This window comes from Bacteroides salyersiae, from assembly GCF_031172035.1.
GTDB lineage: Bacteria > Bacteroidota > Bacteroidia > Bacteroidales > Bacteroidaceae > Bacteroides > Bacteroides salyersiae.
This window is the reverse complement of sequence record NZ_CP133452.1, coordinates 4,094,672-4,152,342: the sequence shown is the minus strand read 5'-3', so window position 1 is coordinate 4,152,342 and position 57,671 is coordinate 4,094,672. Positions and strand designations below refer to the sequence as shown.

51 protein-coding genes and 4 tRNA genes (2 of these 55 running past the window's edge) are annotated in these 57,671 nt (G+C 36.9%); 21 read left to right on the top strand and 34 right to left on the bottom strand.

What is annotated here, in order from left to right:
* The 9 genes from RB604_RS15660 to RB604_RS15620 all read right to left on the bottom strand — a co-directional run.
* Positions 1 to 595 carry the beginning of a Cas10/Cmr2 second palm domain-containing protein gene (locus tag RB604_RS15660; RefSeq protein WP_055294434.1) on the bottom strand. Its footprint begins 845 nt before the window's first position, so the window shows 595 of its 1,440 coding nt (coding positions 1–595); it begins with the start codon at positions 593 to 595; its stop codon lies beyond the left edge, outside the window.
* Positions 596 to 597: 2 nt separating this feature from the next.
* The gene (locus tag RB604_RS15655) at positions 598 to 1,929 is read right to left on the bottom strand and encodes a hypothetical protein (RefSeq protein WP_055294436.1); all 1,332 of its coding nucleotides are present in this window, start codon (positions 1,927 to 1,929) and stop codon (positions 598 to 600) included.
* A gap of 14 nt (positions 1,930 to 1,943) precedes the next feature.
* A complete protein-coding gene (locus RB604_RS15650) occupies positions 1,944 to 2,414 on the bottom strand; it encodes a hypothetical protein (RefSeq protein ID WP_055294438.1) in 471 nt (156 codons plus the stop codon).
* A 3-nt stretch (positions 2,415 to 2,417) separates the two neighbouring features.
* Positions 2,418 to 3,941 (bottom strand): CorA family divalent cation transporter, encoded by a 1,524-nt coding sequence (locus RB604_RS15645; RefSeq protein ID WP_055294440.1) that lies wholly within the window; start codon positions 3,939 to 3,941, stop codon positions 2,418 to 2,420.
* The gene (locus tag RB604_RS15640) at positions 3,938 to 4,699 is read right to left on the bottom strand and encodes a hypothetical protein (protein ID WP_055294442.1); all 762 of its coding nucleotides are present in this window, start codon (positions 4,697 to 4,699) and stop codon (positions 3,938 to 3,940) included. The genes RB604_RS15645 and RB604_RS15640 overlap by 4 nt, the downstream gene beginning before the upstream one ends.
* Positions 4,700 to 4,703: 4 nt before the next feature.
* On the bottom strand, positions 4,704 to 5,321 hold the full coding sequence (locus tag RB604_RS15635; protein WP_055294444.1) for an NYN domain-containing protein: 618 nt from the start codon (positions 5,319 to 5,321) through the stop codon (positions 4,704 to 4,706).
* Between the two features lie 5 nt (positions 5,322 to 5,326).
* Positions 5,327 to 5,995 (bottom strand): CRISPR-associated endonuclease Cas6, encoded by a 669-nt coding sequence (locus RB604_RS15630; RefSeq protein WP_070102086.1) that lies wholly within the window; start codon positions 5,993 to 5,995, stop codon positions 5,327 to 5,329.
* A gap of 324 nt (positions 5,996 to 6,319) precedes the next feature.
* A complete protein-coding gene (locus RB604_RS15625) occupies positions 6,320 to 6,502 on the bottom strand; it encodes a hypothetical protein (protein WP_021935964.1) in 183 nt (60 codons plus the stop codon).
* A gap of 46 nt (positions 6,503 to 6,548) precedes the next feature.
* Entirely contained in the window at positions 6,549 to 6,905 is a 357-nt protein-coding gene (locus RB604_RS15620; RefSeq protein WP_007481051.1) for a DUF1622 domain-containing protein, read from the bottom strand.
* A 226-nt stretch (positions 6,906 to 7,131) separates the two neighbouring features.
* On the opposite strand from RB604_RS15620, the gene RB604_RS15615 reads away from it, so the two are divergent.
* Positions 7,132 to 7,206 (top strand) — tRNA-Pro (locus tag RB604_RS15615).
* 31 nt (positions 7,207 to 7,237) lie between these two features.
* A tRNA-Pro gene (locus RB604_RS15610) sits at positions 7,238 to 7,312 on the top strand.
* 49 nt (positions 7,313 to 7,361) lie between these two features.
* On the opposite strand, the gene RB604_RS15605 is transcribed toward RB604_RS15610, so the two are convergent.
* A complete protein-coding gene (locus RB604_RS15605; protein WP_055294516.1) occupies positions 7,362 to 8,066 on the bottom strand; it encodes a tRNA1(Val) (adenine(37)-N6)-methyltransferase in 705 nt (234 codons plus the stop codon).
* Between the two features lie 185 nt (positions 8,067 to 8,251).
* Between RB604_RS15605 and lon the strand changes: the two genes are divergently transcribed.
* From lon to RB604_RS15590, 3 genes are read left to right on the top strand one after another with little or no spacing between them, the layout of a single operon-like run.
* Entirely contained in the window at positions 8,252 to 10,717 is a 2,466-nt protein-coding gene (gene lon, locus RB604_RS15600) for an endopeptidase La (protein WP_044097555.1), read from the top strand.
* Positions 10,714 to 11,844, top strand: coding sequence for a tRNA guanosine(34) transglycosylase Tgt (gene tgt, locus RB604_RS15595; protein ID WP_005931782.1), 1,131 nt, complete (start codon positions 10,714 to 10,716; stop codon positions 11,842 to 11,844). Before lon ends, tgt begins: the two co-directional genes overlap by 4 nt.
* A gap of 5 nt (positions 11,845 to 11,849) precedes the next feature.
* Positions 11,850 to 12,947 carry an LptF/LptG family permease gene (locus tag RB604_RS15590; RefSeq protein WP_005931785.1) on the top strand — a complete coding sequence of 366 codons (1,098 nt, stop codon included), beginning with the start codon at positions 11,850 to 11,852 and terminating at the stop codon, positions 12,945 to 12,947.
* A 163-nt stretch (positions 12,948 to 13,110) separates the two neighbouring features.
* Here the strand turns inward: RB604_RS15590 and RB604_RS15585 are convergent, their stop codons facing one another.
* Entirely contained in the window at positions 13,111 to 13,617 is a 507-nt protein-coding gene (locus RB604_RS15585; RefSeq protein ID WP_055294448.1) for a TlpA family protein disulfide reductase, read from the bottom strand.
* Positions 13,618 to 13,883: 266 nt separating this feature from the next.
* Between RB604_RS15585 and serB the strand changes: the two genes are divergently transcribed.
* The 3 genes from serB (at position 13,884) to RB604_RS15570 (ending at position 17,912) form a co-directional block, all read left to right on the top strand.
* A complete protein-coding gene (gene serB / locus RB604_RS15580; protein WP_055294450.1) occupies positions 13,884 to 15,107 on the top strand; it encodes a phosphoserine phosphatase SerB in 1,224 nt (407 codons plus the stop codon).
* Positions 15,108 to 15,153: 46 nt separating this feature from the next.
* Positions 15,154 to 16,401 (top strand): DEAD/DEAH box helicase, encoded by a 1,248-nt coding sequence (locus RB604_RS15575; RefSeq protein WP_007481045.1) that lies wholly within the window; start codon positions 15,154 to 15,156, stop codon positions 16,399 to 16,401.
* Positions 16,402 to 16,553: 152 nt separating this feature from the next.
* Positions 16,554 to 17,912 (top strand): transposase, encoded by a 1,359-nt coding sequence (locus tag RB604_RS15570; RefSeq protein WP_055294452.1) that lies wholly within the window; start codon positions 16,554 to 16,556, stop codon positions 17,910 to 17,912.
* A 182-nt stretch (positions 17,913 to 18,094) separates the two neighbouring features.
* Here RB604_RS15570 and RB604_RS15565 read toward each other — a convergent pair whose 3' ends face one another.
* The 17 genes from RB604_RS15565 to RB604_RS15485 all read right to left on the bottom strand — a co-directional run bounded on the left by RB604_RS15565 (position 18,095) and on the right by RB604_RS15485 (position 38,494).
* Positions 18,095 to 18,892 (bottom strand): DUF4738 domain-containing protein, encoded by a 798-nt coding sequence (locus tag RB604_RS15565; RefSeq protein ID WP_005931798.1) that lies wholly within the window; start codon positions 18,890 to 18,892, stop codon positions 18,095 to 18,097.
* Positions 18,893 to 18,928: 36 nt separating this feature from the next.
* Complete coding sequence (locus RB604_RS15560; protein ID WP_005931801.1) at positions 18,929 to 20,242, bottom strand: UDP-glucose dehydrogenase family protein; 1,314 nt, start codon at positions 20,240 to 20,242, stop codon at positions 18,929 to 18,931.
* Positions 20,243 to 20,261: 19 nt separating this feature from the next.
* The gene (gene rfbC / locus RB604_RS15555) at positions 20,262 to 20,810 is read right to left on the bottom strand and encodes a dTDP-4-dehydrorhamnose 3,5-epimerase (RefSeq protein WP_055294454.1); all 549 of its coding nucleotides are present in this window, start codon (positions 20,808 to 20,810) and stop codon (positions 20,262 to 20,264) included.
* Positions 20,811 to 20,812: 2 nt separating this feature from the next.
* The gene (locus RB604_RS15550; RefSeq protein WP_021935971.1) at positions 20,813 to 22,237 is read right to left on the bottom strand and encodes a capsule assembly Wzi family protein; all 1,425 of its coding nucleotides are present in this window, start codon (positions 22,235 to 22,237) and stop codon (positions 20,813 to 20,815) included.
* Between the two features lie 3 nt (positions 22,238 to 22,240).
* Positions 22,241 to 22,876 carry a sugar transferase gene (locus tag RB604_RS15545; RefSeq protein ID WP_021935972.1) on the bottom strand — a complete coding sequence of 212 codons (636 nt, stop codon included), beginning with the start codon at positions 22,874 to 22,876 and terminating at the stop codon, positions 22,241 to 22,243.
* Positions 22,877 to 22,881: 5 nt separating this feature from the next.
* The gene (locus tag RB604_RS15540; RefSeq protein ID WP_021935973.1) at positions 22,882 to 23,985 is read right to left on the bottom strand and encodes a glycosyltransferase family 4 protein; all 1,104 of its coding nucleotides are present in this window, start codon (positions 23,983 to 23,985) and stop codon (positions 22,882 to 22,884) included.
* The gene (locus RB604_RS15535; RefSeq protein ID WP_021935974.1) at positions 23,982 to 25,007 is read right to left on the bottom strand and encodes a radical SAM protein; all 1,026 of its coding nucleotides are present in this window, start codon (positions 25,005 to 25,007) and stop codon (positions 23,982 to 23,984) included. The genes RB604_RS15540 and RB604_RS15535 overlap by 4 nt, the downstream gene beginning before the upstream one ends.
* 587 nt (positions 25,008 to 25,594) lie before the next feature.
* Positions 25,595 to 26,731, bottom strand: coding sequence for a glycosyltransferase family 4 protein (locus tag RB604_RS15530; protein WP_055294456.1), 1,137 nt, complete (start codon positions 26,729 to 26,731; stop codon positions 25,595 to 25,597).
* A gap of 15 nt (positions 26,732 to 26,746) precedes the next feature.
* Entirely contained in the window at positions 26,747 to 27,523 is a 777-nt protein-coding gene (locus RB604_RS15525; RefSeq protein ID WP_055294458.1) for a glycosyltransferase family 2 protein, read from the bottom strand.
* A 48-nt stretch (positions 27,524 to 27,571) separates the two neighbouring features.
* Positions 27,572 to 28,864 (bottom strand): hypothetical protein, encoded by a 1,293-nt coding sequence (locus RB604_RS15520; RefSeq protein ID WP_055294460.1) that lies wholly within the window; start codon positions 28,862 to 28,864, stop codon positions 27,572 to 27,574.
* 2 nt (positions 28,865 to 28,866) lie between these two features.
* Positions 28,867 to 30,375 carry an oligosaccharide flippase family protein gene (locus tag RB604_RS15515; RefSeq protein ID WP_055294462.1) on the bottom strand — a complete coding sequence of 503 codons (1,509 nt, stop codon included), beginning with the start codon at positions 30,373 to 30,375 and terminating at the stop codon, positions 28,867 to 28,869.
* On the bottom strand, positions 30,368 to 31,957 hold the full coding sequence (locus RB604_RS15510; RefSeq protein ID WP_055294464.1) for a GumC family protein: 1,590 nt from the start codon (positions 31,955 to 31,957) through the stop codon (positions 30,368 to 30,370). The genes RB604_RS15515 and RB604_RS15510 overlap by 8 nt, the downstream gene beginning before the upstream one ends.
* Before the next feature lie 11 nt (positions 31,958 to 31,968).
* Positions 31,969 to 32,772: a polysaccharide biosynthesis/export family protein gene (locus RB604_RS15505; protein ID WP_021936701.1), complete on the bottom strand. Its 804-nt coding sequence runs from the start codon at positions 32,770 to 32,772 to the stop codon at positions 31,969 to 31,971.
* 226 nt (positions 32,773 to 32,998) lie between these two features.
* On the bottom strand, positions 32,999 to 33,766 hold the full coding sequence (locus RB604_RS15500) for a glycosyltransferase (protein ID WP_165353979.1): 768 nt from the start codon (positions 33,764 to 33,766) through the stop codon (positions 32,999 to 33,001).
* A gap of 280 nt (positions 33,767 to 34,046) precedes the next feature.
* Positions 34,047 to 35,177: a glycosyltransferase family 4 protein gene (locus RB604_RS15495; RefSeq protein WP_055294468.1), complete on the bottom strand. Its 1,131-nt coding sequence runs from the start codon at positions 35,175 to 35,177 to the stop codon at positions 34,047 to 34,049.
* Between the two features lie 647 nt (positions 35,178 to 35,824).
* Positions 35,825 to 37,540, bottom strand: a complete 1,716-nt coding sequence (locus tag RB604_RS15490; protein ID WP_229104153.1) for an alpha-L-fucosidase — start codon at positions 37,538 to 37,540, stop codon at positions 35,825 to 35,827.
* A gap of 579 nt (positions 37,541 to 38,119) precedes the next feature.
* The gene (locus RB604_RS15485) at positions 38,120 to 38,494 is read right to left on the bottom strand and encodes a class I SAM-dependent methyltransferase (RefSeq protein ID WP_055294473.1); all 375 of its coding nucleotides are present in this window, start codon (positions 38,492 to 38,494) and stop codon (positions 38,120 to 38,122) included.
* 573 nt (positions 38,495 to 39,067) lie between these two features.
* On the opposite strand from RB604_RS15485, the gene RB604_RS15480 reads away from it, so the two are divergent.
* From RB604_RS15480 to RB604_RS15470, 3 genes are all read left to right on the top strand, one after another.
* Positions 39,068 to 40,111, top strand: a complete 1,044-nt coding sequence (locus tag RB604_RS15480; protein ID WP_055294518.1) for an HU domain-containing protein — start codon at positions 39,068 to 39,070, stop codon at positions 40,109 to 40,111.
* A gap of 31 nt (positions 40,112 to 40,142) precedes the next feature.
* The gene (locus tag RB604_RS15475) at positions 40,143 to 40,670 is read left to right on the top strand and encodes an FHA domain-containing protein (protein ID WP_007481012.1); all 528 of its coding nucleotides are present in this window, start codon (positions 40,143 to 40,145) and stop codon (positions 40,668 to 40,670) included.
* A 428-nt stretch (positions 40,671 to 41,098) separates the two neighbouring features.
* Complete coding sequence (locus RB604_RS15470) at positions 41,099 to 41,245, top strand: hypothetical protein (RefSeq protein WP_005931831.1); 147 nt, start codon at positions 41,099 to 41,101, stop codon at positions 41,243 to 41,245.
* 302 nt (positions 41,246 to 41,547) lie between these two features.
* Here RB604_RS15470 and RB604_RS15465 read toward each other — a convergent pair whose 3' ends face one another.
* Together RB604_RS15465 and RB604_RS15460 are read right to left on the bottom strand one after the other, a co-directional pair.
* Positions 41,548 to 42,987 carry a tagaturonate reductase gene (locus RB604_RS15465; RefSeq protein WP_005931835.1) on the bottom strand — a complete coding sequence of 480 codons (1,440 nt, stop codon included), beginning with the start codon at positions 42,985 to 42,987 and terminating at the stop codon, positions 41,548 to 41,550.
* Positions 42,988 to 43,019: 32 nt separating this feature from the next.
* Positions 43,020 to 44,081: a LacI family DNA-binding transcriptional regulator gene (locus RB604_RS15460; protein WP_005931837.1), complete on the bottom strand. Its 1,062-nt coding sequence runs from the start codon at positions 44,079 to 44,081 to the stop codon at positions 43,020 to 43,022.
* 197 nt (positions 44,082 to 44,278) lie between these two features.
* On the opposite strand from RB604_RS15460, the gene uxaC reads away from it, so the two are divergent.
* Complete coding sequence (gene uxaC / locus RB604_RS15455; RefSeq protein WP_055294475.1) at positions 44,279 to 45,685, top strand: glucuronate isomerase; 1,407 nt, start codon at positions 44,279 to 44,281, stop codon at positions 45,683 to 45,685.
* A gap of 92 nt (positions 45,686 to 45,777) precedes the next feature.
* Here uxaC and RB604_RS15450 read toward each other — a convergent pair whose 3' ends face one another.
* Positions 45,778 to 46,176, bottom strand: a complete 399-nt coding sequence (locus RB604_RS15450) for a BT0820 family HAD-type phosphatase (protein WP_021935930.1) — start codon at positions 46,174 to 46,176, stop codon at positions 45,778 to 45,780.
* 101 nt (positions 46,177 to 46,277) lie between these two features.
* Here RB604_RS15450 and RB604_RS15445 point away from each other — a divergent pair, with 101 nt between their 5' ends.
* The 3 genes from RB604_RS15445 (at position 46,278) to RB604_RS15435 (ending at position 48,713) form a co-directional block, all read left to right on the top strand.
* Positions 46,278 to 47,660, top strand: coding sequence for a peptide MFS transporter (locus tag RB604_RS15445; RefSeq protein WP_055294477.1), 1,383 nt, complete (start codon positions 46,278 to 46,280; stop codon positions 47,658 to 47,660).
* An 88-nt stretch (positions 47,661 to 47,748) separates the two neighbouring features.
* The gene (locus RB604_RS15440; protein WP_005931850.1) at positions 47,749 to 48,552 is read left to right on the top strand and encodes an MBL fold metallo-hydrolase; all 804 of its coding nucleotides are present in this window, start codon (positions 47,749 to 47,751) and stop codon (positions 48,550 to 48,552) included.
* Between the two features lie 88 nt (positions 48,553 to 48,640).
* Positions 48,641 to 48,713, top strand: a tRNA-Lys gene (locus RB604_RS15435).
* 186 nt (positions 48,714 to 48,899) lie between these two features.
* On the opposite strand, the gene RB604_RS15430 is transcribed toward RB604_RS15435, so the two are convergent.
* Positions 48,900 to 49,220, bottom strand: coding sequence for a DMT family transporter (locus RB604_RS15430; protein WP_007481005.1), 321 nt, complete (start codon positions 49,218 to 49,220; stop codon positions 48,900 to 48,902).
* 124 nt (positions 49,221 to 49,344) lie between these two features.
* Here RB604_RS15430 and RB604_RS15425 point away from each other — a divergent pair, with 124 nt between their 5' ends.
* Entirely contained in the window at positions 49,345 to 49,923 is a 579-nt protein-coding gene (locus RB604_RS15425) for a Crp/Fnr family transcriptional regulator (RefSeq protein WP_055294480.1), read from the top strand.
* 173 nt (positions 49,924 to 50,096) lie between these two features.
* Positions 50,097 to 51,590, top strand: a complete 1,494-nt coding sequence (locus RB604_RS15420) for a glycoside hydrolase family 88 protein (RefSeq protein ID WP_055294482.1) — start codon at positions 50,097 to 50,099, stop codon at positions 51,588 to 51,590.
* A 149-nt stretch (positions 51,591 to 51,739) separates the two neighbouring features.
* Here the strand turns inward: RB604_RS15420 and RB604_RS15415 are convergent, their stop codons facing one another.
* Positions 51,740 to 52,327: a lipocalin-like domain-containing protein gene (locus RB604_RS15415; protein ID WP_005931861.1), complete on the bottom strand. Its 588-nt coding sequence runs from the start codon at positions 52,325 to 52,327 to the stop codon at positions 51,740 to 51,742.
* A gap of 228 nt (positions 52,328 to 52,555) precedes the next feature.
* Positions 52,556 to 52,628 (bottom strand) — tRNA-Lys (locus RB604_RS15410).
* A gap of 488 nt (positions 52,629 to 53,116) precedes the next feature.
* Here RB604_RS15410 and RB604_RS15405 point away from each other — a divergent pair.
* From RB604_RS15405 to RB604_RS15390, 4 genes are all read left to right on the top strand, one after another.
* Entirely contained in the window at positions 53,117 to 54,514 is a 1,398-nt protein-coding gene (locus RB604_RS15405; protein WP_055294484.1) for an RtcB family protein, read from the top strand.
* Positions 54,515 to 54,584: 70 nt separating this feature from the next.
* Entirely contained in the window at positions 54,585 to 55,289 is a 705-nt protein-coding gene (locus RB604_RS15400) for an RNA ligase family protein (protein ID WP_005931870.1), read from the top strand.
* 5 nt (positions 55,290 to 55,294) lie between these two features.
* Positions 55,295 to 56,419, top strand: coding sequence for an AAA family ATPase (locus RB604_RS15395; protein WP_007480995.1), 1,125 nt, complete (start codon positions 55,295 to 55,297; stop codon positions 56,417 to 56,419).
* Positions 56,420 to 56,852: 433 nt separating this feature from the next.
* On the top strand, positions 56,853 to 57,671 hold the 5' portion of the coding sequence (locus tag RB604_RS15390) for an NAD(P)/FAD-dependent oxidoreductase (protein WP_055294486.1). The gene runs 486 nt beyond the window's last position; 819 of the gene's 1,305 nt are visible here — the first part of the coding sequence; its start codon is at positions 56,853 to 56,855; the stop codon falls past the right edge of the window.

Sequence of the window (57,671 nt, the reverse complement as noted above, 5' to 3'; positions counted from 1 at the left end):
AAATATAATCATGATATGATTTGCGGGAAACCTTCTTATTGAAGTTCAATTCGGTCGTTGCAATTTCTTCTAAAGAACCTATATTGAAAGTCTGGTTTCCAAATGCTATTTCAAATAATGGTGAATGATCTGTTTTTGTTATAAACGTTTGCATTCGTTCTGCTGTCTGTGAGCTATGTGCATGATTGGTTAATTCCAGATAATTGAGGTATTCATTAAGTTCTTTAATTGCCTTGTTGTCGGAATCAGTACTGATAGATACAGACATTACATTAAAATAATCCTGTACCGTTTCTACGGGTTGTTGGATATCTTTTGAAAACTGAAAGACTCCGCTTTTTATTAATGCATCGATATCAATATCATCTGTTGATTTAAAAAATGCTCTATCAGGAAACAATCCTACCCCTACTCTTCCTAATTCTTCATTGGGAACATAGGGCGACATTATTTCTACTTTTTCGGATATAGCATTAATTAAGCATTTCATAAAATGTGAAAACAAATAGCTGGCTAACCAAAATTCTCTGGGCTTTCTGGCCATTGAAAAAGTGTGTGAAATAGGACCGATGTTTATTGCTGTATATTGCTTCATGCTTAAATATTTTTTAGCTGTTTGTAGATATCTTCTAATATATCAAAATAAATATGAGTATGATATTGAGGTTCTACGTGATCGTTGATATTAAAATGAGAATTATCCAGAAAGTAGCTAAAGAAATCTTGTAGTTGGAATTCTTTAGGCAAATCGATGATAAGACTGCGGTGTTTTTCACGACTTGAAATGTGAACTTTTCGATATGAAAGGAATTCTTCCAATTTAACCTCTTTCTCTTTAAATATCAGATAAATATGATAAACATCTTCATCCTCATCGTATATCGGTTTGAATAATAATGGAGATTGTAGGCGCGTAGGTACAGTGGTGTTGGCGGCTGGTGCTTGTTGCCAATGTCCGTTAACTTGAATAGCTATGCTTTTTTTTATTGAATCTCTTTCACTTAGCCATTGTTCATCGGTCGAAAAGCCAAAAACATCTTTTATGTCACAACTTTCTTCAGGAGTGGTAGTTGAAATATTATAAAATGTTTCTTTGATTTTACGTTTATCCCACTTCTTTAATAAAATATTTGTGCAATATCCATAAGCTATTGATTTAAAGTAGAACATTGTATTTCCTTGTCTATCTATCTCATTTATTCCGCTTCGCAGGGATTTATAGAAAGTTTCTATAACTTTGAATAGGATTTCAAACTCATTTCCTCTACATATATCTTTATAGGGCATAGATTGAGCATTTACAGAAAAAGTATAGGTGGTCAACTGGGTAGGAGATACATATAAAGGATCTTCTTCAGCAATATAAAAAGAACCGAATCCTTTTGAATTTCGGGTACCAAAATTGGTTCTCAAAAAGAATTTTGGAAGTTGTGAGTTGTCGTTTATGAAATTACTCAATGCTACCATTGCATTTGTACTATTCTTAAAAATGAAAGTCATTTTTAAATAATCTGTCATAGAGAATTTTTTATACTCTACCGGATTTTTATAGTCTGCATCCATATTGGCAAAATAAGCAGGATAAGGATTTAGGCTGATAATCTCGTGATTATCATGACTTCTGCTTTTTTTCATTTTATATTTTCCATCTCTTTTTTGAGGAGAGTTAGTATCCATCATTTCAATATCATCCATGGGAGATATTTTCATCTGATAATTGAGTGCTGGATGGTTACCATCGCCAATAAGCCATTCTTTGATACGGGCACGTTCAATGCCTGTTTCGTAGTCTCCATCGCCCAATTGGGTGAGAAGAAAACGATCTAATTGCGGTTTTACTTCGGAGGCACGCAAAGTTGCATTATCTTGGTAATGCTGGAAGTGGATGAGAGGTGTGTGCTGCCGAAGGATTACTGTTAGTTTTCTCATAATATTATTTACTTTTAGTAAAACTTCTTTTTGATCACTTTATAAGTTTCTTCTATTTCTATCAGAGCTTCTTTAATTTTTTGTGAAGTTATCTTCTCTTTATCTAATGCAAGCTTGTGAAAAAGCATCACTGATTTTTCGATTTCAATTTCTGTATTCAGTTTTTTATGTAAACTACTTTTTTCTTCTTGTAATTTTTCAATTTTCATCTTAAGATTGATTATCTCTAAAGTCTCTTCTACCGGGGAGACTTCTGTTTTTAAGGTTGAAAGATACTGTTCCCATTCTTTTTTTCTCTTGAGTTCTTCATCATTTTTCCAATCAGTCCATAATATCTCGTTCTTTTTCGATTCTGTAGCTGATATACGTTTTTCAATCACATAAGTGATACATCCTTTTTTTATGATGTAAACAGGCCAAACTATGCAAGCGATAATACTGCCCCATTTGATAACCTCGTTTAAAATTATCATCCAATTTTCCATAACTTAGTTTCTCCTCTTTTTTATGATGTAATAAATAATAGCTGAAAATACTACAATAATAGAGAACTGTACCCAAAAATGCCACCAATTGGATGGGCATTCAAACATATTCATTCCGAACAATCCTGTTATAATACCAGCAGGCAAAAGCAGAGTTGCCAGTATATTAAGCCATTCACTATTTTCATTTCGCTTCTGATCAATAAGTAAACTTATATACTCGTGTAATTCTCCTATTTCTTCATCTAAATCTTTTATTTGCTCTTTAGTGTTAAGCTGTTTCATCAGTAAGTTGTACATTTCAATACCTTGATCTTGTGCCGTGACACTTCGGAAATAAATCTGATTGACAAAACGGATATATTCTTTATATATGGAACCAATTCTTTCGGCTATAATTTTATTACCTTTTTCTAATACGCTTACCCGAGTGACTTCACCGGAGAATCTTAACATTGAGGCCCGCTGAATTATTGCTAATTCAAACATACGGGAATAAATAGTGCGCATGTGCATGGAAAGGCAATTCTTTGCAAAATCTCCTTCATCGGTAAGCGCTACCATGGAATATCGTGTAATGCCATATAAAGTCCCAAACTTCTGCCAACGTTCATAAGTGCTTTCTTTTATAAGCTTTGTTCTTAGTTCTTTATTTTGGCATGTTACATCGTAATCGTTGTCTCCACTATCAACGAATACATATTTATACCAGAAATCACTATTGATAAATTCATTAGAATCTGATTTTACTTTCATTGCTAAATCATTGTTACTGTACCAACAATTAACAAGCATACGATCATCTATAATAGGGATAACTATTAATGATGGGGAAAGATCTTCTATCAGATTGCGGATAAATGTTGCCGGCTGCCAAGTATCGGATAAACCGAATTGAGATTTACCATCTATGCTATAATCGTATGAATCAGTATATCGTAGATTAACATCATTGTGAAGTCCTTTTAGAGAAATACATTCGGCTAACATGTTTCGATGGTTAGCTGTAAACTCTCCACAATGTGGTGGCATGATTCGACGTCCATATTGATTAATATCTCTGATTGCAGATTCCCCCTTTTGTTCTTCCAGTTCATTAGCTAAATAGAAAGAAAGAACCCCTACTCCGGTAGCATATAAATTTAAGTTTATTGCATCTATTCTTAAAATATATTCTTTGTTTTTATGTTTGATACAATATTCAACATTATTTTCTTGAGGTTCCCGACGTTCATAGTGTGAGATAATTGGGTTGGGTTCGTTCTTTATATCGTATAATACCGGATGGACGAAATCAAAATAATATTGCTGCTCGCCAAAAAGCTCTTGAGCGTCTTTTAAAGCTTTTTCATCAGTTAGTATCGTTTTATCGCGGCGGGTTATTTGTCTGCGTTCCCACATAGAATAGGTCTCTACAGGTATATGTTTTAAATCTACTTGTTCAGAAAGTAACTTTTTCTCTTCTTCAGGTAAATGCCATTTAAAAGGAAAATAAAAAATGTGATAGCTATAACAGTGTTTATTCATGACATGTATTGTTTTATTTGGTTAATAATCGTTTGTAATTCTATGAATGAATATCTTTTTTGCTTGGTACCTAAATATCCATTATCTCCTCCTCCACAAAACATTTTTCCAGCTAACAATTCTTCTTTGAATATCTTTTGTAATAGAGGAATTCCTTTTCCATAATATACCAATTCTTTATCTGTATAAATGAGGAGTTGCTTAAAAGGATATAATCGATCACATATTGGAGAAAAGCGATCAGAGTAAGCGCGGACAACTATCAAATTTTCAGTTTCTTCTTTGTTCTCTCTGATCGCTTTTTCTGCTAATAATTCATCATTAATGCTCACTCCTTGGGCTTTCCTGTCTTCAAAACGAATACGTAATATTTCTTCTTGGCTGGCACCAGCTTGTTGAAGACCGGGGATATAGGCTTTGTCATTGATGGCTATTAACTGTTGCCATCTGTTGAGAGGATGATGTAAGAGTTCGGCTATTTGTTCTAATGCACTTGGTAATTTAGTGTATTGGTTATGATGATCTATCCGCACATAATTGCTGGGAGGGACAATGTCTTCCTGTAATTCAATGCCGTATATCTTATATGAGGAATTATCTTTGAACAAAGAAAGGTCTTGTTCGTATTGACTTAAGTATGCATTATTCCATTGGAGAGAGCGGTCCTTATATATAAGGTGATGCTCTTCCAATAATTGGATGATGGCGTTCATCTCTAAATCATGTCCTCCAAGAAGAAATAGGCTTTGATATCTCATACCTTTACTTACTTTTACATATCTTCTTTAATAATTCTTTGTCCTCTTTCATGTATTCTCCCAATTCGAGATGCGTACATGCTTCCTCGCGTAATAATTTAGCTGTGGATGATTCTGAAGATAAATCCCATGTAAGTAATATCACATGTATTTTAAGTGCTTTCAATTTCTTTATCAGCATTTCATGATCGGCATCTCCAGTAATCAATACAACATAATCGAATTTACGGAAAAGAGAAAGTTCATAGGCTTCCAATGCAAACCACACATCGATACCTTTTTCTATGACAGTGAGACTCCCCTGTTTCTGTATTTCGCGTAAATGCTTATAATGAAAAATGACATCATTTTCTATTAGGCTGTCTTCGAATTTGCGTTCGGAGAAAAGAAGATGTTTGTTATTGGCATCGTTCACCCGGTAGCGACCACGGAAATAGTGGCTTTCGGTAAGATAACATGCATTTAGAGAGAGGTTATGCTCACGGGCTATTTCCTCACGAATAAACTTGAAAAAGGGACTGATCTCTATGTTGAGGGATAATTGTTCTTCTAATGATTCGTTTATTTTGGCGAAATATCCGCCATCGATAAAAAGACCGATTGATTTGTTTTCTGTATTCATATGAGTTATTTTATATGGTTGATAGTTCCATTGTTGATGCTGCTCGATTTGCCCAATCCTATAAAATCCGGGAGGATGATATTAGCTTGGAATTCCGCATTAAAACTTTTTAGTTCTACTCCTTTGTAAGAAACGGGAATGGAATCTTCAAGTTTGGTTAGTTTACATGTAAGTGGCGAATGAATATGTATGTTGATACCTTTGGTAAAGGAGAGAATGTTGCCGATCAATATTTTATTTAGCATTTCGATTCGTTCGGCCAATCCTTCCACTTTCAGGTATTTCTGATAGTTTTCGCTGTTTAGAGGAAGCCATTTCTGGATACAATAACGTTGTGGATTATCAGAGAGGGATATAAAGATCTGTTCTGATTTTACAGAATTAATTTCCATCTTTACTTTTCGACAGCCGAGCTGGCAGATAAAATTATTGCAAGCGGTAAGTTGCTCAAGGACATCGGCACCCTCGTCTATTCCTAAAATAGCTGCATTTCCATTGATACGTTTGTATTGTATCAATGGGTATGCATATCTTAACTTTTCATTTTGATGGTTATGAAATAACTCACTAATTCTATTACCAAAGTTGTTTATGATTGCTCCTCTGAATAAAGGAATTTCTTCATTGGATATTCTGTTTTTGAATGTGATGATAAGTAGTCGTATGGATTTCATGTTATTAAGATTCTTAGTTTTTATTGCAACAGAGTAATATTGCAATATTCGGAAATATTTTAATCCCAACCAAGAAATATATTTATTTTTTCTTGGTTGGGATTAAAATATTTTGTTTTGTCACCATAACCCGTTACAGCATTTTAGCTTATTCTCCGTCAGGATGATGTATATAAAGTATCTATTTTTTTATCATTGAGCCATTGAGTACTAATTTCTGTGATTGCTTATCCATTATATAAGTTATGAATTTGCACGGAGATATGATTTATGTCTGCTCGGAACAAGGGAAAGAGAGCTACTTTAAACTATCTCTCCCTGTAATTATCCTCTGCTTCCGAGGCTGTTTAGATCGGGATTTAGTTCCTTAACTACTTCCTGAACCTCTTTTTTGGTGACTTTACTGTATACTGCTATTTGTTGTCCGGGCAATACCTCTTGTTTCTTACTTTCAATCTTCAATTGCACTCTTCCTTTTTTAGAGGAAACTTTTTTCTTTGTATCCATATCTTTTGGGTTTAAGTTAATACTTCTGTAAACAGAACGAGTTCTTTTATGGTTCACCGGATCCTTCGTTTTCTGCTTCTAATTCTTTAATTTCTTTATTTAGGAATACAGATAATACTGTGCGTAGTACAACGATTCCTCCTAAAATGGCAAGTTCGTTGAGAGTCGGTTCCAATACGGTTTTCAAGATATCCGAAGCGATGAGAAATTCAAGACCTAAGAGTAGGTAAGTCCCGAAAGTAGCCCGTAGTCTCCGGATATTGATTGAGGTGTATTTTCCGGTGAATCTTTTCAATTCATTAATTGTAAATGCAATAAATGCGATTAAGGCTCCGTAGGTTACGATGAGCAGACTTATCACACTAATAATAGTAGCGAGAAGATTTAAAAATTGTATAAACATAGTCTTGTTTTATATTTATTATATTAATAATACATTCGGTAGAGTGTTTTGGTTCATTCTCATTGTTGATAATATTTTTTTCTTTAAATAAAAAATGATTAGATAAGTAGATGAAGGCCAATATGTTGAAAAATAAATGGTAAAAATATTAAGTTTGAGTATTGTTAATTTAAAAATACTCTCTATCTTTGCACCGCTTTTCGATAGAACACCACGTTATTTTATTCGGGGTGTAGCGCAGTCCGGTTAGCGCACCTGCTTTGGGAGCAGGGGGTCGTGGGTTCGAATCCCGCTACCCCGACAGTAAAAAGAAGTTCGATCTGAAAAGTTCTCGGGGTGTAGCGCAGTCCGGTTAGCGCACCTGCTTTGGGAGCAGGGGGTCGTGGGTTCGAATCCCGCTACCCCGACAATATAAAAAGAACAGTTACATGAATTTATGTAGCTGTTTTTTTGTTATTACATTTTCAGATAGTATTCTTTTGTCAGGTCAATATATTCCCGGCTATATTCGTGTCGGGCCAGTTCAATTATCATGTTTTCTATTTGACACTTTTGGTCTTGAAATTTAAAGGTTATCAGACTGCGTTTTGGGGAAAGTCCTGGTTTTGTTATTATATTCAGTTGTTTATAGGGATATAAAGAATAATTGAGGGCTATTTCTTTTACTTTATCTGAAACATCGGCAGGAACAATGACAGTGAATGCACCATCTGCTGAAAGAAGTCGCGATACTCCTTCTAATAATTCTTTGTAAGTAAGCTCATTGTCATGCCGTGCAGTATTTCGTTGTTGGTTAGGGCATTTTAGAGAGTCTGTAAAATAGGGAGGGTTGGAAACAATGACATCAAACTGTGCGGTAGAAGTATAATGTTTGAAATCGGCTTCTACTACTTCTATCCTATCCTGCCATGGAGAATGTGACACATTTTCTATGGCCTGTCTGACGGCGGAGCAATCTATTTCCAATGCAACGATAAAAGCTTTGCTGCGTTGGGCAAGCATTAAGGCAACTAAACCGGTTCCGGTTCCGATATCAAGTATTCTTTGTGCGCCATCAACATGAGGCCACGCTCCTAAAAGTACCCCATCTGTTCCTACTTTCATAGCACATTTGTCATGCCATATGGTAAATTGTTTGAATTGAAAATATGAATTTGTCATTTTAGTATGTATTGTGAGATTTGCCAAAAATAAATAATTTTTATGAGACAACGTTGGATAACTGTTATTATTTGGCATTGTTTTTGTGTTTTTATCGTACATGGGCTTTATTATTAATGAATAATCGCTTACCTTTGCAAACAATTTATGCCCATATAAATGACATAAACTAATTTAAAGAAATGATGAAAGAAAAATATTTTATGGAAGATTCAGATGATAATGCCTTTTCACTGATTGCCGATTTTGAAGGGAATGAAGAACAGATGTTCGATGTGAAAACTAAATCAGGCGATACTCTTCCGGTCCTTCCCCTTCGTAATATGGTGCTGTTCCCCGGAGTATTTATGCCTGTTTCTGTAGGTAGAAAATCTTCGTTGAGATTGATACGTGAGGCTGAAAAGAAAGGTATGAATATAGCAGTAATCTGTCAGAAAGCTGCCCAAATAGACGAACCGCAATTTGAAGATTTACATACCATTGGTACCATTGGTAAAATTGTACGTATTCTGGAAATGCCGGATCAGACTACCACTGTGATTTTGCAGGGACTGAAACGGTTGGAATTGAAGAATATTACAGAAGTTTATCCGTATTTGAAAGGGCAGGTCGAAATTAAAGACGAAGAAATCCCGGATAAAACAGATAAGGAATTTCAAGCTTTGGTAGAAACTTGCAAAGATCTGACTATAAGATATATAAAGTCTTCGGATTCCTTACATCAAGATTCTGCATTTGCTATTAAGAATATTAATAATCATATGTTCTTGGTAGATTTTATTTGTACGAACCTACCTTTGAAGAAGGATGAAAAAATAGAGTTGTTACGTTACGATTCTCTAAGAGAACGTACATACCGTTTGCTGGAAATATTGAATAGGGAGGTACAGTTGGCTGAAATTAAAGCATCTATTCAGATGCGTGCCCGTGAAGATATTGATCAACAGCAGCGTGAATATTTCTTGCAACAACAGATCAAGACCATTCAAGACGAATTGGGTGGCAGTGGTCAGGAACAGGAAATAGAAGAAATGCGAAATAAGTCGTATAGGATGAAATGGGGTGAGGAAATACAGGCGATTTTCTTGAAAGAACTGGCTAAACTGGAACGTTCTCATCCACAATCTCCTGATTATAGTGTGCAGTTGAATTATTTGCAGACAATGCTTAGTTTGCCTTGGGGGATTTATACGACAGATAATTTGAATCTGAAGAATGCCGAGAAGACCTTGAATAAAGATCATTATGGTTTGGAAAAAGTAAAAGAACGTATTCTTGAGCATTTGGCTGTCCTTAAGTTGAAGGGCGATATGAAGTCACCTATTATCTGTTTATATGGCCCTCCGGGAGTCGGCAAAACTTCTTTGGGAAAATCGATTGCTGCTGCTTTGAAGCGGAAATATATTCGTATGTCTTTGGGTGGAGTGCACGATGAAGCCGAAATTCGTGGACATCGTAAAACCTACATCGGTGCTATGCCGGGACGAATCATCAAAAGCCTGGTAAAAGCCGGTTCTTCGAATCCTGTGTTTATCTTGGATGAGATTGATAAAGTCAGTGCAGACCGCCAGGGGGATCCGTCATCTGCTTTATTGGAAGTGCTTGATCCGGAACAAAATACTGCATTCCATGATAATTTTCTGGATGTGGATTATGATTTGTCAAGAGTGATGTTTATTGCTACGGCTAATAATCTGAATACAATTCCCGGGCCGTTGTTGGATCGTATGGAGTTGATTGAAGTTAGCGGCTATATCACGGAGGAGAAAGTTGAGATTGCCCGTAAGCATTTGGTTCCAAAAGAATTGGAAGCAAATGGAATGAAGAAGACGGATATTAAGATTCCGAAGGATACTTTGGAAGCCATTATTGAATCATATACTCGCGAAAGCGGTGTGCGTGAGCTGGAGAAGAAGATAGGTAAGATCTTGCGTAAATCAGCACGCCAGTATGCTACTGATGGTTATTTTGCAAAAACGGAAATTAAACCGGCCGATTTATATGATTTTCTTGGAGCGCCTGAATATACACGTGATAAATACCAGGGAAATGATTATGCAGGTGTTGTGACAGGTTTGGCATGGACTGCTGTTGGGGGCGAAATTCTGTTTGTCGAGACCAGTTTAAGCCGTGGTAAAGGTGGTCGTTTGACGTTGACGGGTAATCTGGGTGATGTGATGAAAGAATCTGCAATGTTGGCACTGGAGTATATTAAAGCGCATGCTTCATTGTTGAACTTGGATGAAGAAATATTCGACAATTGGAACATACATATTCATGTTCCGGAAGGTGCTATTCCGAAAGATGGCCCTTCGGCGGGTATAACAATGGCTACCTCTTTGGCTTCGGCTTTGACGCAACGTAAGGTGAAGGCTAATCTGGCAATGACCGGAGAGATAACTCTTCGTGGTAAAGTGCTTCCTGTAGGTGGAATTAAAGAAAAAATCCTTGCTGCCAAGCGTGCAGGAATTAAGGAGATTATTATGAGTGCTGAAAATAAGAAAAACATAGATGAAATTCAGGATATTTATTTGAAAGGCTTGACTTTCCACTATGTTACTGATGTGAAAGAAGTATTTACTATCGCATTGACTGATGAGAAAGTAACTGATGCTATTGATTTATCTGTAAAGAAAGCCAGCCAGGAATGACATTTGAATTACAATATACAGACGCAAAAAGTAATGCCCGTGCAGGTTTGATCACAACGGACCACGGGCAGATACAAACTCCTATATTTATGCCTGTGGGTACTCTTGGTACAGTGAAAGGAGTACATTTGACGGAGTTGAAAGAGGATATTCAGGCACAGATCATATTAGGTAATACTTATCATCTCTATTTGCGCCCGGGATTGGATGTCATTGAAAGAGCCGGCGGATTGCATAAATTCAATGGGTTTGATCGTCCGATGCTGACCGATAGCGGTGGATTTCAGGTTTTCTCATTAGCCGGTATTCGCAAATTGCGTGAAGAAGGTGCCGAATTCCGTTCGCACATCGATGGTAGTAAACATATTTTCACTCCTGAAAAGGTGATGGATATTGAGCGTACGATTGGTGCGGATATTATGATGGCATTTGATGAATGTCCTCCGGGAGACTCTGATTATGCATATGCCAAAAAGTCATTAGGACTGACACATCGCTGGCTTGATAGATGCATTCAGCGATTCAATGAAACAGAGCCCAAATATGGTTATAACCAATCTCTTTTTCCAATTGTGCAGGGATGTGTATATACTGATCTGAGAAAACAATCAGCGGAGTTTGTTGCTTCCAAGAATGCAGACGGAAATGCAATTGGTGGTTTGGCTGTGGGTGAACCGGTAGATAAGATGTATGAAATGATCGAGGTAGTGAATGATATTCTGCCGAAAGACAAGCCACGTTATTTAATGGGAGTCGGTACACCGGTTAATATTCTCGAAGGTATTGAGCGAGGAGTCGATATGTTTGATTGTGTGATGCCTACACGTAACGGGCGTAACGGAATGTTGTTCACGAAAGACGGCATTATGAATATGCGTAATAAAAAATGGGAGACGGACTTCTCCCCTATTGAAGCCGATGGTGCTTCTTGTGTAGATACCTTGTATAGTAAAGCGTATTTACGCCATCTGTTTCATGCACAGGAGTTGCTGGCTATGCAGATTGCTTCTATTCATAATCTGGCTTTTTATCTTTGGCTGGTAGGTGAAGCGCGCAAACACATTATTGCAGGAGATTTTTCTACTTGGAAGCCAATGATGGTAAAAAGAGTGTCAACAAGATTATAAATTAAATGAAAAGCAATCGATTTATCAAACTGCTGGACTGGTATATCATCAAGAAATTCTTGGGGACGTACGTGTTTGCCATTGCATTGATCATCTCCATCGCTGTGGTGTTCGATTTCAATGAGAAGATGGATAAGTTTATGGAACGTGAAGCTCCGTGGTCAGCGATCGTTTTTGATTATTACATGAACTTTATTCCCTATTTTGCGAATTTGTTCAGTCCGTTGTTTGTGTTTATTGCTGTCATTTTCTTTACATCAAAATTAGCGGAGAACTCGGAAATTATTGCTATGTTCTCTACGGGAATGAGCTTTAAACGTTTGATGCGCCCTTATATGATTTCTGCAGCGGTTATTGCTGTTGCCACTTTTATGTTAGGGTCCTACGTTATTCCGAAAGGTAGTGTGACTCGTTTGAATTTTGAGGATAGATATGTTAAATCTAAGAAGAAAGGGAGCGCAACGAATGTACAACTTGAAGTGGATAGTGGTGTAATTGCTTATATCGATCGGTATCAAGATTATAATAAAACCGGTAATCGATTCTCTCTTGACAAGTTTGTTGATAAAAAGTTGGTATCTCACCTAACGGCTCGTCGGATTGTTTATGATACGACTACTGTGAATAAATGGACGATTCATGACTACATGATACGTGAGTTGGATGGATTAAAGGAAAATATTATCAAAGGAGACAGGCTCGATACTATCATCAATATGGATCCGACGGACTTTCTTATTATGAAGAATCAGCAGGAAATGCTTACCAGCCCTCAATTGAGCGAATATATTGATAAGCAGCGTCGGCGTGGGTTTGCTAATATCAAAGAGTTTGAGATTGAGTATCATAAACGCATTGCGATGTCTTTCGCTTCATTTATTCTTACCGTGATTGGTCTATCGCTTTCGTCAAAGAAAACGAAAGGAGGAATGGGACTTCATCTGGGAATTGGATTGGCATTGAGTTTTTCATATATTCTTTTCCAGACTATTACTTCTACATTTGCGGTGAATGGCAATGTACCCCCTGTCGTTGCTGTCTGGATACCCAATATACTATATGCGTTTATCGCATTCTATTTGTATAAGAAAGCACCCAAATAGAATCAGAAAACTCTTACTGGGTGAGGTAAAGAAAAAGTCCCGCTTACTATTAAAAGTTAGCGGGACTCTTTTTGTTGTATTCATTTCCTCTTTTGTCTGTTTCCGGCCCTTTTGATATATCCGGAAAATTCCCCTTTCTCCCTGCGTTTTAATAATGTAGATTTTATCCTAATTCTTTTACGCGGGCAGAAAGTTCTGCAGCAGAGATGTTTTTGGCTATGATAACACCATTTCCATCCAATAAATAGTTAGTGAAACCCCGGTTCAAACGGTATTTTTTAAATAAGCCGGAATCTTCGCCTTTAGTTTCCACGAAACAGGTGGGCGTAACTATTTGGTCCTTACGAATAGTTTCCTCGAATACCGATCGGTATTCATCAAATGATACAGAAACCATTTTCACATTTGGGGCATCAGACCGGAGTATGTTATTTAAACTAACGTTTTGCATCCGTGACTGTGCATCGTAACTTGCCCAAAAACTAAGCAATACATAACGACCTTTGAAATCGGCCAGTTTAAGAGGGTATTGCTCCCCTGATGTAGATTCGATTCGAAAATCCGGGGCTACATCTCCCACGCTTAAGCCTCCTGTTGGTTTATCTTTTTCAACGAAAGCGGTCAAGGAACAAATTAGTAATACAACAAAAATCCATTTTACATGTCTCATGTAATTCGGTTTTGGTTAATACTATTCGGGACTGTCCTTAAACAGTGGTTTCTTCCCGAAACATTATCTTTATCCAGGCTTCAATGGAGAGGAATCCGTTGATTGTCAATGCCTTTGATTTAGAAACCGGGCGCAAAGGTAAGTATTTATTAAATTAACTTCCAAATAAACAAGCAGATTTCTTACTTTTCAGGTGTATTTTTTTATGTTCTTTAGCATAGAAACCGGCTTTTTTCCCTATTTTTGCAGGATTAAATGAACTTTTTATGCAACTGTCAAATACTGAACTCATTCTTATCCGTATTACCGGTGAAGATCGTCCTGGGCTGACGGCTTCTGTGACGGAAATATTGGCAAAATATGATGCTACAATTTTGGACATCGGGCAAGCGGATATTCATAATACTCTTTCGTTAGGCATACTTTGTATGACTGAAGAACAAAATTCCGGATTCATTATGAAAGAGTTACTTTTCAAAGCTTCGTCTTTAGGAGTAACTATTCGTTTTTATCCTATTTCAACAGAGGAATATGAAAGTTGGGTGAAAATGCAAGGAAAGAATCGTTATATTCTTACCTTATTAGGCCGTAAGCTTTCTGCTCGACAGATTGCTGCAACTACCCGTATTCTTGCAGAACAGGGAATGAATATTGATGCGATTAAGCGTTTGACAGGTCGTATTCCTTTAAACGAATGTGAGTCGCGTACACGTGCTTGTATCGAGTTTTCTGTTCGTGGTACGCCTAAAGACCGTATTGTGATGCAGGAACAACTGATGAAACTGGCCAGCGAGCTCGAGATGGATTTTTCTTTTCAACTTGACAATATGTATCGACGGATGCGTAGGTTGATCTGTTTTGATATGGATTCTACGCTGATTGAAACCGAGGTTATTGATGAATTGGCAATACGTGCCGGAGTGGGTGATCAAGTGAAGAAGATAACAGAACGGGCTATGCGTGGTGAAATTGATTTTATCGAGAGTTTTCGTGAGCGTGTTGCTTTGCTCAAAGGCTTGGATGAATCGGTGATGCAGGAAATTGCGGAGAATCTGCCTATAACGGAAGGCGTAGACCGGCTGATGTATGTTTTGAAAAAATATGGTTATAAAATTGCTATTCTTAGTGGTGGTTTTACTTATTTTGGAAAATATTTGCAGCAGAAATATGGTATAGACTATGTATATGCCAATGAATTGGAAATCATAGACGGTAAACTGACCGGTCGTTATTTAGGTGATGTAGTGGATGGAAAACGGAAAGCTGAGCTTCTTCGTTTAATAGCACAGGTTGAAAAAGTAGATATAGCACAGACTATTGCCGTTGGTGATGGAGCTAATGATTTGCCGATGTTAGGTATCGCCGGGTTGGGTATTGCATTTCATGCAAAGCCTAAAGTAGTGGCCAATGCCAAGCAGTCTATTAATACGATCGGATTGGATGGGGTGCTTTATTTCCTTGGTTTTAAAGATTCGTATTTGAATATGTAGAATTTTTCAATAATTTGATATTAGTAATTTGTATAATTAGCATAAAATGAAGTTTTCCGAATTAAAACTAAATGACCGCGTACTTGAAGCACTTGATGCAATGAGATTTGATGAGTGTACACCAGTGCAAGAGCAAACGATACCTGTTATCCTTGATGGTAAGGACTTGATTGCAGTTGCTCAAACAGGTACCGGTAAGACGGCTGCTTTTTTACTCCCGGTATTGAACAAACTTTCTGAGGGTGGACATCCGGAAGATGCCATCAATTGTATTGTTATGTCCCCTACCCGGGAATTAGCGCAGCAGATTGATCAGCAGATGGAAGGTTTTTCTTATTTTATGCCGGTATCCAGTGTGGCTGTGTATGGAGGAAATGATGGAGTGCTATTTGAACAGCAGAAAAAAGGACTTAGCCTTGGAGCTGATGTTGTGATTGCAACTCCGGGACGATTGATAGCTCATCTCAGTTTGGGGTATGTGGATTTGTCTAAAGTATCTTATTTTATTTTGGATGAAGCTGATCGCATGCTTGACATGGGATTCTATGAAGATATTATGCAAATTGTGAAGTATCTGCCTAAAGAGCGACAGACTATTATGTTTTCGGCGACTATGCCTGCCAAAATCCAACAGCTTGCGAAAACGATTTTGAATAATCCGGTAGAAGTGAAGTTAGCTGTATCCAAGCCGGCAGAAAAGATTGTTCAGGCAGCATATGTATGTTATGAAAATCAGAAATTGGGTATTGTTCGTAGCCTTTTTGCGGAGGAAGTTCCAGAACGTGTAATCATTTTCGCATCTTCTAAAATCAAAGTGAAAGAGGTTGCAAAAGCTCTTAAAATGATGAAGTTAAATGTTGGGGAGATGCACTCGGACCTTGAACAGGCCCAAAGAGAGTTTATCATGCATGAATTTAAGTCGGGTAGAATCAATATTTTGGTAGCAACTGATATTGTGTCCAGGGGGATTGATATTGATGATATTCGTCTGGTGATAAACTTTGATGTTCCTCATGATAGTGAAGACTATGTGCATCGTATCGGACGTACCGCCCGTGCCAATAATGACGGTGTAGCAATTACATTTGTAAACGAAAAGGAGCAGACTAATTTTAAGCATATTGAAAATTTCCTGGAAAAAGATATATATAAGATCCCAGTACCATCGGAATTGGGCGAAGCACCGGCGTATAAGCCGCGTAATACTGGGACAGGGAATGGCAATCGGTCACGAAATTTTCGTAAAGGAGGAGGAAAGAGATCAGGTGGAGATCGATCAAAAAGTAGAAAATAGCCCTTTTTTAGGGGTATTCAGTAAATCCTATAAAATTAGCCAACTAATTCATACTTATAGTATTGCGAATTAGTTGGCTTTTTTGTATCTTTAGATATTCCCCCTAAAATAGGGTTTGACGACCAAAACGGGGGAAATCTCCACACAAAGATATGACGAAGATACAAAATATTTCAGAAATTCACCCTACTTTGGGTTTTACAGAATTCGATATTCTGGAAAAATACCGTAAGAGTTTTCATGCGAGTGAACTTGGCAGCCTTTATTCCGTGTTTCCGTTCGAGAGGATAGCCAAAGAGATCGGCCTTTCACAATCCCGCTTGGGTCGCAGGAACTGTTTCAGTCCTTCCTCGAAGATAGCCCTTATGGTACTGAAGGCTTACACGGGCTTCTCTGACCGGCTGCTGGTAGAACATCTTAACGGAAACATACATTATCAGCTGTTTTGCGGTATCATGATAGACCCGTCCTGCCCTATGACCAACTACAAGATAATCAGTGCGATCCGTAATGAGGTTGCATCCCGTCTTGACATCGATTCCCTTCAGAAGATTCTTGCCTCACACTGGAAACCTTATCTTGAGAACCTTCACGTATGTATGACCGATGCTACATGCTATGAAAGTCATATGCGTTTCCCTACGGACATGAAGCTCCTTTGGGAAAGCATCGAATGGCTCTACCGACATATCTGCATGCATTGTGGGAAACTCGGCATAAGACGTCCCCGTAACAAATACACAGATATTGCAGCATCCTATCTATCCTATTGCAAGAAAAGAAAGAGAAAGGCTTCGAGGACAAGGATGCTGAAACGTTGCATGATCAGCCTTCTGGAAAAACTCATCATACAACGGGATGACATTCACAGGGAACACGGATCTTCACTCAGATACACACAGGATTATCAGAAACGGCTTTCCATAATCAGAAAGGTTCTTGTACAGGAAAAGAAACTCTTTGAAGGTCAGAAGGTCAGTGACCGTATTGTCAGTATTGACCGTCATTACGTACACCCTATCGTAAGGGGTAAGGAGACAAAATCTGTCGAGTTCGGTGCAAAGGTTAATAACATACAGATAGACGGGATCTCGTTCATCGAGCACGTCTCTTTCAAGGCATTCAATGAAGGAATACGTCTGAAGGATTGTATCCGTATGCATCAGAAGTTGATGAATGTAAGGGTAAGGTGTGTGGCCGCCGATTCTATATATGCCAATAATGCCAACAGGAAGTTCTGTACAAGATATGGGATATCAACCTCCTTTGTACGCAAGGGAAGAGCAGCAAAGGACGAGGCGGTGAGGAAGGTTCTCAGGAGTGAACTCTCCAGGGAAAGAGCCACCAGGCTTGAAGGCAGTTTCGGTACGCAAAAACAGCATTACTCGCTATCGAAAGTCAAAGCACGGAACAGGAAAACGGAAATCCTGTGGATTTTCTTTGGAATACATACAGCAAACGCCATATTGATGATTGATAAAACCAAAAACAGACAGAAGAAAGCCGCATAGCATGAGTATAAAGAAACTATTAGAAGAAGCTGTCAGGCTTCTTCCAGAACATCATGCCCAAACGGATAAAATTTTAGGTCAGGGAGAGAAAATATATAATAAAAATGGCATATGAGATGATAGTAATAAGTCATCTTCATATGCCAGTGTCTTTTTAAAGACATTTACTGAATGTCCCTTTTTTATTTAGCTGTATAAATTGTTAATTTTCCGTCAAAAGAAACCGATAGGTCTGCAATGTTGCATACGGAACTTTCCGGTATACAAACTGTAGCTTGATAATGAAAACCTTTACGATCGACATTTTTGAAATTCATCTCGGATAAGATGGATTGTTGTAGGAAGTCGGTGGAAATTACATTTTCAAGCATTTGTTTGGTTATATCACTTGAGAATAAACATTTTCTACCTTCATATATGCATATGTGCATGATGTTGTCATAATAGATATTATCCATACTGATGCCCTCTTCAGAGTAGGTTGTTTTTATTACCTTTATTTTAGAAGGGTTGATGTATACATATGCTCTATAACGGATTCCGTTATAAAAAACTACGCTATCTTTTTGGGTGACTTCTGTATAAATCGGAATGATCTCCACTGGCTTTCCAGAAAATGCCAATGAATCGTTTGGATCTTCCGATTTATGAAGTTTTACGATGTTATCTGCCAGAGAATGAAATGAAAAACTGTATTCCGTTTGTTTATCAATTTGATAACGTGCCAATTCATTGCCAAAAGTATATAGGGTATCTTTTATTATTTTGAAGTATACAGGAGTACTTTGCGAATTTGCATAATAAATTGTATCACCTTTGATAAACAGTAAAGGAATGTCACTCTCATCATCGATCCAGATTCCCTGCATCAATTCTTTGGCTTTGACATTTTCTGATTGCTCTAAAGAGTTTTGCTTTTTAGTATTATTGCACGCTATCAACAAAATCGTCAATAACGATGTCGTTATAAACTTAATCATCTATTTAATTTTGTGCAAAATTAAGCAATTATCTTTTCATTTCCCAATACAACGGTATATGAATCCTTGTTCTTCCATTTCTTTTTTATCATAAATGTTACGACCATCCAAAACAATAGGTTGCGTCATTGTTTTTTTAATAACTGGCCATGATGGTAAACGAAATTCTTTCCATTCGGTGACTAACATCAAAACATCGGTATCAAGTACGGCATCATACATGTCGTGTGCATAATATACACTGTCTCCGATTCTTCTTTTACATTCTTCCATAGCTGCCGGATCATATACCCGAATTTTACAACCGGCCTGTCTTAACTTGTCTATGAGGACCAATGCGGGTGCTTCACGCATATCATCAGTTTCGGGTTTGAAAGCGAGTCCCCAAATTGCTATCGTTTTATCCTTTAACTTATTATTGAATAATTTCAAAAGCTTTTCAAATAAAGCACTTTTTTGTATTTCATTGACCTCTTCTACAGCACGTAATACGCGCATGTCATATCCGTTTTGTTCTGCTGTCTTTATCAAGGCCTTGACATCTTTTGGAAAACAAGAGCCTCCATATCCTATTCCCGGATAAAGGAACTTACGTCCGATTCGAGTATCTGAGCCAATACCACTGCGTACCATATTTACATCTGCCCCGACAAGTTCACATAGATTGGCTATGTCATTCATAAAGCTGATACGGGTAGCTAACATTGAATTAGCTGCATATTTAGTCATTTCTGCCGAAGGGATATCCATAAAAATGACACGGAAATTATTTAGCAAGAATGGTTTGTATAGTTTAGACATAATTTTTTTAGCACGTTCAGACTCCACTCCTACTACTACACGATCCGGACTCATAAAATCACTAATGGCATTTCCCTCTTTTAAGAATTCCGGATTGGAAGCAACATCAAATTCTATTGTTACTCCTCTTTGGTCTAATTCTTTCTGGATAACATTACGTACTTTTTGTGCTGTTCCAACGGGTACGGTACTTTTGGTGACCACTAATTTGTATTTGTTCATGTTTTGTCCGATAGTACGTGCTACGGCAAGTACATAACTAAGATCGGCACTTCCATCTTCATCAGGAGGAGTACCAACTGCACTAAAGATAACTTCCACATCATTAAGACAACTTTCTAAAGAAGTTGTAAATTTTAGGCGTCCTGATTTTGTATTACGGAGTACCATCTCTTCCAATCCAGGCTCATAAATAGGAATCACTCCCTCTTCAAGAGCTTTTATTTTTTTTATATTGGTATCAACACATGTTACATCCACACCTATTTCTGCAAAACAAGTCCCTGTAACTAGTCCGACATATCCAGTTCCTACAATTGCTATTTTCATTTTTATGTTTTTGGAGGAGTTATACAAAATATTCAGCTTCTTGAAAGGTCTTAGCCTGCCTGTCTTTTTCAGACATAATAATTTGAAAATCGGCTATTGGCCAATCAATGCTTAATGCATTATCGCAATATAAGATAGATCTTTCTGCTTGTGGATTATATATATTATCAACTTTATATGTGAAGATTACTTCTTCGCTTAATACCAAAAATCCATGGGCAAAACCACGTGGAATGAAAAATTGGCGTTTGTTGTCTTCAGTTAACAATACGCTTACGTATTTTCCAAATGTAGATGATGATTGACGTAAATCTACTGCAACATCTAATACTTCACCTTTAATGACGCGTACCAATTTTGCTTGGCTATATTCACCTGTCTGATAATGTAATCCTCGTAATACACCGAATGACGATTTGGATTCATTATCTTGTATAAAGTCTACTTTTCCGATATGTTTTTCGAATTCTTCTTTTTTAAAAGACTCCATAAAGTATCCTCTACTATCAGAAAATACTTTCGGCTCTATTAGCCATACACCATCAATTTCTGTTTGTATATAATTCATTTTCAGAATTTTTTATGAACCTTAAGTTGCAAGCCTAAATTATCGCCATAAATGTCTCCAATATCAAATGCTGCTGAAGCGGTAAAGCTCCAACCTTTCCATTTATTTGGGATATATTTAAACTCTGCAAAAGTAGAAAAATTTTCTAAGATTTCGGGGATTGGCTTAAAAGGAGTTCCCCATGTACGATTAAATGATAGTTTGGCACGATAAGTCCATTCATTACTAATATCACCACTCCAACCGAGATGAATAGCTTTGATACGGTTATATTGAAAAGCAAGGTTTCCATTGTTATTATAAATAGGTGAAGCAACTAATGGATTACCCATTCCCATTCCCCAATGCACCCATCCTGGATACCAATCGTTATTATAATAATCATCAGCACCTCCTGTTTTTTCTACAATTGAATCATCTAGTCCGTGTAAAGGTCCACTCTGATTTGTAGTCTGATAATACTCTATTACTATATTATTTATTACTAAAGGTCGATTTATCTTAAATTCTATACCCCAAAGCCCATCTAATCCATTTTGTTTTCCCATTCCGGAAAAATCATCATAATAATTTTCTAAATAAGCACTAAGAAAAAAATTATTATGCTTGTAGGTTAGTTTGACATGTTCGCTTCCCATATAATTTCCTTGATACCATACTTGTTCCCCTCCAGGACTATCATCGCCTCCGCTTTGCGGAATGAGTACATTCCAATAATCTTTCCAGCCGTTGCCTAAATCTCCCTCATCTCTTCCTCTTACTTTATATCCTCCGAATTGAGCATCCAAGCTCATACCTATATCAAATAACCATTTTCCTTCAGGTTTTCCAAAACGTAAAAAGAAACTCTTATGATGATATTTGATTTTTCGTGTATATGAATGTTCATCTCCAACATGTTTTTCTTGGTATTTCGTATCAGTAAACCAACCATATGATAGTTCTGCTTTTAGTTGAACTTTGGGAGCAATACGCACATAATCAAATATTCCTATTGCTATTTGTGGAATAGGCCTTGCATTTCCCGACCATGTCAATCCGCCACTACTTAGCTGTTGATTTAATAAAGAAGAGTCTATTTCTTTATTTCCAGCCCATAAACCAAACCATTTATATCGGATATCGGCATATGCCTGTTGAATAATAAATGTAGAAGTAAAACCTGCAGCCACTGCGAAATCAGCTCCCGCTTTTAATTGCCATGAATGGAAGTTTTTATTATAAAATGCAGCTCCCCTGATATATGTATTGTTTTTAATTGATGATAGCCCGTGTTGATTACTATTTTGCCACATTGGAGTATGTTTCCCCGTATGTATAGTTGTACCATACTCAGCAAATGTACTAACATTTTGAGTATGGATATCTTCAATTATGAGTATAAAAAATACAGGAAATATTATATATAGTTTAGGCAAAATATGCATTTGTCATTTTTTTATCATTACTCCAATAGTACGAAACATTATTTTCATGTCTAAAGCTACTGACCAATGTTGAATATACCATAAATCATAGTCGATACGCATTTTTACTCTTTTTATATCTCTTTCTCCACGTAGACCGTTTACTTGAGCCCATCCCGTAATACCCGGTTTTACTGCATACCGTAAGGAGTATTCTTCGATCTTACTCATATACTCCTCATCATGTACTAACATGTGTGGTCTTGGTCCTATAATTGACATGTCTCCTATTAATACATTCCAAAATTGAGGAAGTTCATCTAAACTGGTAGAACGAAGGAAATTGCCTAATGAATATTTATTTAGTTGTGGATCTATAAATTCGTCAGAATGATTTTTAGCATCCATTGTTCTGAATTTGTAACATGTAAAAATAACTCCATCCTTACCTGTTCTCTTTTGTTTAAAGAAAATAGGACCAGGCATAAATATTTTTATGCAACATGCTATAATTAGATAAGCCCATGGGAAAATTAATATTAGGACTATCAAAGCAGTTATAATATCAAATGTACGTTTTATCATTCTGCAACTACTCCGTGTTAACGGTGCCTTATTTAATAGAGTTTCTGTTTCCATTTGTAGATATAACGTATTCATATCTGTTATATTGTTTTTTGTGATAAAGAATCATAAATATCTTTAGTTTGTTGAGCTATGTGATCCCAGTTATATGAGGTCATGTTATATTTATGGGGAGTTAAAGGAGATTGTAGTTTTATGTCTAAACAATTTTTCAAATCCTGAATATCCCCACATTTGAAATAACAAGAATCATTCAATCCCACTTCCTTATTAGCAGGGATATCACTTACTAAAACATCGCAACAACAGTTCATTGCTTCAAGTAATGAAATAGGTAATCCTTCATGGTAAGATGGTAATACGAATAAACGGGCAAAACTATATAATTGGGATAATTTGTCTTTCTGTATAAATCCGGTTAATATTACCCCCTGCTTTTGTGCGATATCTTTTAATGTTGACGAATATTGATCTTCATGGTCGGCATCACCAGCAATAATAAGTTTGATATTTTTATTATATAGTTTTTTATATGCTTCTAATAGTAAATCAAACCCTTTTTCTTTGACAAATCGACCTACTGCTAAAATATATGAATATTTTTCTACTCCTAATTCTTTGAGATAGTTATTATCTGTTTGTGAGCATGTTAAGTTTACCCCATTATAAATGAGAGAAATCTTTTTTTGAGTAGGGCACTTTCGTTGAACTATGTTACGGATATGTTGGGAGATTACGATTACATGATTGGCATATTTGACACCCAGTTTCTCTCCTATTTTTAAGACACTTTTTGATAGTTTTCCCCATTTTTGTCGATCATAGTCCGGACCGTGATGAGTCATTACAGCTTTCATTCCTAATATACGTACAATAGGTATCATGAGAGATGGTCCTATTGCATGTATATGAACAATATCTGCATGGATTTTACGGGCATATAAGACAGCGATAAATGTATGAGTAATAGCTTCAAAATGTTTTCCAGGAAGAGTTTTAATATCTTTAATCGTTACTCCTTTGTATTTACTAACTCCATATTCAACAGATTTATATTCTGGCCGACGAATAACAATCACTTCATGCTTTTCGTCAGCTATACGTGGAAATAGCTCTTCACAATGTGTTTCTACCCCCCCCTGAATACCTGGAATCCCTCGTGTTCCTGTAACTATGATTTTCATTTTTTGTCGTTCAATTCTATTTGGATGGGTTTTCCTGTTAATATATTCCATTTATTGCGAACCACCCATTTTAGTGGTTGACTAATATATTTTTTCATAACCGGAGAAACTGTACCCACCATCCAGCAATGTTTAGGGCAATTTCTGACTTTTTGGCGGATTTTTTCCGCTTGCTCACTATGCCAGATTTCATAAAAAGACCCTGATTGTCTTATATTACCCATACTTTCTTTCCAGAATTTATCTTCTAATCCATTACATGGATAAATTTCTCCATATGGGTCAACAAAGAAATTGACTAATCCGGCTTCGCATGGAAGAAGTCTCTGGTTATCATGTATGTAATTAATTAAACCCATGTTGAAATATGCTCTAAACCATGATTTTGGATGTTTTTCTTTTAATTGCCATTCTATTAATGTTTTAAAATCATTACAAACTTCTTCTTGATTGGTTATATAGTTATCTTCTTTATGGAAATAATAAGAATTGTGGAATGCTGCTGTTGCAAATTCCATCCCCAGTGATTTGGAAAGTTGATAAAGTGATAACATGTCAGCTGAATTGTGATTAGAAACAGTAATTCCAAATCCAATATCTTTAATTCCCATATCCTTTAATCGAAGTAAGGTTCGCAATCCTTTGTCAAAACCACCGTTTCTTCCACGGAGTTCATCATTTTTTAGTGAAAGCCCCTCAATACTTATACGTATTCCGATATTAGGAAATCGTTTGGTCATTTTGATGATACGATCTTCAAACCATCCAGAGGTTGAAATGACTACTCGTGGAGATTTCTGAAAACATATTTCTATAATTTCTTCTAAATCCTCCCTCACAAAAGGTTCTCCACCTGTAATATTTATGAACTTAACAGAGGGAAGTTTTTTAATCTCTGCTAAAGTTATTTCTTTTTCTTTCTGAGTTGGATTCTTCCATATATTACACATTTGGCATTGCATCGGACAACGATAAGTAACGATGATGCACATGTCGGTAGGATTGGGTATTGTAGTAGCCATTTTCTTTATTAAATTATTTCATAAACATAAGTTATTCTATGTTTTCTGTTTTTGCAAAATTAGCCATTCTTTATAATATGAAGAAGAAAAGCTTTCTTTATTTTATTAAACGTGAATAACCCATAAAAATTATCTATGTTCTTATATTTTCAGATAAAAATATATCTGATTGGATTTTGTATATAAAAATAAAATAAGTATAGCTTAGTTCTGAGTATAACGAAAAAACCGCATAGGTGCTTTATAAATATATTATTGGTAATTATTGACGTTTCATTTTAAATTCTCGTATTTTTAACCACAGGTCAACTTGATTGGCTGTTATACTTAACTTGTATTCGCCTGGTTCTAAATGTATACTTCCCATATTTTGCCATTCAAAGTTATCATGTCCAAAAGTTGCTTTATTGTTTCCTGTCAATGTTTGTTTTCAAAACAGAAAATTATTGTTCCCGGATAATATTCTCAAAAATAATCCTCCAAATAATACTGAACATAACTAAAACAGGGAACTAAGTCTTATTGGTATTATTTTATATTAGAAATGGTCGATGGATGATTTATAGGATATTAGTGAATTAAATATGTTATTTTTTCTTTAAATCATCAAAAAGCTTTTCCCATTTTTTCATAACCTTAATAGGAGAGTATTGCATAGCAGCTATGTAAGCTTTATGTCCCATTTTCTTTCGCATCTCTTCTTTTTCTATTAATATGCATACTTTATCAGCCAGTGTATAAATATCATTTATTGGTATTAAAAAACCGTTTTCATTATCTGTTAGAATCTCAGAGGGGCCATATGGACAATTAAAACTCACGCAGGGCAATCCACATGCCATGGCTTCAATGAGTACAATTCCAAAGCCTTCATAATGCGAACTCATTAGATATATAGATGATTCAGTGTATTTATCTTCAATATTCCGTATGGGAGCGTTGATGGAAATATTACTAAGAGAATATTCGGAAATGATTGAATATAGTTTGCTCTTTTCTTGACCATCTCCATAAATTTCCAATTCCCAATCGGGGTGTCGTTCTGTTACCAACTTCCATGCTTTTATAAGGAGATCATATCCTTTTTCTGGTGATAAACGTCCTACACTAATTGCTTTTTTATTTTCGCAAGTTGAGATTTGCTGAGGAATAAATGGTAATGCGTTAGGAATAACATATAATTTTTTTATATCTTTCCAGTTTTTAGCATCTTGCTGTGTTAAGACAATAAATGCATCATATTTATTTATAAATTTGCATTTACGCCATTCTCTTAAAAGAGCAAACCATCTTTTCCAAAAGATAGCAGAAGCAAATTCTATCTTTCGATGATATCTTGAAAAATGGTATTCTAAAATTTTTTTACTTCCATCATTTATTTTGTATAGAAAAGAAGAATCGTGTCCAAACATCCCAATTGTAAAATCAGGTTTTAATGCAAATAATAGTTTTGCAAGTTGTTGTTTGTGTTTATGCCCTTTTTTAATTCTATAAATAATTTTGAGGGGAGATAAAGAATTATCAACTTCCCTATAATTTATAGATAAATTATGAAATGAAATATTATCCGAAAAAATGTAGGAATTTTGTTTACAGGAAGGCTTTTCTGTCGTTACGATATGGACTTCATTCCCTTTGCCTGCAAAATAATTAGCTTGCAGAGAAAGGGCACGTTCTGTTCCACCAGAAGAAGAACAGTCAAAAATGCAATATACAATTTTCATAATATTTTCAGTTCTTTATCTACACTTGTCTTTCCAAAGTTTCCATTTGATGAATCGAAATATATTCGTTGGAGAAAAACGAAGGATTTTATGCATCTTTATATAATCATCGTATACGTAAGGGCATAATTTTTTGAAGTATGCTGGTTTCTCTTCATTTAAAATAGTCATTCCTTTTAAATTACCACTTATTCCTGTTACATCTAGATTGGTAATGTAATATGGTAATATTTGGAAAGTTTTATAATGGACAACCAATGCTTTCATTACAAAACAAATATCAGCTGATACTTTTAACTTTTCTTCATAGCCTTGCAATTCTTTCAAAACACTGACTTTTATAAATGTAGCTTGATGACAAACACAAGTACTGTGATAAAATAAGGTGTATAAAGTGATCTTTTCCTTGGGTAAATAGGATGCTAACTTTTTTCCATTTTTAATTCTTGTCCAACCAGAAAATAGGAAATCTGCATTTAAATTATTTTTGCTTATATCATTAAGTGCGGTTGGGTACGAAAAAGAATCTCCGGAGTTCATAAATATTGCATATTCGCCTTTAGCTTTGTCAATGCCTTTATTCATTGCATTATAAATGCCAGTATCCGGTTCGGAAATATAATAATGAATTTGCGATTCATATTTCTTTATTACCTCCAGGCTATTGTCTGAAGATGCTCCGTCGATAATGATAAACTCATAGAGGTTTCTGTCTTGAGATAATACGCTTTGAATGGTATCTTCTAGACCTTTTGCATTGTTACGGTTAATTGTTATGATACTAAAAAACATTATGGTATTATATTTGTTTTATAAATAAGAGTATAAGTTATGTATTTATTATGATATCTCTTCTTCGTATTGATTCATATAAATCAGTGGAAATATAAGCATATTCATTTTATATAGCAAATCAGAAGTCAATGAATTGCTAAATATTAATAACAAATATAGTACCATGACCATATTGATGGTGCTTTTATTTCGGTATTGAACATAATACCCGACAAAATAGAAATAAAATATGATAAAGAGTAAAGTGCCAACTATCCCATAACGTATTATTAAAATAGACCAAGAAATATCCGGAGTATTTACTTGCTCAATCCCTCCTTCCTTACTATCTAATCCTATTATAAAATCAAAATGGTTTTCAGTATAAGAAGAACCTTCTGTCATAAAGCCTAAACCAAACCATTTACTGACTGTGTTTTCAAGAACAGTAGTATACCTTTCGTAAAAGTGTCCAACTCGGAATAAAAATGTCGCTTCGGAGGAGGCTTGAATATCCTCAAATTCTTGAAAATCGCCTGCTGCAACTTTATTAATATCTTCCATTGTCCGTACGCTTATATAGGCACTTGCCACAATCAAAAGTAGAAAAAAGCAGCTACATGTTATTGCTATTTTTTTTGCAGAGTTGAAAACTTTCTTTTTCCATAAAATACCTAAAATAAGTAATACTACAAAGGTCATGTCTAAAGAACGGTGCATTGGAAAGAAAATTGTTATAACTACTATTAGCATTGTGATGTGCTTCCAGAAGCCTTTGAACGGATTATAGAAGATTGCATAGAATACAAAAAAATAATGCATGAGAGAAATATTATAAAAGCGGTATAAAGAACCAACTTTAGCATAAACCTCTTTCCCGTTTAGAATACCAATGCCTGTAAACATCTGTATGGTAAATAGAAAAGATTCGAAAATAACAATGATAAATAAAACTTTCAAGATAATATCTAATTCTTGCCTATTTACCTTACGGAATACGAAATAAGATAATAGTAGTATATGTTGCCGTCCTGTGCGTATGATTTCTCCCCAACCGATAGAATAATAGTAATGGCTCAATAGCATTTCGAAGCATATAAATCCTAAAAAAAGGCTGATGGCCAAAATCGTTTTATTTTTGGGAATGTAATTATCATATTGGAAGAGCCCATATATAAACAGTACACATATATAAATGATAGCAAGGTCTAATGTTTTCAATCCAACCCATTCTTCTGGAATTAATTGAAAGCTATCGAATAGAAAAAAGAAAAATATAATGGATGATATTATCTTTTTATCCGATATATACAATACAATAGCAATAATTAGAAGCAATATAAAAAGAGCTAATAACATGATTATAATCGATTATAAAGTGAGACGGCGATTTTATTATTTAAGAAATAACGACTTATATCTTCTTTTGTAATTATTTGAAAGCGCTTGTATAATATGAGAGTAATCAGTAAAACTGAGGTTATGGTAACAGAGAGAGCCAGCCAGCTGTTGTTTATATATTGTATTAAATAAAATAAAACAACATAACTAACGATGATGATTACTAATTTAAATATATTATTTCTATTAATTCTATATCTAATTTGAAGGAAAGTCTTTTGATAATATACTCCCAAAAGATAACTGGCAAAATAAGACAATGCATTGCTTAGTATAATACTATAAAATCCAGTGAAACGGTATAAAGCATAGAATGCAATAACGTTAACTATTACTGATGAGAACTGAATTACAATTGTTTTTTCGGGGTGATTCTTACCCATTAAATAATAGTAGATCGGTAGTGTAAGTGGTGAAAACAGTAAATAGGGAATAACGATTCCATTAATGAATAATGAATAATTATCAATGTCGTAGCGGAGCCACAAGTTTACGATATTGTGGCAGGATAAAAATAGAATGCAGCAGAATGGTAATACTAACCAAAATATTTTTATTGTCATATCTTTTATTAAGTTGGCAATAAGTTTAGTTTCTGTTAATTGTGATATATATGGGAAAAGCGGTTGCATCAATTTATTAAACAACCCGGACACCTGACCTCTAATCTTTAGTGCTATTTCGAAATAAGCTACTGCGTTTACTCCAAAATAGTTTGATATTAGTATTTTAAATAATGGCTCATTAAAGAAAGCAACAACCCCTGATGCATATATTTTTGCCCCATATTTTATTTGTTTTTGCGCATTGCTTCGTAGATTATTTCTGCATTTTTGTATTTGTATTCCTTTCCAATATCGAAAAAAACAATAGATATTGGTTGCCATCCATAGGCTTGCAGCGAATAAGATAACTAATCCTATAGTCTCCAATTGATAGCCCATAGAAACAACAATTATAATTCCTCCCCAATATACACAACTATAAATTAATTGAATCATATTACTCAAATAAATTCGTTGCATGCCATTGAATACGGCGATAAAAGTTTGCCCTATTAGTAATATTGCATTAGCAGGCAATAACATACAGAATAGAGCTTCGGCTTGTTGGTAATAAATATCAGGAATATCCAATAAACTACCAAGGAAAAAAGAACGTAATAAGTACGCGATAATACTGACTGGAACGATAATTGAACTCGAAAGTATTAATGATACTAATATATCCTTGTCCGATTCTGTACTTTTTCCTTGCTCGGCTATAAATTTTGTTAATGATACATCTAATCCTAAATTGGTAAATAAATTTAAATTTCCAATAACGGAAACTAAGGCAAATACACCATATAAATCAGTTCCTAATTTATGGATAAAAACAGGAATACTGAAGAATGTTAATAAAGCGGTTATTACTAGCTGACATACCCCACTTATAGAATTATTGATTAGAACTTTTTTTTTAGTCATTTAGGCTTTCATTTCTATGGTTATGTTCTTTTATAAGAATATAACCTATACTCATTGTGCAAGTTAGGAAAATGATCATAATAAATATAACCAATAATCTTGGAGAAACCGGTTTAGATAAACAGTATGCGGCATCAACTATTTGAGAATTCGGGGTGTTTGAAGATAATGTTAAGCAGCTTTCTTCTCTCTGCTGCAACAGATATATATATAATTCTTGTTTTAAATACATTTGCCGCTGTATATTTGTGAATTCGCGTTCTTGAGTTGGGGCGTCTTTTAAACGCATTTCGTAAAATTCGTCTTGTTCCATTAATTTGTCGCGAGTTACTTTAAGTCCATTTTTTATTCCTTTTACAGTGTTCAATAAGTTAAGGCGCATTGCATTTAGTTGCTCATTACCTATTTCTATTGCTGGATTATTGATATTAGTACTTTTTAATAATTTCATACGTTCCAATAGTGCATCGTTGTATTGCTGTAATCCTTCTATCGCTTTAGGGTCATTGAGTCCTATATTTAATGGTATTAACGAATATTGATTCTTGGGATCCATAATAAAATTCTCCATGTATTCTATGACAACATATTGAGTTTCTATTTCAAGTTGCTGCTTTTTTAGAAGACCGTTATTTGTATAGATGGCTTTAAGTTCAGCTCCTATGTCGGCAAGTTTGTGTTGCTTTTTATACAATTCTATATCAATTTCCAAATTAGAAAGTTCTTTTTGTACTATATTTAATCTCTCGTCCAAAAAAGTTAACTTATCACTTGCCTCTTTGTGTCTTTGTTCCAATCCTCGGCTATTATATGCTTTTATTAAAGAATTGAGAATATCTTTTCCTTTTTCGAAATTATATTCGGTAGTAGAAAGGTTGATTAAGTTTGCCTTTTTGGATATCAAATCTACTTCTACTTTCTTTTGCAGCAATTCAGCTGCCAAATCATAACCTTTGTATTCGACTTTTATATTATAATTTTTTTCTGGGTTATAGTATGAGGTTGGTGATATTGTAAAATTGCCATAGAGAGTAGATATTTCCCCACAGGGAGAGGTAAAGGTTGTTTCACCTATTAACTTTTTAAGTATTCCCGACTTATATACTTTAATATTGCATTTGTTTGAGGATATTTTTACCTTAAAATATAAAATACTTTTTAATGTATCTGCAATATTTGCTATTGGCTTAATTTCTACTGGCTCATTATTGTAGCAATATATATTTTTAGGAAATTTCTTAATAGTGTAAGTCGTATTCAAATTTAGTTGCTTTACGGCTTCTCTATAAGTTGTAAAAGTATTTAATAATAATAGTTCATCATTTACTTTCACACTTCCCAAATTGCCGAAAGGAAAACTTTTCAGCATCATAGTAGATATAGCAGATTTGTTCCCTCCTTCTTCTTTAATTATAATATTTGCCATAAATTTAAGAACAGGTCTTGACATCTTAAAATATATTCCTCCTATTCCTACACTAATGATTCCGGAAATGATAAATATGTACCAATAACGTAGTCCCATTTTTAGGATAGAATTTATGTTTAAGGGAACATTATTGTTTGAAATTTTTTTATTCATGACAGTGTTATTTATTTAACAAGTAAGGCTATGGCTAATGATACAAATACAGATATTCCACCTATAATAGTGGAAACTACAGAAACGTTAAACTGATCGCTTTGACTATATTTAGCATTTCCTCTTCGAGCTTTATTAGGCTCTACGTAGACTATATCGTTTTGTTGCAAATAAAAATAAGGGGATTCCAATAAATCAGTTGCAGTTAAATCAAAGCGATGAAACTCTTTTTTGCCGTTGTTGTCACGGATCAGTAATATATTTTTTCGCTCTCCATAAATAGTCAAATCACCTGCCATACCAATGGCATCAAGTATGCTTATCCGCTCATTATTCACTTGTCTGGTGCCAGGAGAGTTTACTTCACCTAATACCGATATTTTAAAATTGAGAATTTGGACAGTAACTAATGGCGACTTTGCATAAGCTGAAATTTTAGTTTGCAAATAATTGGCTAATTCGCTTCTACTCATACCCGTTACTTGTATTCTCCCTAATATTGGAAAATTAATATCTCCTTTACTGTCAACTAAATAAGTCTGAACTGTCGGAGTTGTTACTACATCTTTCTCTCCTGCCGCAAGGTAACTCGTTAATGGTAAATTGAACGCTGCTACCGCATTAGGGTCAACACTAGATACAAATATGGACAGTTGGTCATCTTTGCATATCTTTGCTTCATAATCTATGTTTTTTTCTTGTAACAGCTCTGGTGAATAGCTGTTAATATCTTGAAAATATGTAATCTGATTGGTTGTCTTACAGGAACTAAGTAAGGCTATCCCGATGGCAGCACTAATGATCTTTACTTTCATTTGATTGTTTATAAATTTTATTCGTATTTATTGAAAACTTTAATTTAATCCTTATTATTAACGGTAAAACAGAATGCTTTATTATGTTGGGCTGATCAAATAGCTAAAATATATCTTGTAAATTCATGCTTCTAGTATATATGATGAAATATTTAAAAAGATATAAGTATATTTAGGTCTTAAGTGTATTTATGAATATAGTGAGAATTTACCTGTTATTTTTTTGCTAATTTATATTTATTATGTTTGATAAGTTTTGAGCCATTCTGTCTAATGTGAAATTATTGTTGAAATATGAAATGCAGTTTAGGGACATTGTTCGATAAATGTTTGGGTTACTATATAACAATGATAATTTTTCTAAAAGCTCCTTTTTATCATTACCGATAATGAATCCATTGTAGTTATTTATTATATAGTCGGCGATGCTATCGGTACGAGTAATAATTATGGGTTTTCCTAACTGCATGGCTTGTAAGACAACTAATTGACCTGAAGATATATCAGGCTTTTCCAATGGAATGCAGACGCAATAGCTTCGTTTTAGTATGTTGAGCATTTGGTTTCCGTAACAATTGTGTATTATTTCAGTATGTTCATTTCCTTGAATATTATCTTCACAGGCTATTTTTAAGGTATATGCAGTATCTGATAAGGCCGTTGTTAAGAAAATGTAATTTCTATTGCTTCTTCCTGTAGAGAAAATGAAAGATGAGGAGTTGTCATTGTTTGGCTCATCTGCGATCTTCATAACATCAATACCCAAAGGAATAAATCGGACTATATCTTTGGGTAAACCAAATAAATCGGTGTAATACTTAACTTCGTTTTGGGAGTGACATATTATATTTTTGATATGTTTATTTGTGATAGAGTAATGTATGTATTTGTGGTAAATGTTGCCTAATATTCCCTCTTTTCTTTTGTATATAAAGGTCATTATAATGATTTTATTTTTTCTTTTAAGATGAAGTAATCTTAGCCAAAAAGCCATATTTATAGCATAAAATTGTTGCCATCCTACAATATAATTGTATCTTTTCCGGATAGGAATAATTAAAAGGGGAAAGGCGAAGTATAAAAAATAGCGCAATAGATTTCCGATTTTCGTGTGGTGAAATTTTGTATTGGACTTGCAGCACCTGACCTCCCATTTTGTATTGTCTTTGGATAGCTCTTTGCTGAAAGCCCAATCTTGAGGTACGTTAAAGTCCGCGAGTATTATATTTTTCATTATATCGAGAAGTTGATTGAATGGATTGTCGGATATTAATTTATATTGCATTTAAAAATACGTCATACATTTGTTGAGCGCACTTTTCCCATGTGAAAATTTGTAGCCGTTTTTGTCCTTTTGCCTTGAGGGCTTCTAATTGAGCATTGTCAAAATTGAGTATTTCCTTTATGGTATTACTTAATTCTTTTGAATTTTCTGATTTGAATATTAATGCCGCATCTCCTGCAACTTCGGGGAGCGATCCTGCATCGGAACAGATAACGGGAACGTTATAAGCCATTGCTTCTAATATAGGAAATCCGAATCCTTCAAAGCGTGAAGATATAATTGTTGCTAAACAATTAGCATATAAAGAAATGAGTTCATTATCGCTAACTCTTCCAAGGTATAGAATATTAGAATCGGCATATTGATCTTTTGATAAATCTTCTAATAGTAAATTGTGTCCTTCTCCTTGAGGACCTGCTAAGGCTAGTTTAAGATTAGGATTATATTTCCGAATTTCTCTAAATGACTTTAACAGTATATCCAATCCTTTCCCTATATAATCCGTACGTCCTGGGGTAAACAGATATGCACCCTTTTGTAATTCCCATTTTTTTAGTACAGAGTCGCTCTCTGCGAAAGTTGCGAAAGAGTGTGGAGAGCTTCCATTATGAATAACGTTAATTTCTTTGATAGGTACTTTTAAAAATATTTCCATGTCTCTCGCCGTAAATTCTGAAACGGCTATAAACACTTTAGAGCGTTTTATCGAACGTGGAATACATATTTTTTTTCTAAATATAGTTCTTGCAAAACTATATTTATTTTTTATATGATACTCACCTAAGTCATGAAATGTTGTGAGAACTGGAATATCCCAATGGCCAGGGAAGTGATTGCATCCACTTGGAATCCAAAAGCAGTCAAAATCTTTGGAAGTCACTTCTTTTTGAGAAAGAAACTCTAACCAAAAAGCTTTCTTGTATTGGTTATCTAAATAAGGTATATATACCGTTTGGGTAAATGGATACTGTTCTTTTAATATGTATTCTGCTTGTTTATTGCAAAAAATAGTCCAATTAACACTCTTGTTATAACTATAGATTGATTCTATTATCTTCTCAAAACACAGTTCTGCACCGGCGCGCCGACCATATAGTGTATAGATTGTTGCAATATTCATTGTTTTTATGTCTGGTTAATTCAAAAGACAAATTTAATGATTTTATTTGGAAATCGTTTTTCTTTTTGTTTCTTTAACTCGATTATCATGCTGATTTTTTCTGCAAAAATAATAGTGCAAAGTTTTAATACTTTTTCCACTATGTTTTTATTTCAATAGTTCGTTAAGTTTGAATTAACATAAAGAAAGTAGGTCAAGTCCTGCCAATTTCATTAAATTAAGAATAACCACATCTTTAATTATAATGAACCATGCAGAACTTGACCGATATCTTGAGATTATTAATGTGCACCTGTTAGGAATCTGATACGAAGATAAACAAATGCCGTGATAAATTTATGCTTGAAGTGCTATATCTGTAAGTTGGTTAAATATACTTACTGTCTGGGTTGTTTTTGGCTTAGTTGTACGGAGTAAAGCCAAACGTGGTCTGGAGATTTCAGGAATTGGTGTTATGGACTTGGATTTGCCCACCTGTTTACATCTCATTCAACAGTTTTATTACCAACGCACTATCAGCCATTGCTGCTACTTACTGTTTCTTTGAAAAGAAGTCTGCCGTTGATGTGACGAGCAATGAAGTTTTTGAGTTATATCGAACTTACGCTAAATCAAAACAGCGGCTTAATTTTTTATTTTTGAGTGTATTATTGTAGTTCCATTTTAAATTCCCTGATTTTTAACCATGAATCGGTTTGTTTATTTGTAATGCTTAGATTATATTCTCCCGGGGTTAAATAAACATTTCCCATATATTGCCATTCAAAACAGGAAAAACCTCCAGGGGTTGCTTGATTGTTTCCTGTCAGGGTGATTCCTTTCCCGAAGTCGAATGTAATCTCCCCTGGATAAAATCCAGCTAATAATGTATTAATCTTGTATACGCCACCGTTTATAATTCGTATCTGATAATTTAGACGTTTTCCCGAATACCAATTAATGCATGGTTTGGTATCAAAGTCATCAATAACAACCTCGCTAATTTGTGCTCCTAATGCATCTAAATGAATTGTATGATCGATTTCTCTACTTCCTTCTTTCAAATTTGGTTCACTCTTAAATTTGATATTTAGCATGGTACATAAATCTGAAATTTTCGCTCGCGGCAGTCCCGTTAGATGTAATCCGATTCCGTCAACAGCTTCTACCTGGAAAGCCATTTGAGGATTGGCAGGAAACGAAAGCTCGACTTCATCAGGCGCATTCATTATCCCGGGCAACCATAGTTCGCCACTACCGTCCCAATAAAAAATGTGATAGTAAAGATGTTGGATATTGCTTATTTTCCGCCATGTCGTGGGGCCATAAGGCAAATTAAAACGGAACGGGCTTTTACGGGTTTCATAAACACCCTCGGCATTTGTATGAATCCAATCACCGACCGTCTCTAATATCTCTTGACATTTTTCCGGGATTGTCCCATCTGCACGCGGCCCGATATTGAGTAATAGGTTTCCACCTAACTTTTCGGCGCGCAACAAACACCATAAGACATATTCGGGCCTTTTCCAAGTCGTATCAAACTGATTATATCCCCATGAATTATTCATTGTCATACAAAGCTCCATGTTGTCATATTCTGTCTCTTCATCCATAGACTGCTCTGGGGTAGCAAAATCGCCTTTATAAGAAGGTAGTGTAGAAAGACGGTCGCTTTGAATGATGGTTGAACTTGAATTTGTGATCAAGGAATTACAACGTATGGCAAATTCTTCATAGGGGTTAACAGAGTCCCACCAGAATATATCAGGATGATAGCGGTTTAATAATTCGGATATCATAGGATAGGTGTAGGTCTCCATGTATTCTTGATTTTCGGCATACGAATATTCCTTCATGCCCAATTCGGGTATAGCACCGATTCCTCCAGGATGCATCCAGTCACGAGTGTGCGAAAAATAAATTCCGAATTTCAAACCAGCGTCACGGGCAGCTTTAGCAAGGGGGGCAATAAGGTCATTGTTCCAATGAGAGCCGGCAGGACTTTGCGAGATATTCCATTGGGTAACATCGCTATTCCACAAACAGAAACCTTCATGATGCTTTGCTGTCAATATGATGTATTTCATACCCGCCTTTTGTGCTAGACTGACTATTGCTTTTGGGTCGAATTTTTCAGCTGTAAATTTCGAAGCATATTTACGATAGGAATCCCGAGGTATGGATGCTTCATAGAGTATCCATTCGGCTCCTGCCCCCGGACCAATTTTTATAGAATCTACTTCGTGGTTATTTTGGTTTCCTAAACTTTGGAAATGAACAAATACGCCATCTGTGTTTTTTCCTATATATTCTCCTGCCAAAGCGGAATATATCCCATAATGAATAAACATACCGTAACGGGCGTCATTCCACCAATCCATTTTGGATAAAGCGTTTGTTGTACTGTCTATATCACTTGAGGCTGGTGGAAATGGTCTTTCTACTAGAGGGTCTGTACAGCATATTATAGTCCACAATGTGGGTAAAAGTATCAGAATTTTATTCTGATGTTTCTGTCTTTTTAAATTAACCATAATTATTAAACTGCTTATGTCTTGTATACTTAAAATTTTCTTGAAATATTTGTAAGTTTTTATTTGACTTATTACTTTGTTTTATTTATTGAATAATTTTCTACTTTTCTACTTTTCTACTTTTCTTACAGGAAATTATATTGAAAAATGGCTTTCAAATGAGACTAAGTAAAATTCAAACAGACTTTAACTCTTTACCTTTCGATAATTATGCTATAATCTATAACAAATTCCATTATTCGATTTCCGTGTGTTACGATTTTGCTAGCATCTGCTTTACGGCACAATGTGATAATATCCTTTTTAGATAGCAGATGTACAATTACCTGTAGTCCATTTTTCCAATTAGTCTTAAGTAACCTTCAAACAATGGAGTTGACATCCAGTGTAAAAAAGGAGTTTGGGTATGTACCTCAATAGGGAATTTCAAATTGAGAGTTGTAGAAAAAAAACAGCATGATGCATTTGTTGTAATTCTTTTAAAAATAAAAGTTGTTTTTCGCGATTCTCTATATGTTCAATGACTGCACTGCCCCATCCTATATCAAAAGATTTATCAGGGAAAGGAAAAAAATCATCGTAAATAGCAGTTTGGATATTTGGGCATTTCTTTTCAAATACATCTTTTTCATCAATACCCAGTTTGGTTATATTACTAGGGTTATAGTTGGCAACACCGGATTCTGTATTTGTAAAACCTACATCTAAGACCTTAGAATATGGGGTGAATTTTATACTATTTTCGAAATATGTATATTTCTGTTTTCTATTGAACGAACTTATTTTATCTGTGATTTTCATTGTTTAATATGTCTTTTTTGTGATTTTTGTATACGGTTTTGAATGGAGTGTATTCAGTTACGTCACCTGTGGAATATTATTGTATATTAGGTTGAATCCATATTGTTTGTTTTTGATGTATTAGGTCTGCAATTTGAATTGATACTATACAAGATATTTATATGTAGTATAGAGAACGTGGTATTTATTAATGAAATATCAAGAAAAAATCCAATTTGGTAATTTTTGCATATTAGATTCATCATCTTTGTTTTTTGGTGATTTGAAACTTTTAACACTTTTGATTTATCTATAAAACTGATATATTCTTACTTATTGATTGCATTAGTTTATAACTATTCAAGGAAAAAAGTGACTCTACTATTATGATAATATCATTATTCTATATACTATTCTTTTTTTCTCTAATTTGTATTATTTTATATTTAAAACTTAGTCTTGATAAATTTATTGCATTCGTAGTATAATTTTTTACTTTAATTATTTTAATCATATAAAATTGATTAACTTGTGTTTTGAATAAATTATGTGAATTTCTGGCATATCTCCAATAAAACACCTAATTTTGTACTCATGATTGAATTAGCACAGCACATAGAAGTCTTGTTATTAGAGAATGATTGCGTAATCGTTCCCGGATTTGGAGGTTTTGTAGCATACTATACCCCTGCAATGCGGGTTGAAGGAAACACTTTCCTCCCTCCTACTCGCACCATCGGTTTTAATCCGCAGTTAAAGTTGAATGACGGATTGTTGGTACAATCATATATGGCTGTGTATGACACGAACTTTTCGGATGCTACTAAGATAGTAGAAGAAGAAGTGGCGGAGTTGATTGCGGTGCTTCATAAAGAGGGAAAGGTAGACTTGGCAAATGTAGGAGAATTGAGGTATACGATTCATGGTGCCTATGAATTTATTCCTTATGAGAACAGAATTACTACACCTTATTTATATGGACTTGATTCTTTTGAGATGAAAGAGTTGGCAGTTTTGCATAAGCCGGAAGAGAAAGTGTTGATTCCTGTGGCAGCTCAGGAGAGAACAAAGCCATATGAAATTAGGATAAATCGCGCTGTTTTGCGTAATGCCGTCGCTATGATAGCTGCAATTGCGTTATTTTTTGCGTTTTCTACTCCAATAGAGAATACGGCTGTTGAAAAAGATAATTATGCCCGGTTACTTCCGATAGATTTATTTGAAAAAATCGAGAACCGATCTGTAGTGATGACTCCTGTTGAGGTGAAACAAGAGACGAAAAAAAGTGTGACAACGGCGAAGATATCGCATGGGGCTACCTCTTCTGAAAAAGAAACAGGAAAAAGGGCAACGAAACCTCTGGTGGTGAAAGAAGTAAAGGTTGTTAAACCTGTAGCAGAGAAGCAGATGGAAGATAATTATCACATAATCGTAGCCGGAGGTATTACTTTAAAGGATGCGGAGATAATGGCTGAGCAGCTTAAGGCGAAAGGATTTCATAGAGCTAAGGTTTTGAATAGTGATGGTAAAGTTCGTGTAAGTATCATGTCGTATGCTACTCGTGAGGAAGCTATGAAGCAACTTCTGAAAATAAGAGAGAATGAAGCTTATAAAACGGCATGGATGTTGGCTAAATAAATATGATTCCCCTATTTCCCTATTATAAAATATGAAACGAGTTCGTTGTCCTAAATGTGAGAATTATCTGTCTTTTGATGAAACGAAATATACCGAAGGTCAATCTTTGGTTTTTGTTTGTGAGCATTGTGGTAAGCAGTTTAGTATCCGTTTAGGGAAAAGTAAGGTGAAAGCCTCCCAGAAAGAAGAAGTATTGAACGAGGATGCTTGTAAGGGTGAGTTTGGATGTATTGTTGTTATTGAAAATGTATTTGGATTCAAGCAGATATTGCCTTTGCAAGAAGGAGATAATGTAATTGGACGCCGCTGTGTCGGTACAGTTATAAATATGCCGATTGAAACCGGTGATATGAGCATGGATCGTCGTCATTGCGTTATTAATGTGAAGCGGGATAAATTAGGAAAGTTGGTCTATACTCTTCGGGACGCTCCCAGTCTTACAGGTACTTTCCTGATGAATGAGGTTTTGGGTGATAAAGATCGTATCCGTATAGAAGATGGGGCTATTGTGACTATCGGCGCTACTACTTTTATACTTAGAGCGGCAGAATCAGAATGAACATCGTTCTGATTTTAACATTGTTAATCCCGTTTCTTGCATATTATTTCTTTTCTTGCAAAACATTTATTCTTTGTCTGTAAAGAAGCGTATTCTTGCCGGCAAAAGATTGTATTTAAGATGGTGTTAATATTAATTTCTTGTACAAAGGAAATACGGCTCTTTTTATTTTGATATTGATGATGTATATGGTTGATATATATATGATTATCTCGTATATGATTAACCTTTCTTTTTTTCTCCGAAGTTTAAAGAAGCGTTTGGAAAAAGAAGCGTTTGGTTTATACTTATCGATTTAGCAATTTAATTTTTTACCTATTGACATCGATAAAATTATCTGGTATGTGATGATGGCTGATGTATTGTGTTTGAACAAACTTGGTTCCTGTTTGTTCTTTGGCATATAAAATCACTAAACCCTAACGAAAATGAAAGAGAAAAACAGAACATGGATTATTATTGCCATTATCATAGCAGTGTTGTTGTTAGGCTATTGGGTATTGTCTTCTCCGAGAGTTGAAAAAGATGTGAACCAACAGTCGAAAGAAGTTATTGAAGACCTTACAATCGATTGATTTTTTAGAATTTGTTTAAATTACGCTCTGCATTATTTTGAAGGCTATTTTTGAGGATGTTTTTTTGTTTTTAGGAGGATAGCAGGTTATTCTGACGGTGAAAACAGAAAAGCAGATTGAGAATAAATTTAAAATAAACTGATAAAACTTTTTAAAGGAAAATTTAAACAGTCTCTATGATTAAGTGAGAAAGAGCAGCTTCCCATAGTGAAAAGACTGCTCTTTTTTGTTTAATTGAGACCGGTTTCTTTTTATAGACAATACTTAAAAGATAAGGCGGACTTTTATGCATTCTCGGTTGTTTAGAGAATGCTTTTTACTGTTTCCAACATACCTTTTTCTTGAATAGAATCAAGATCGGTTTTCACTGCATCAGTCAATCCCGGTATATTGTTCAAGTTTTCACCCCAGATGAATTCTGCGCCCAGTACACCTTCTGCAACTTTTCGGGTACAACCTGTTGCCCATAAGTCTTTCAATAGATTCATTATTTCCGGAGCATCGTTTGGTACGATTTCAGCACCATCGGCACGAACACCGCCTTTGTAATAAGTAATGATAGCTGCCAGTCCAAGTACCAATCCTTTGGGAAGTTCACCCTTACGTTCCAGGTAAGTTTTCAATCCCGGAAGGTCACGAGTTTGATACTTGGGGAATGAGTTCAGCATAATGCTTGTTACGGCGTGATCTACAAACGGATTATTGAAGCGTTCCAATACGTCATGGGCGAATTTGTCCAGTTCATCTTTCGGCAGATTGAGGGTTTCCATCAACTCGTCGAACATCACTTTGTGGATGTATTGGCCTACCACTTCGTGTTGGCAGGCATCTCGTACGATATTGATTCCCGACAAGTAAGCTACGGGAGACAACACCGTGTGCGGACCGTTCAACAATGTCACTTTGCGTTCGTGGTAAGGTGCTTCGGACGGAACGAACAGTACGTTTAATCCCGCTTTGTCAGCAGGGAATTCTTTCGCAATTTCTTGCGGTGCTTCAATTACCCACAAATGGAATATTTCAGCCTGAACAACCAGGTTGTCGTCGTATTGCAGTTTTTCTTTGATTGCATCGATGTCTTTACGGGGGAATCCCGGAACAATACGGTCTACCAATGTTGCATATACACCGCAAGCTTCTTCAAACCATGTTTTAAATTCCTCTCCGAGGTTCCATAACTCGATATACTGATAGATTGTCTCTTTTAATTTATGGCCGTTAAGGAAAATAAGTTCGCATGGAAAAATGATCAGACCTTTGCTCTTGTCTCCGTTGAATGTTTTAAAACGATGATATAGCAGTTGGGTCAATTTGCCCGGATAAGAAGAGGCGGGTGCATCGTCCAATTTGCAAGATGGATCGAAAGCGATACCGGCTTCGGTGGTATTAGAAATAACAAAGCGCATTTCCGGTTGTTCTGCCAACTTCATAAATTCGGCATTTTGCGTATAAGGATTTAAAGCACGGCTGATGACATCGATCATTGTCAGGCTGTTTACGACTTCACCTTTATCCAAGCCTTGCAGGTTTACATGATAAAGATCGTCCTGTGCGTTTAGCATGTCTACCATACCTTTATCGATAGGTTGAACTACTACTACGCTACTATTGAAATCGGTTTTTTCATTCATGTTGTAGATAATCCAGTCTACGAATGCACGTAAAAAATTGCCTTCACCAAATTGGATAATACGTTCCGGGCGTTGGGCCTTAGGAGCTGTTTCTTTGTTTAATGCTTTCATGTTAATTGAAATTATAAAATTAATATGTTATGTTATTCAAACTCAAAGTAGAAATCAATGTTTTCTTTTAAGAGAATATCGATCGGCATATATTTCAGTGGTTCGACCGGTCTTTTAAATACGATATCGTCACATAGTGTTTTTACGCCGCAATAGCCTTGTAAACCAGGGCGTTGTCCGAGCAGATAAGTGACTTCTCCCGACTTTAGCAGTTCCACATTGTCCTTCAAAAGGTCGTATCCTATCAAACCTTTCATTCTTTTACCTTTTTTGTGCAGATAATTTCCTACCTGATAAACCCGGGAATTGAAGGCTCCTCCCAATGTTGCTTTGGGATGTTCCGAAAAAAAGACATCCAGTATTTCGTCATTCTGCTCCGGATTCTCTTTATTGAGTATCACATCGTAGGTTATCGTATCTCTATGTTCTTCGGCCAAATAACTCATGAAACCTTCCAGGCGGCGTTGCATCTGTATTTCTGCCGGATTTTCTTTATTGTTGTTTAAGAACAAGGCTATCTCCTGCCCTTCCGAATAGTTTCGCATTAATATTTTGGCAGCGATATATCCGCTTTTATAGGAATCTTGTCCGATATATATCAGTGGTTTGGCTTCTTGTATGTCAAAGTCGATAAATGCAAAAGGTATTTTCTTCTTTTTTAAATACTCAAGCATGGGGAGGGTGTCTTCTCTGAAGTTAGGGGCAAGCAGCAGTGCATCTGTATCACTGTTCTCTATTGTTTTGCATGCTTCCTGATAAGAACTGCGATCTCCATGTGTGTAATACAGGTAGTCGACGCTCACATTGAAAGGGCGTAGCTCCTGTCGGGCGCGTTCGATACCAGTTGCTACGGAATGCCAATAATCATGTTCATTATAATGAGGTATCATGCAGGTAATTACATACTTCTTTTTGGCGGCCAGTCCGATGGCAAATACGTTGGGCTGATAATTGATTTCATCAAGCACCTTTTGTACCTTCTCTTTGCTTTTCTCGGAAACATCCCCGCGATTATGCAATACTCTGTCTACTGTACCGGCAGAAACTCCTGCCATACGGGCTATATCTTTAATGGTGTAGTTCTGGTCTTCCATAGCTCTAAAACTTAAATATTATAAATATTCGCTGCAAATATACGAATTATTTTGTTTCTACAAGTAATTTTTCTACTTTTGTGTTCGATAACGGTTAATAAAACTAAAACAAAAATCAAGCCTATTAGCTTTACAATCAATACTATATAGGTTACGATATAGGAAGTAATTATTTTTTATATTTAAAACACAGTAGAATGAAAAACTTTATGGATGAGAACTTCTTGTTGCAAACAGAAACTGCACAGAAGTTGTATCACGAACATGCGGCTAAGATGCCAATTATTGATTACCATTGCCACTTAATTCCTCAAATGGTTGCTGATGATTATCAGTTTAAATCACTGACTGAAATCTGGTTGGGCGGCGACCATTATAAATGGCGTGCAATGCGTACCAATGGTGTAGACGAACGTTATTGTACAGGTAAGGATACTACTGATTGGGAGAAATTTGAAAAATGGGCAGAGACTGTTCCTTACACATTCCGTAATCCGTTGTATCACTGGACTCATCTTGAACTTAAAACAGCGTTTGGCATTGATAAGATTCTGAATCCGAAGACAGCCCGTGAAATTTATGATGAGTGTAACGAGAAGTTGGCTTTACCGGAGTATTCCGCTCGTGGCATGATGCGTCGTTATCATGTAGAAGTGGTTTGTACTACTGATGATCCTGTTGATTCATTGGAATACCATATAAAGACTCGTGAAAGCGGATTCGAGATAAAGATGCTTCCCACATGGCGTCCGGATAAGGCAATGGCAGTAGAGGTTCCTGCTGATTTCCGTGCCTATATGGAAAAACTATCGGAAGTTAGCGGCGTCACCATTTCCGGATTTGATGATATGGTGGCTGCTTTGCGCAAACGTCACAACTTCTTTGCCGAACAAGGATGTAAATTATCCGATCATGGTATTGAAGAGTTTTATGCAGAAGATTATACAGATGCAGAAATCAAAGCTATATTTAATAAGGTGTATGGCGGTGCCGAATTGACCAAAGAAGAAATTCTGAAATTCAAATCGGCTATGCTTGTCGTATTCGGTGAGATGGATTGGGAAAAAGGTTGGACTCAGCAGTTCCATTATGGTGCTATCCGTAATAATAACAGCAAGATGTTTAAGCTTCTTGGTCCGGATACGGGCTTCGACTCAATCGGTGAATTTACTACGGCAAAAGCAATGTCTAAGTTCCTCGACCGATTGAATTCGAATGGAAAATTGACAAAGACTATCCTTTATAATTTGAATCCATGTGCAAATGAGGTCATTGCAACGATGTTAGGTAACTTCCAGGATGGTACGGTAGCCGGAAAAATCCAGTTCGGTTCGGGCTGGTGGTTCCTCGATCAGAAAGACGGTATGGAGAAACAGATGAATGCTCTTTCTGTATTGGGTTTGCTGAGCCGTTTTGTAGGTATGTTGACAGACTCGCGTTCTTTCCTCTCCTATCCGCGTCATGAGTATTTCCGTCGTACGTTGTGTAATCTGGTAGGCCGTGATGTAGAAAATGGTGAAATTCCGGTTTCCGAAATGGAACGTGTTAATCAGATGATTGAAGATATCAGCTATAATAATGCGAAAAACTTCTTTCAGTTCTAAAAATAATACAGGCAAGACGAACATGCCCGTATAGATAGTAAAAAAATACCGCAAGTAGGATTAGAAGTCTCTTGCGGTATTTCTTTTTTATGTTAAAACCATTTTCTTTTCTTCTTGACCGGTTCTTGTTTGTGTATTTCGGCAAAGGTCTTATTTCCCTTTATCATTTGATAAATTACTCCCCAATCGGGAAGACCTCCCAAGTTGCGGTCATCTATAAACATTTCCGCATTCAACTTACGGGAGCGGTCACCTTTGGGAGCGTCGTCTTCCGGATAATCGCTATTGACTGCATAAAACTCGAGTCCCCGTGCTTTGCACCATTCTACGGCTTCTTCTAACAGTTTTCCTTCGCGTACGCTCCACAATATCAGCCAATGTCCCTCTTGTTGCAGCATTTTTAAAGTATCGATGGCAAAAGGAATTTCTTTACCGATTTGTGGATAACGATGTTCTACAATTGTTCCGTCAAAGTCTACAGCTATTTTCATTTTATCATTTCTTTGGTGTTATAGCGGACAAATATACAGACAAATAGCTGAAAAAAATATATCTTTGCACTGAATTAACACATTAAATATAAAAAATCTACATGAACAATTCCCCTAAAAGTGCTGCCAAAGGGTTCACAAGAGCTTTCTGGGTCAGCAACACAGTCGAACTGTTTGAACGCATGGCTTACTATGCCGTGTTTATCGTTCTCACGATCTATTTATCCAGTATTTTAGGATTCAATGATTTAGAAGCAAGTATGATATCCGGTCTTTTTTCCGGCGGGTTGTATTTGCTTCCTATTTTTTCGGGAGCTTATGCCGATAAGATAGGTTTCCGCCAGTCGATGATCATTGCCTTTTCGCTTCTTTCCATCGGATATTTAGGGTTAGGTACATTTCCTACTCTTCTTGAATCGGCCGGGCTGGTGACTTATGGCGAGGTGACACGTTTTTCCGGTTTGCCGGATAGTAATGCGCGATGGATGATTGTGCCTATTCTGACGATCTTAATGATCGGTGGTTCTTTTATTAAATCCATCATATCGGCTTCTGTTGCCAAAGAGACAACCGAAGCTACACGTGCACGCGGATATTCCATTTTCTATATGATGGTAAATATCGGCGCTTTCACCGGTAAGACTATTATCGACCCGCTAAGGAATCTGATTGGAGAGCAAGCATATATCTATATTAATTATTTTTCGGGTGCAATGACCATTTTGGCTCTTCTGGCGGTAATCCTTTTTTATAAATCGACACATACGGCGGGAGAAGGAAAAAGCATGCGTGAGATCGGGCAAGGTTTTTTGCGGATTATCACTAACTGGCGCCTGCTTATCTTGATCCTTATTATAACCGGATTCTGGATGGTGCAGCAGCAATTGTATGCTACAATGCCGAAGTATGTTATCCGTATGGCCGGTGAAACGGCAAAACCGGGTTGGATTGCCAATGTGAACCCTTTTGTCGTAGTCTGTTGTGTTGGATTTATCACCCGTTGGATGGCTAAACGTACGGCTATCACTTCTATGAATATCGGTATGTTCCTCATTCCGATTTCGGCATTATTGATGGCATTGGGCAATCTGCTTGGCAATGATGTCATTTCCGGTATGAGCAATATTACCTTGATGATGATAGCCGGTATTGTGATACAGGCATTGGCAGAGTGTTTTATCTCTCCGAGATACCTTGAGTACTTTTCGTTGCAGGCGCCTAAGGGGGAAGAGGGTATGTACTTGGGATTTAGTCATCTGCACTCTTTTCTCTCCTCTATTTTCGGTTTTGGGCTGGCAGGTGTGCTGTTGACTAAATATTGTCCGGATCCTGTTTTGTTTGAGTCTCGTGAAGCATGGGAGGCTGCCAGTGTGAATGCTCATTATATCTGGTATTATTTTGCAGGTATCGGATTGGTAGCTGCCATCGCACTTCTTATTTTCGCTAAAATCACCCAATCCATCGACAAAAAGAAGAAAGCATAAAGCTAATTATCTTCTTTTTTATGTATATTTGCCGTCACTTTGCCACAAAAGTTGACGGCAATTTGCATTTTAAAGAAGAGGATAAAACATGAAAGTAAGATTTATAAGCCTGGCAAGTGGCAGTAGCGGAAACTGTTACTATCTGGGTACTGATACATATGGAATATTAATTGATGCCGGTATTGGAATACGAACGATAAAGAAAACACTAAGGGATATCAATGTAGCGATGGAGTCGATACGTGCCGTATTTGTGACTCATGACCATGCCGATCATATCAAAGCCGTGGGGCATTTGGGTGAAAAGATGAATATTCCGGTTTATACAACGGCCCGTATTCATACCGGAATCAACAGGAGTTATTGTATGACTGAGAAGCTGCACTCTTCCGTGCGCTATCTGGAAAAGGAACAACCGATGGAACTGGAAGATTTTCACATAGAGTCTTTTGAGGTTCCGCATGACGGGACGGACAATGTGGGCTATTGCATTGAAATAGACGGGAAGGTGTTCTCTTTTTTGACTGACCTTGGAGAGATAACCCCTACTGCCGCCAAATACATCCGGAAAGCTAACTATCTGATTCTTGAAGCCAACTATGATGACGAGATGCTGAAAATGGGATCTTATCCCCAATATCTGAAAGAACGCATATCAAGTAATACGGGGCATATGAGCAATCTGGCAACAGCCGAGTTTCTTGCTGAGAATTTCACTGAACATTTACATTATATATGGCTTTGCCATCTCAGCAAAGACAATAACCATCCGGAATTGGCATATAAAACAGTGGAATGGAAATTAAAGAATAAAGGTATCATTGTAGGGAAGGATGTGCAACTGCTTGCGTTAAAGCGGAGTACGCCGTCCGAACTATATGAGTTCGAATAAAGCCTGCAAAAAGTGACTAAAAAGTTTCTCTTTTGTTTGGCTAAATAAAATAAAAAATCTACCTTTGCAACCGCAAAAGAAAAGATAAGCACTCTTAGCTCAGTTGGTAGAGCAACTGACTCTTAATCAGTGGGTCCAGGGTTCGAATCCCTGAGGGTGTACAGGTAATTTAATAAGTTTAAAGAATCCGTTGTATTTCAAATAAATACAACGGTTTTTTTGTATCCCCCCCTTGTACTTCTTGTGCCGGACAGAAGAACATAAGGGACAAAATGGGGGCCCTTGAAATTTGGTAAAAGGCAATTCCAATCGTAAATTGTAAATCGTCTAATCGTAAATAGATTCGTTTAGTGCACCACTTTCAAGCCTACCACTCCTATCAGAATCAGCAGAACGAACAGCAATCTGAATATATTAGCCGAATCATGAAAGAAAAAGATACCGATAAGAACGGTTCCTACTGCTCCAATACCCGTCCAGATGACGTATGCCGTACCGATTGGAATTGTTTTTTGTGCGAGGTAGAGAAGAAATCCGCTTGTTCCCATAGAAATGATGGAAACAGTGATGAACAGATAGAAATATTTCTCATAAGTACTTGCCAGTTTAAATCCCAGAGGCCATCCTATCTCCAATATTCCAGCCCCGATTAATAACAACCATGCCATAATCCGTTTATTTAAAATTTTCGGTAAAGGTAGATGCTTCGTCAGAAAAAGCAGTTGATAATTATCAATTAAGTGTTTTAGTGAATAAAATCGGTTATATTTGTCGAAGAAACAAAGTCAAGTTATGGGCACTACACCACTTTTTCGTTCTTTAGAACATGTTCCCTTGCAAGGTGTCATGGCTAAGTTGAAGTTGATCTGGAATGAGATTTCTTATCCCAAGGGATATGTTCTGATCAATAGGGATAAAATAGAGCGCGATGTATATCTGATAAAGCAAGGAATTGCCAGGGCTTATATTGAAGTGGACGGTAAAGATGTCAGCATTTGGTTTGGGATGGAAAATGACATTATAATTTCTGCGCAAGGATATGTGAATGGAGAGAAAGGCTATGAGACGATAGAACTTTTAGAGGATGCCGTTTTGTATAAAATGGATCTTGGGCAATTACAGCAATTGTACCGGCAGGATATCGAAGTATGTAATTGGGCGCGACAGTTGATTGAAAAAGAATTTGTAGGAACCGAACATCGCCTGATTTCTAACCTTTCTATGTCTGCAACCGAACGCTATTTGCAACTTCTGAAAGAAAAACCGGAGATTTTACAGCGTGTGCAGTTGCGTCATATCGCATCTTATCTTGGTATTTCATCGGAGCACTTGAGCAGGATACGTGCCAATACGAAAAACAGAATGGTATAAAAAGAGGCTTATCAACTGTAAGGATTATCGAGGAAGTAGGAAATGTATTCGGTATTATATCAGTTTTTATCAATAATAGGAGTACTTCCGCCAAAAGTAATAGGAACGCAGGGCGGCCAAGAGCTTATTTTTGCATCGTTCCAGACAAATAGAAAACGGAATCTGATACGAATATGAAAACCTTGCATCTGTTATTTTCATCTCTGTTGTTTATTTTCAGCCCTTGTGTGATCTGTGCATGGCAAACAAGGGATTCTCTTGTTCTTACGCAATCCGAAACTTTACGTTATGCGACGTTGGTGAATGATTACTTTATGCGTACATATCCCGATGTAGGTGCCAAATCCTATGTGGGCAACAAAGAACGTACCAGTAAGATATGGACTCGTGGTGTCTATTATGAGGGGTTGATGTCTCTCTATCGCCAACATCAGGATGAGCGTTGGCTCAAATATACTGAAGATTGGGGGAACCATCACGGATGGAAAGCATCGGAAAAGAAGCAAGAACGGCATGCTGATTTCCAATGTTGCGGACAGGCGTATCTGGATATGTATATGCTCAATCCGGCGCAGACTGTGAGGAAAACCCATATTAAAAAACTTATCGATGATATGCTTGCCACGAATGTGGTTGATGACTGGTATTGGGTGGATGCCGTACAGATGGCTATGCCTATTTTTGCCCAACTGGGGACAATTGAAAAAGATGAACGGTATTTCCGGCGCATGTACGAAATGTATATGTTTACCCGTAACCAGCATGGCGGCAGTAAAAAGAGTGGCGGACTTCCGCTTTTTAATACTGAAGACGGGCTTTGGTATCGCGATTATAACTATGACCCTCCGTACATGGATTTAAAAGAGGCAGATAAGCCGTGCTATTGGTCGCGAGGAAATGGTTGGGTATATATGGCTCTTGCGCGTGTGCTGTATTATTCTCCCGATACGGTAGTACACCGTCAGCAGTATATGGATGATTTCGTTCTGATGTCCGATGCTCTGCTGGCTTGTCAGCGTGAGGATGGTTTTTGGGGAGTTAGTCTGGTTGCTCCCTTGAATACGGGCGATACGCGGTCCCCCGGACCGGAAACTTCGGGTACTGCCTTGTTTGTGGCGGGCATGGCTTATGGTATCCATGCCGGAATATTGGACCGGGAGAGATATCTGCCGTGTGTGATTCGTGGTTGGAATGCGATGTGTAAAGTAGCCGTTCATGACGATGGCTTTTTAGGTTATGTGCAGGGTGCGGGAGCGAAACCGGAAGACGGGCAACCGGTGTTGTTTGACCGTGCGGCCGATTTTGAGGATTTTGGCATCGGTTGTTATCTGCTGGCTGCCGCAGAGGTTTATCAATTGGGAGATGTGGACTTAAGGGAGCCAATAACGGGGATGGATATATTGCCTGAGAAATCTGATAATCTGGACTTTTCCTGGACTCTTTCGGGAGATAAACTCAAGATTGGGGTCTTATTGGATACTCCGGTCCCGGTAACAGTACGGCTGTATGATATAAGTGGTAATTTGGTGAAGGCTCTATCGGTACAAAAGACAAAGACGGGAAAGAATGAATTTATTATCTCTCTTTTTAAAGAATCAATTTGCTATATCTGTACGGTTAAAACGGCTTTTGCAATCAAGAGTAAGAAAATTGTGATTGTCAGGTAAAAAATCAGGGGGGGGATTATTGCATATTGCCTCCGGCTTCTCTCTTGGAAGCCGGAGAGTTTGTAACATATTGCGGAATGTAGGATACTGTATCGTATCTTAATCTGTTTTTTATCAGATCGTTTAAGGAAGATATATACTAATGAGAATTACTTTTTCCTTGCCAATCGCCATATTACATTTGTATTCTTGGATAAAATGAGTGAATCAGCATCGATCTTAGTGATGCTCAGAGTATCTGTTCCCATTATTGTTTGTTTGTTACCGATACTTTCGTATTGTAAAGTCAACGTTTTATTATCCAAGTTCCAATTTTTTATAAGTAAGGTTGCCATATTTACCGATTGGGCTGTCCCGTTTGGATTAAGAGTGAATCCTTGCATCTCTTGGGCATTTATCGGATTGGGTTCGAGCCAGGTTCCCTGAATATAATAATAAGGCGAATGGGCAGTAACTGTCAGTTCCGCAGCCTTCAAAACCTGAACCCCGTCTATGTTTTCAGTACTACAAGTTACTTTTACTGAATCATTTAGCAGAACTCCGGGAACTTTTTGGGGATTGGTGTCCATTGTGCTGATATTTATCGTATCTCCTTGATTGGAAATGACTGTTATATTATTCATACTTGCATCATATACGATTCCGTTGATGGTTTGAGTGGTTGGAACTTGCTTGCACGAAGTGATAATTGATAGTAAAAGTGCTGCGGAAGCAGACAGGTAAATTAATTTTTTCATGTTTAGTTGGTTTTAAAGATTTATTGAATGAACGAAAGTAATATTTATATTTTTAATTTTACCTTAAAACTATTTTTCTTATACGGATCGGTTAATTTATACTTAAAACGGTAATTTCTTTGCATTTCGGTATACTTCTTAATTTACATATTGGATAGGGAAGTTTTGATTCAAATCGATGATGGTTTTAAAGCATAAAAAAAGGAATAACCGAAGTCATTCCTTTTGTACACCCTCAGGGATTCGAACCCTGGACCCACTGATTAAGAGTCAGTTGCTCTACCAACTGAGCTAAGAGTGCCTGCTTTTTATTTCGGGTGCAAAGGTAAGGTTTTATTTTAAAATAGCAAATACTGTGGACGTAATTTTTAAAATAATGTTCTTTATGCTTTGCCGGAACTAAAAAAGGAATTACATTTGCAGCGATAAATTTAGTATTCACCCTTTAAAAACAATTGGAAAGGGTATTCATTATGTTGGAGAAATAACACATCAAAATCGGGACTAAGATGGCTCATCGGGAGGAAGAGCCTTAGCAATTTTATTATCTTGAATGATCCTATCCCCTCTCGTGATACTGCTGTCGGGGGTAAGATTGATTAGTCCTATCATCATTAATTATTTTATTTTAATCACTTCAGTGCAGTGAAAGAGGATTGTCGTATCTGACAAGAAGGTTGATTACTTCTGCTCTTTTATGCATTGACAACGAGTATGTAGCCGCCTGTTTATTGCGGGAGATTGAATTTGGTCTCTTGTACAGGTCGGGTGTACTATGGAAAAAAGAATATGGGAATGCGTTTAAAAGATTTGAGTAAATTAGGATATACCGATAATGTGGCGCGTAGTTTGGCTGTTGCTGTTGTAAGCAAATATTGCAAGCACGAAAGTAAAGAAGAGATTCTGGCGCAGTTGGCGGATGTACTTGATAATCCTGAGAACTATAAGAATAGTGATGTGTGGGGAAAATTGGCAGAACGCTTCTCTCCTACCATTACAGAAAGAAATTTTCAAGTTTATGAATTGAAAGAGCTGCCGTTGGGCTATAAGATTTACGGCAATAAATTTATAGAAACCACTGCCAAGCAACAGATGGAATTGGCAATGCGTTTGCCGGTAACATTGACGGGTGCGTTGATGCCCGATGCACATGCCGGTTATGGATTGCCTATCGGCGGTGTGTTGGCTGTGGATAATGCAGTAATACCTTATGCTGTCGGAATGGATATTGGCTGCCGGATGAGTCTGACGGTTTTCGATGCGAAACCGGATTTTCTCAGGCGGTATGCACATCAGGCTAAGATAGCGTTGAAAGAATACACACATTTCGGTATGGATGGAGGGTTGGAATTCATACAGGAACACGAAGTATTGGATCGGGAAGAGTTTCGTCTGACCCCTCTACTGCAAAAGTTGCATGGTAAAGCTGTGCGCCAACTGGGAACATCGGGGCAGGGAAATCATTTTGTTAACTTCGGTGAACTGGAGTTGCAGGAAAAGAACGCATTGCAGTTGCCTGCCGGAAATTATGTCGCTTTATTATCTCATTCCGGTTCACGTGGTTTGGGAGCCGCGATTGCACAGCATTATAGTTTTCTGGCCCGCGAATCCTGTAAACTTCCTCGCGAAGCACAGCATTTTGCTTGGCTTGATCTCCGTTCGGAAGAGGGACAAGCGTATTGGATGAGTATGAACCTTGCAGGAGATTATGCACAGGCTTGCCATGAAAGGATTCACATCAATCTTGCAAAGGCATTGGGGCTGACTCCGCTTTCGAATGTGAGTAACCATCATAATTTCGCTTGGAGAGAAGAAATTACTCCCGGACAATTTGCAATTGTTCATCGAAAGGGGGCAACACCTGCAGGTAAAGGCCAACCGGGACTGATTCCCGGTAGTATGGCTACGCCCGGCTATCTGGTTTGTGGCAAAGGAGTCTCCGAATCTCTTTGTTCCGCTTCGCATGGTGCAGGGCGGGCCATGTCCCGGCAGCAGGCTCAAAACACTTTCACGCAATCTGCTTTAAAAAAATACTTGACACAAGCAGGCGTTACTCTTATCGGTGGCAGCGTGGAAGAGATGCCTTTAGCGTATAAAGATATCGAGAGGGTAATGCGGGCTCAAAGTGATCTGGTAGAGATACAAGGGCGCTTCCTTCCTCGTATCGTAAGGATGAATAAGGAATAAGTTTATTTTGAATTCAGCCCGATTGGCTTTTGAAGGATCAAAAAGAATGTTTAATTAATTGAAAAGTATAATGTTATCAGAAAAATATGGCCGCACTTATCATTTCCCATTTTCACCGGGAACTACCAGTGACGACCGCATCAACTCTAATTATTGGGAAGATATCCGGAAGATTGGAACCCTGGTACACACCGAAAAGCTCGATGGTGAGAATAATTGTCTGAACAGTGCCGGGGTATTTGCCCGCTCACATGCCGCTCCTACCACTTCACCGTGGACACGGCAGCTTCGTGAACGTTGGGAACTGATGAAATATGATCTGGGAAATCTGGAACTGTTCGGTGAGAACCTTTATGCCGTGCATTCCATCGAATATAAGCGGTTGGAATCTTATTTCTATGTTTTTGCCGTGCGTTGCCTTGACAAATGGCTGTCATGGGAAGAGGTGAAATTCTATGCAGCAGCATTCGATCTTCCGACTGTACCCGAATTGCAGTTTCAGACAGTCGAAGAACTTTCTCAAGAGCAGCTCCGGCAACAGGTGCTTGCACTTGCCCGGCAACCGGGAGTCTTTGGAACAAAAGATCCTCTTACGGGGGAAGATTGCACCCGCGAAGGGATAGTCACCCGAAATATAGGTGAATATCCGGTGGGTGAATTTGCCCATAATGTATTTAAGTATGTCCGTAAGGGACATGTGAAGACAGATGAGCATTGGACACGCCACTGGAAGCGTGCCCGGCTTTTCTGGGAATTTAATGATAATAAAGAATAAGGAAAATGATCTGGAAATTTACAGATAATAAAAGCCGTGATTCGATCGAACAGCAATTTGATTGGGCACGGAATATGAATGAGGTGCCGCAGGATAAGTTATATCACGCCGAAGGAAACGTGGCCGTTCATACTTGGAAAGTGATAGAAGAATTACAGCAGTTGCCGGCCTATTCCGACCTTGGCGGGCAGGACAAAGAGATATTGTGGACGGCTGCTTTGTTGCATGATGTGGAAAAGCGGTCGGCCACAGTGGTCGAAAGCGATGGCCGTATTACTGCAAGAGGACATGCACGTAAGGGGGAATATACGGTCCGTACTTTGTTGTATAGGGATCTCCCGACACCTTTTGCGATTCGTGAAAAAATAGCTTCGCTTGTCAGGTTTCACGGGCTTCCTCTTTGGTTGATGGAAAAGACCGATCCTGTGCGCAAGATTGCCGAAGTTGCTTTCAGGCTGGATACTTCGCAGCTCCGGATGCTTGCCGAAGCGGATATAAGAGGACGTATCTGTCAAGATAGGGAGGAATTGTTGGAGTCATTGGATCTTTTTGAACTCTTTTGCCGTGAGCAGGGATGTTGGAAGAAAAGCAGGGAGTTTACTACCGACCATGCCCGTTTCCGTTATTTCCATACGGCAGAAAGCTATATCGACTACATCCCATATGAGAAGTTTAAATGCGACGTTATCCTGTTGTCCGGCCTGCCCGGAATGGGAAAAGACCATTATATCGAAACGTCTGGAACGAATTTACCTGTTATCAGTCTGGATGACATCCGACGGAAGAATAAGCTGAGTCCTACGGATAAATCGGCCAACGGATGGGTGGTGCAGGAAGCGAAGAAACAGGCTCGCGCCTATCTGCGAAAAGGTCAGGGATTTATTTGGAATGCAACGAATATCACCGTCATGATGCGTTTCCAGCTCATTAATCTCTTTGCAGAATATGGTGCCCGGATTAAGGTGGTATATATCGAGAAGCCTTATTCGGTCTGGAGAAAACAGAACCGGGAGAGAGAATATCCGTTACCGGAAGCTGCCTTGGATATGATGCTTGGCAAACTTGAAATTCCTTTACTGACAGAGGCACACGAGATAGAATATGTGGTAGAGGACGAACAGACGGAATAAAGGATAAAATAATCATGCCCGTCTGTTTGGATATCAAGTGGAAAAAACGTACTTTTGCCACTGTAATCATAAAGTAGATTCAGATTAAATTGCACTAAAAGGAGGAAGCGGACAACTTTCTCCTTTTCTTATTTAGGAGCATTCATAAGGCCTTCTGAGCACGGTGCTTATGTCGCTTAACAACGGTTCATAGCGAACTTTCCCCGGCTATGTAATGTATTTATCCCGGTATCTTATGTTCCGTTTCATTATTTGATATTTCCGTTTACATACTTTGTTATCTTGCTGCCGAAGAAATCTGCCGAAACAGCTTCTTTACGGTTAATAATGCATAAAACTGCTCTTGACAAAAATATGCTCCGAAAATGTTACTTATAAAAACATTTCTTTTCATTCTGATGTTAATATACTATCAGATTAATATAATAATGTCATGATGAATAAAATAGATATTCCCGACAGAGGGAAAAAGAAGAGAGTAGTCATTGTAGGCGGTGGTTTTGGAGGTTTGAAGCTGGCACGTAAGTTGAAGAATGACCAATTCCAAGTTGTATTGCTGGACAAAAACAATTATCATCTCTTTCAGCCTCTTCTTTATCAGGTTGCCACAGCCGGTATTGAGCCGAGTGCCATTTCTTTTCCATTTCGCAAAATCTTTAAAAAGCGTAAATATTTTCACATCCGTATTTGTGAAGCCCGTCGGGTTATTCCGGAACAGAAGCTCTTGGAGACTTCCATCGGTGCAATTGATTATGATTATCTGGTGATTGCTACCGGGTGTTATACAAATTATTTCGGTAACAACAAGATGGCTGAGAAAACTATGTCGCTTAAAACAACGGCCGAAGCGTTGTACAATCGTAATCAAGTGTTGGAGAGTTTTGAAAAAGCACAGAATACCACCGATCCGAAAGAACGGGAGAAGCTGATGACATTCATTATCGTGGGTGGTGGTGCTACCGGTATCGAACTTTCGGGGGCATTGGCGGAAATGAGAAAATTCATTCTTCCGCAGGATTATCCCGACTTGGATATGAAGAAGATGCGGATTGTGCTTATCGATGCCGGCTCTCGCCTGCTTTCTGCCTTTTCGGAGAAATCTTCCGAAGAGGTACGGGATTATTTACAAAAGAAAGGTGTCGAGGTAAAAGTCAATTCCAAAGTAGTGGATTACGAAAATGATTTGCTGACATTGGGAGACGGTACGGTATTGCCTTCGGCAAATATCTACTGGGTGGCAGGTGTAAAAGCC

Excerpts from the sequence above, each read along its gene's own strand:
- RB604_RS15420 (WP_055294482.1), top strand. The coding sequence starts at position 50,097 with ATGAAAACCTTGCATCTGTTATTTTCATCTCTGTTGTTTATTTTCAGC.
- RB604_RS15415 (WP_005931861.1), bottom strand. The coding sequence starts at position 52,327 with ATGAAAAAATTAATTTACCTGTCTGCTTCCGCAGCACTTTTACTATCA.
- RB604_RS15585 (WP_055294448.1), bottom strand. The coding sequence starts at position 13,617 with ATGAGACATGTAAAATGGATTTTTGTTGTATTACTAATTTGTTCCTTG.
- RB604_RS15405 (WP_055294484.1), top strand. The coding sequence starts at position 53,117 with ATGGGAATGCGTTTAAAAGATTTGAGTAAATTAGGATATACCGATAAT.
- RB604_RS15495 (WP_055294468.1), bottom strand. The coding sequence starts at position 35,177 with ATGAATATTGCAACAATCTATACACTATATGGTCGGCGCGCCGGTGCA.
- RB604_RS15520 (WP_055294460.1), bottom strand. The coding sequence starts at position 28,864 with ATGTTATTAGCTCTTTTTATATTGCTTCTAATTATTGCTATTGTATTG.
- RB604_RS15540 (WP_021935973.1), bottom strand. The coding sequence starts at position 23,985 with ATGAAAATCATAGTTACAGGAACACGAGGGATTCCAGGTATTCAGGGG.
- RB604_RS15575 (WP_007481045.1), top strand. The coding sequence starts at position 15,154 with ATGAAGTTTTCCGAATTAAAACTAAATGACCGCGTACTTGAAGCACTT.
- RB604_RS15560 (WP_005931801.1), bottom strand. The coding sequence starts at position 20,242 with ATGAAAATAGCAATTGTAGGAACTGGATATGTCGGACTAGTTACAGGG.
- RB604_RS15525 (WP_055294458.1), bottom strand. The coding sequence starts at position 27,523 with ATGTTTTTTAGTATCATAACAATTAACCGTAACAATGCAAAAGGTCTA.
- RB604_RS15480 (WP_055294518.1), top strand. The coding sequence starts at position 39,068 with ATGATTGAATTAGCACAGCACATAGAAGTCTTGTTATTAGAGAATGAT.
- RB604_RS15535 (WP_021935974.1), bottom strand. The coding sequence starts at position 25,007 with ATGGCTACTACAATACCCAATCCTACCGACATGTGCATCATCGTTACT.
- RB604_RS15655 (WP_055294436.1), bottom strand. The coding sequence starts at position 1,929 with ATGAGAAAACTAACAGTAATCCTTCGGCAGCACACACCTCTCATCCAC.
- RB604_RS15465 (WP_005931835.1), bottom strand. The coding sequence starts at position 42,987 with ATGAAAGCATTAAACAAAGAAACAGCTCCTAAGGCCCAACGCCCGGAA.
- RB604_RS15635 (WP_055294444.1), bottom strand. The coding sequence starts at position 5,321 with ATGAATACAGAAAACAAATCAATCGGTCTTTTTATCGATGGCGGATAT.
- serB (WP_055294450.1), top strand. The coding sequence starts at position 13,884 with ATGCAACTGTCAAATACTGAACTCATTCTTATCCGTATTACCGGTGAA.
- RB604_RS15620 (WP_007481051.1), bottom strand. The coding sequence starts at position 6,905 with ATGTTTATACAATTTTTAAATCTTCTCGCTACTATTATTAGTGTGATA.
- RB604_RS15445 (WP_055294477.1), top strand. The coding sequence starts at position 46,278 with ATGAACAATTCCCCTAAAAGTGCTGCCAAAGGGTTCACAAGAGCTTTC.
- RB604_RS15650 (WP_055294438.1), bottom strand. The coding sequence starts at position 2,414 with ATGGAAAATTGGATGATAATTTTAAACGAGGTTATCAAATGGGGCAGT.
- RB604_RS15460 (WP_005931837.1), bottom strand. The coding sequence starts at position 44,081 with ATGGAAGACCAGAACTACACCATTAAAGATATAGCCCGTATGGCAGGA.
- RB604_RS15510 (WP_055294464.1), bottom strand. The coding sequence starts at position 31,957 with ATGAATAAAAAAATTTCAAACAATAATGTTCCCTTAAACATAAATTCT.
- RB604_RS15605 (WP_055294516.1), bottom strand. The coding sequence starts at position 8,066 with ATGACAAATTCATATTTTCAATTCAAACAATTTACCATATGGCATGAC.
- RB604_RS15550 (WP_021935971.1), bottom strand. The coding sequence starts at position 22,237 with ATGCATATTTTGCCTAAACTATATATAATATTTCCTGTATTTTTTATA.
- RB604_RS15570 (WP_055294452.1), top strand. The coding sequence starts at position 16,554 with ATGACGAAGATACAAAATATTTCAGAAATTCACCCTACTTTGGGTTTT.
- RB604_RS15450 (WP_021935930.1), bottom strand. The coding sequence starts at position 46,176 with ATGAAAATAGCTGTAGACTTTGACGGAACAATTGTAGAACATCGTTAT.
- RB604_RS15625 (WP_021935964.1), bottom strand. The coding sequence starts at position 6,502 with ATGGATACAAAGAAAAAAGTTTCCTCTAAAAAAGGAAGAGTGCAATTG.
- RB604_RS15475 (WP_007481012.1), top strand. The coding sequence starts at position 40,143 with ATGAAACGAGTTCGTTGTCCTAAATGTGAGAATTATCTGTCTTTTGAT.
- RB604_RS15490 (WP_229104153.1), bottom strand. The coding sequence starts at position 37,540 with ATGGATTGGTGGAATGACGCCCGTTACGGTATGTTTATTCATTATGGG.
- RB604_RS15515 (WP_055294462.1), bottom strand. The coding sequence starts at position 30,375 with ATGACTAAAAAAAAAGTTCTAATCAATAATTCTATAAGTGGGGTATGT.
- RB604_RS15430 (WP_007481005.1), bottom strand. The coding sequence starts at position 49,220 with ATGGCATGGTTGTTATTAATCGGGGCTGGAATATTGGAGATAGGATGG.
- RB604_RS15645 (WP_055294440.1), bottom strand. The coding sequence starts at position 3,941 with ATGAATAAACACTGTTATAGCTATCACATTTTTTATTTTCCTTTTAAA.
- RB604_RS15530 (WP_055294456.1), bottom strand. The coding sequence starts at position 26,731 with ATGAAAATTGTATATTGCATTTTTGACTGTTCTTCTTCTGGTGGAACA.
- RB604_RS15545 (WP_021935972.1), bottom strand. The coding sequence starts at position 22,876 with ATGAATACGTTATATCTACAAATGGAAACAGAAACTCTATTAAATAAG.
- tgt (WP_005931782.1), top strand. The coding sequence starts at position 10,714 with ATGACATTTGAATTACAATATACAGACGCAAAAAGTAATGCCCGTGCA.
- RB604_RS15400 (WP_005931870.1), top strand. The coding sequence starts at position 54,585 with ATGTTATCAGAAAAATATGGCCGCACTTATCATTTCCCATTTTCACCG.
- RB604_RS15590 (WP_005931785.1), top strand. The coding sequence starts at position 11,850 with ATGAAAAGCAATCGATTTATCAAACTGCTGGACTGGTATATCATCAAG.
- lon (WP_044097555.1), top strand. The coding sequence starts at position 8,252 with ATGAAAGAAAAATATTTTATGGAAGATTCAGATGATAATGCCTTTTCA.
- RB604_RS15470 (WP_005931831.1), top strand. The coding sequence starts at position 41,099 with ATGAAAGAGAAAAACAGAACATGGATTATTATTGCCATTATCATAGCA.
- RB604_RS15630 (WP_070102086.1), bottom strand. The coding sequence starts at position 5,995 with ATGAAATCCATACGACTACTTATCATCACATTCAAAAACAGAATATCC.
- RB604_RS15505 (WP_021936701.1), bottom strand. The coding sequence starts at position 32,772 with ATGAAAGTAAAGATCATTAGTGCTGCCATCGGGATAGCCTTACTTAGT.
- rfbC (WP_055294454.1), bottom strand. The coding sequence starts at position 20,810 with ATGAATTATATACAAACAGAAATTGATGGTGTATGGCTAATAGAGCCG.
- RB604_RS15395 (WP_007480995.1), top strand. The coding sequence starts at position 55,295 with ATGATCTGGAAATTTACAGATAATAAAAGCCGTGATTCGATCGAACAG.
- RB604_RS15425 (WP_055294480.1), top strand. The coding sequence starts at position 49,345 with ATGGGCACTACACCACTTTTTCGTTCTTTAGAACATGTTCCCTTGCAA.
- uxaC (WP_055294475.1), top strand. The coding sequence starts at position 44,279 with ATGAAAAACTTTATGGATGAGAACTTCTTGTTGCAAACAGAAACTGCA.
- RB604_RS15565 (WP_005931798.1), bottom strand. The coding sequence starts at position 18,892 with ATGATTAAGTTTATAACGACATCGTTATTGACGATTTTGTTGATAGCG.
- RB604_RS15440 (WP_005931850.1), top strand. The coding sequence starts at position 47,749 with ATGAAAGTAAGATTTATAAGCCTGGCAAGTGGCAGTAGCGGAAACTGT.
- RB604_RS15500 (WP_165353979.1), bottom strand. The coding sequence starts at position 33,766 with ATGGCTTTTTGGCTAAGATTACTTCATCTTAAAAGAAAAAATAAAATC.
- RB604_RS15640 (WP_055294442.1), bottom strand. The coding sequence starts at position 4,699 with ATGAGATATCAAAGCCTATTTCTTCTTGGAGGACATGATTTAGAGATG.
- RB604_RS15485 (WP_055294473.1), bottom strand. The coding sequence starts at position 38,494 with ATGAAAATCACAGATAAAATAAGTTCGTTCAATAGAAAACAGAAATAT.